General features: G+C 67.7%; 60 protein-coding genes (2 of these 60 cut by a window edge). 24 read left to right on the top strand and 36 right to left on the bottom strand.

Annotation, left to right across the window (positions count from 1 at the left end):
• Together ACJJV6_RS05070 and ACJJV6_RS05065 are read left to right on the top strand one after the other, a co-directional pair.
• Positions 1-666 carry the 3' portion of a hypothetical protein gene (locus ACJJV6_RS05070; RefSeq protein ID WP_407710093.1) on the top strand. It extends 75 nt beyond the left edge of the window, so only the last 666 of its 741 coding nucleotides appear in the window; its start codon lies beyond the left edge, outside the window; it ends in the stop codon at positions 664-666.
• A 53-nt stretch (positions 667-719) separates the two neighbouring features.
• Positions 720-899, top strand: coding sequence for a hypothetical protein (locus ACJJV6_RS05065; RefSeq protein WP_035753009.1), 180 nt, complete (start codon positions 720-722; stop codon positions 897-899).
• Positions 900-908: 9 nt separating this feature from the next.
• Here ACJJV6_RS05065 and ACJJV6_RS05060 read toward each other — a convergent pair whose 3' ends face one another.
• The 10 genes from ACJJV6_RS05060 to ACJJV6_RS05015 all read right to left on the bottom strand — a co-directional run bounded on the left by ACJJV6_RS05060 (position 909) and on the right by ACJJV6_RS05015 (position 10,567).
• Positions 909-1,505: a GNAT family N-acetyltransferase gene (locus tag ACJJV6_RS05060; RefSeq protein ID WP_407710092.1), complete on the bottom strand. Its 597-nt coding sequence runs from the start codon at positions 1,503-1,505 to the stop codon at positions 909-911.
• Entirely contained in the window at positions 1,502-3,592 is a 2,091-nt protein-coding gene (locus tag ACJJV6_RS05055; protein ID WP_407710091.1) for a penicillin acylase family protein, read from the bottom strand. The genes ACJJV6_RS05060 and ACJJV6_RS05055 overlap by 4 nt, the downstream gene beginning before the upstream one ends.
• Before the next feature lie 123 nt (positions 3,593-3,715).
• Positions 3,716-4,744, bottom strand: a complete 1,029-nt coding sequence (locus ACJJV6_RS05050) for a nitronate monooxygenase (protein WP_407710090.1) — start codon at positions 4,742-4,744, stop codon at positions 3,716-3,718.
• A gap of 57 nt (positions 4,745-4,801) precedes the next feature.
• Positions 4,802-5,647, bottom strand: coding sequence for a CPBP family intramembrane glutamic endopeptidase (locus ACJJV6_RS05045; RefSeq protein WP_407710089.1), 846 nt, complete (start codon positions 5,645-5,647; stop codon positions 4,802-4,804).
• 80 nt (positions 5,648-5,727) lie between these two features.
• The gene (locus ACJJV6_RS05040; protein WP_407710088.1) at positions 5,728-6,672 is read right to left on the bottom strand and encodes a tetratricopeptide repeat protein; all 945 of its coding nucleotides are present in this window, start codon (positions 6,670-6,672) and stop codon (positions 5,728-5,730) included.
• 128 nt (positions 6,673-6,800) lie between these two features.
• Positions 6,801-6,998 (bottom strand): hypothetical protein, encoded by a 198-nt coding sequence (locus tag ACJJV6_RS05035; RefSeq protein WP_133348080.1) that lies wholly within the window; start codon positions 6,996-6,998, stop codon positions 6,801-6,803.
• A gap of 176 nt (positions 6,999-7,174) precedes the next feature.
• Positions 7,175-7,354 (bottom strand): hypothetical protein, encoded by a 180-nt coding sequence (locus ACJJV6_RS05030; RefSeq protein ID WP_407710087.1) that lies wholly within the window; start codon positions 7,352-7,354, stop codon positions 7,175-7,177.
• Between the two features lie 218 nt (positions 7,355-7,572).
• A complete protein-coding gene (locus ACJJV6_RS05025; protein ID WP_407710086.1) occupies positions 7,573-8,388 on the bottom strand; it encodes an ABC transporter ATP-binding protein in 816 nt (271 codons plus the stop codon).
• A gap of 2 nt (positions 8,389-8,390) precedes the next feature.
• Positions 8,391-9,494, bottom strand: coding sequence for a FecCD family ABC transporter permease (locus ACJJV6_RS05020; RefSeq protein WP_407710085.1), 1,104 nt, complete (start codon positions 9,492-9,494; stop codon positions 8,391-8,393).
• Positions 9,491-10,567 (bottom strand): FecCD family ABC transporter permease, encoded by a 1,077-nt coding sequence (locus ACJJV6_RS05015; protein ID WP_407710084.1) that lies wholly within the window; start codon positions 10,565-10,567, stop codon positions 9,491-9,493. Before ACJJV6_RS05015 ends, ACJJV6_RS05020 begins: the two co-directional genes overlap by 4 nt.
• Positions 10,568-10,692: 125 nt before the next feature.
• Between ACJJV6_RS05015 and ACJJV6_RS05010 the strand changes: the two genes are divergently transcribed.
• Both ACJJV6_RS05010 and ACJJV6_RS05005 read left to right on the top strand, forming a co-directional pair.
• Positions 10,693-11,703, top strand: coding sequence for an ABC transporter substrate-binding protein (locus ACJJV6_RS05010; RefSeq protein ID WP_407710083.1), 1,011 nt, complete (start codon positions 10,693-10,695; stop codon positions 11,701-11,703).
• Between the two features lie 8 nt (positions 11,704-11,711).
• Positions 11,712-12,620 (top strand): siderophore-interacting protein, encoded by a 909-nt coding sequence (locus tag ACJJV6_RS05005; RefSeq protein WP_407710082.1) that lies wholly within the window; start codon positions 11,712-11,714, stop codon positions 12,618-12,620.
• Between the two features lie 10 nt (positions 12,621-12,630).
• On the opposite strand, the gene ACJJV6_RS05000 is transcribed toward ACJJV6_RS05005, so the two are convergent.
• From ACJJV6_RS05000 to ACJJV6_RS04985, 4 genes are all read right to left on the bottom strand, one after another.
• Positions 12,631-13,368 (bottom strand): ANTAR domain-containing response regulator, encoded by a 738-nt coding sequence (locus tag ACJJV6_RS05000; RefSeq protein WP_407710081.1) that lies wholly within the window; start codon positions 13,366-13,368, stop codon positions 12,631-12,633.
• Between the two features lie 2 nt (positions 13,369-13,370).
• Complete coding sequence (locus ACJJV6_RS04995) at positions 13,371-14,099, bottom strand: GAF and ANTAR domain-containing protein (RefSeq protein ID WP_407710080.1); 729 nt, start codon at positions 14,097-14,099, stop codon at positions 13,371-13,373.
• Positions 14,100-14,271: 172 nt separating this feature from the next.
• Complete coding sequence (locus ACJJV6_RS04990; RefSeq protein ID WP_009358354.1) at positions 14,272-14,604, bottom strand: hypothetical protein; 333 nt, start codon at positions 14,602-14,604, stop codon at positions 14,272-14,274.
• A 9-nt stretch (positions 14,605-14,613) separates the two neighbouring features.
• Positions 14,614-15,333 carry a GAF and ANTAR domain-containing protein gene (locus tag ACJJV6_RS04985; protein WP_407710079.1) on the bottom strand — a complete coding sequence of 240 codons (720 nt, stop codon included), beginning with the start codon at positions 15,331-15,333 and terminating at the stop codon, positions 14,614-14,616.
• 100 nt (positions 15,334-15,433) lie between these two features.
• On the opposite strand from ACJJV6_RS04985, the gene ACJJV6_RS04980 reads away from it, so the two are divergent.
• Positions 15,434-16,168, top strand: coding sequence for a GAF and ANTAR domain-containing protein (locus ACJJV6_RS04980; protein ID WP_407710078.1), 735 nt, complete (start codon positions 15,434-15,436; stop codon positions 16,166-16,168).
• A gap of 13 nt (positions 16,169-16,181) precedes the next feature.
• On the opposite strand, the gene ACJJV6_RS04975 is transcribed toward ACJJV6_RS04980, so the two are convergent.
• Positions 16,182-16,934 carry a hypothetical protein gene (locus ACJJV6_RS04975; protein ID WP_407710077.1) on the bottom strand — a complete coding sequence of 251 codons (753 nt, stop codon included), beginning with the start codon at positions 16,932-16,934 and terminating at the stop codon, positions 16,182-16,184.
• A gap of 101 nt (positions 16,935-17,035) precedes the next feature.
• Between ACJJV6_RS04975 and ACJJV6_RS04970 the strand changes: the two genes are divergently transcribed.
• Together ACJJV6_RS04970 and ACJJV6_RS04965 are read left to right on the top strand one after the other, a co-directional pair.
• On the top strand, positions 17,036-17,368 hold the full coding sequence (locus tag ACJJV6_RS04970) for a metalloregulator ArsR/SmtB family transcription factor (protein WP_009358351.1): 333 nt from the start codon (positions 17,036-17,038) through the stop codon (positions 17,366-17,368).
• A 12-nt stretch (positions 17,369-17,380) separates the two neighbouring features.
• The gene (locus ACJJV6_RS04965; protein WP_407710076.1) at positions 17,381-17,878 is read left to right on the top strand and encodes an SRPBCC domain-containing protein; all 498 of its coding nucleotides are present in this window, start codon (positions 17,381-17,383) and stop codon (positions 17,876-17,878) included.
• A gap of 43 nt (positions 17,879-17,921) precedes the next feature.
• On the opposite strand, the gene ACJJV6_RS04960 is transcribed toward ACJJV6_RS04965, so the two are convergent.
• Both ACJJV6_RS04960 and ACJJV6_RS04955 read right to left on the bottom strand, forming a co-directional pair.
• On the bottom strand, positions 17,922-18,455 hold the full coding sequence (locus ACJJV6_RS04960; protein ID WP_407710075.1) for a PaaI family thioesterase: 534 nt from the start codon (positions 18,453-18,455) through the stop codon (positions 17,922-17,924).
• A gap of 65 nt (positions 18,456-18,520) precedes the next feature.
• The gene (locus ACJJV6_RS04955) at positions 18,521-20,881 is read right to left on the bottom strand and encodes a beta-galactosidase (RefSeq protein WP_407710074.1); all 2,361 of its coding nucleotides are present in this window, start codon (positions 20,879-20,881) and stop codon (positions 18,521-18,523) included.
• A gap of 124 nt (positions 20,882-21,005) precedes the next feature.
• Between ACJJV6_RS04955 and ACJJV6_RS04950 the strand changes: the two genes are divergently transcribed.
• Complete coding sequence (locus tag ACJJV6_RS04950) at positions 21,006-21,599, top strand: DUF1992 domain-containing protein (RefSeq protein ID WP_009358347.1); 594 nt, start codon at positions 21,006-21,008, stop codon at positions 21,597-21,599.
• On the opposite strand, the gene ACJJV6_RS04945 is transcribed toward ACJJV6_RS04950, so the two are convergent.
• Positions 21,596-22,135, bottom strand: coding sequence for a GNAT family N-acetyltransferase (locus tag ACJJV6_RS04945; protein WP_354177010.1), 540 nt, complete (start codon positions 22,133-22,135; stop codon positions 21,596-21,598). The two genes, ACJJV6_RS04950 and ACJJV6_RS04945, sit on opposite strands and share 4 nt — an antisense overlap.
• A gap of 248 nt (positions 22,136-22,383) precedes the next feature.
• On the bottom strand, positions 22,384-24,555 hold the full coding sequence (locus tag ACJJV6_RS04940; protein WP_009358346.1) for a transglycosylase domain-containing protein: 2,172 nt from the start codon (positions 24,553-24,555) through the stop codon (positions 22,384-22,386).
• Between the two features lie 180 nt (positions 24,556-24,735).
• Here ACJJV6_RS04940 and ACJJV6_RS04935 point away from each other — a divergent pair, with 180 nt between their 5' ends.
• Entirely contained in the window at positions 24,736-25,350 is a 615-nt protein-coding gene (locus tag ACJJV6_RS04935) for a PadR family transcriptional regulator (protein ID WP_009358345.1), read from the top strand.
• Positions 25,351-25,377: 27 nt separating this feature from the next.
• Here ACJJV6_RS04935 and ACJJV6_RS04930 read toward each other — a convergent pair whose 3' ends face one another.
• The 3 genes from ACJJV6_RS04930 to ACJJV6_RS04920 all read right to left on the bottom strand — a co-directional run bounded on the left by ACJJV6_RS04930 (position 25,378) and on the right by ACJJV6_RS04920 (position 28,125).
• The gene (locus ACJJV6_RS04930; protein ID WP_354177007.1) at positions 25,378-26,700 is read right to left on the bottom strand and encodes an ammonium transporter; all 1,323 of its coding nucleotides are present in this window, start codon (positions 26,698-26,700) and stop codon (positions 25,378-25,380) included.
• 324 nt (positions 26,701-27,024) lie between these two features.
• Positions 27,025-27,819, bottom strand: coding sequence for a carbon-nitrogen hydrolase family protein (locus ACJJV6_RS04925; RefSeq protein ID WP_407710073.1), 795 nt, complete (start codon positions 27,817-27,819; stop codon positions 27,025-27,027).
• 69 nt (positions 27,820-27,888) lie between these two features.
• Positions 27,889-28,125, bottom strand: coding sequence for a DUF2630 family protein (locus ACJJV6_RS04920; RefSeq protein ID WP_009358343.1), 237 nt, complete (start codon positions 28,123-28,125; stop codon positions 27,889-27,891).
• A gap of 94 nt (positions 28,126-28,219) precedes the next feature.
• Here ACJJV6_RS04920 and ACJJV6_RS04915 point away from each other — a divergent pair, with 94 nt between their 5' ends.
• The gene (locus ACJJV6_RS04915; protein ID WP_035752999.1) at positions 28,220-28,618 is read left to right on the top strand and encodes a hypothetical protein; all 399 of its coding nucleotides are present in this window, start codon (positions 28,220-28,222) and stop codon (positions 28,616-28,618) included.
• Between the two features lie 15 nt (positions 28,619-28,633).
• On the opposite strand, the gene ACJJV6_RS04910 is transcribed toward ACJJV6_RS04915, so the two are convergent.
• Genes ACJJV6_RS04910 through ACJJV6_RS04900 form a run of 3 tightly spaced genes read right to left on the bottom strand, consistent with a single transcriptional unit; the run spans position 28,634 to position 29,767 of the window.
• Positions 28,634-28,966 (bottom strand): DUF202 domain-containing protein, encoded by a 333-nt coding sequence (locus tag ACJJV6_RS04910; protein WP_009358341.1) that lies wholly within the window; start codon positions 28,964-28,966, stop codon positions 28,634-28,636.
• Positions 28,967-28,969: 3 nt separating this feature from the next.
• On the bottom strand, positions 28,970-29,374 hold the full coding sequence (locus ACJJV6_RS04905) for a YidH family protein (RefSeq protein WP_009358340.1): 405 nt from the start codon (positions 29,372-29,374) through the stop codon (positions 28,970-28,972).
• Between the two features lie 33 nt (positions 29,375-29,407).
• The gene (locus ACJJV6_RS04900; RefSeq protein WP_035752985.1) at positions 29,408-29,767 is read right to left on the bottom strand and encodes a YnfA family protein; all 360 of its coding nucleotides are present in this window, start codon (positions 29,765-29,767) and stop codon (positions 29,408-29,410) included.
• A gap of 55 nt (positions 29,768-29,822) precedes the next feature.
• Between ACJJV6_RS04900 and ACJJV6_RS04895 the strand changes: the two genes are divergently transcribed.
• The 5 genes from ACJJV6_RS04895 (at position 29,823) to ACJJV6_RS04875 (ending at position 34,704) form a co-directional block, all read left to right on the top strand.
• Entirely contained in the window at positions 29,823-30,866 is a 1,044-nt protein-coding gene (locus tag ACJJV6_RS04895; RefSeq protein WP_035752983.1) for an LLM class flavin-dependent oxidoreductase, read from the top strand.
• Positions 30,867-31,081: 215 nt separating this feature from the next.
• Entirely contained in the window at positions 31,082-32,179 is a 1,098-nt protein-coding gene (locus ACJJV6_RS04890; RefSeq protein WP_009358337.1) for a ferredoxin reductase, read from the top strand.
• Positions 32,180-32,191: 12 nt separating this feature from the next.
• Entirely contained in the window at positions 32,192-33,382 is a 1,191-nt protein-coding gene (locus ACJJV6_RS04885) for an acyl-CoA desaturase (RefSeq protein ID WP_009358336.1), read from the top strand.
• A gap of 185 nt (positions 33,383-33,567) precedes the next feature.
• Positions 33,568-33,765, top strand: coding sequence for a hypothetical protein (locus ACJJV6_RS04880; protein WP_009358335.1), 198 nt, complete (start codon positions 33,568-33,570; stop codon positions 33,763-33,765).
• A gap of 102 nt (positions 33,766-33,867) precedes the next feature.
• On the top strand, positions 33,868-34,704 hold the full coding sequence (locus tag ACJJV6_RS04875) for an alpha/beta fold hydrolase (RefSeq protein WP_407710072.1): 837 nt from the start codon (positions 33,868-33,870) through the stop codon (positions 34,702-34,704).
• A 112-nt stretch (positions 34,705-34,816) separates the two neighbouring features.
• Here the strand turns inward: ACJJV6_RS04875 and ACJJV6_RS04870 are convergent, their stop codons facing one another.
• The 7 genes from ACJJV6_RS04870 to ACJJV6_RS04840 all read right to left on the bottom strand — a co-directional run bounded on the left by ACJJV6_RS04870 (position 34,817) and on the right by ACJJV6_RS04840 (position 41,415).
• The gene (locus ACJJV6_RS04870) at positions 34,817-36,403 is read right to left on the bottom strand and encodes a carbohydrate-binding domain-containing protein (protein ID WP_009358334.1); all 1,587 of its coding nucleotides are present in this window, start codon (positions 36,401-36,403) and stop codon (positions 34,817-34,819) included.
• A 64-nt stretch (positions 36,404-36,467) separates the two neighbouring features.
• The gene (locus tag ACJJV6_RS04865) at positions 36,468-37,253 is read right to left on the bottom strand and encodes a polyphosphate polymerase domain-containing protein (protein ID WP_009358333.1); all 786 of its coding nucleotides are present in this window, start codon (positions 37,251-37,253) and stop codon (positions 36,468-36,470) included.
• Positions 37,250-37,963 carry a DUF4956 domain-containing protein gene (locus ACJJV6_RS04860; protein ID WP_354176999.1) on the bottom strand — a complete coding sequence of 238 codons (714 nt, stop codon included), beginning with the start codon at positions 37,961-37,963 and terminating at the stop codon, positions 37,250-37,252. The genes ACJJV6_RS04865 and ACJJV6_RS04860 overlap by 4 nt, the downstream gene beginning before the upstream one ends.
• Positions 37,964-38,039: 76 nt before the next feature.
• Positions 38,040-39,194, bottom strand: a complete 1,155-nt coding sequence (locus ACJJV6_RS04855; RefSeq protein ID WP_009358521.1) for a bifunctional glycosyltransferase family 2/GtrA family protein — start codon at positions 39,192-39,194, stop codon at positions 38,040-38,042.
• 8 nt (positions 39,195-39,202) lie between these two features.
• Positions 39,203-40,177, bottom strand: coding sequence for a phosphodiester glycosidase family protein (locus ACJJV6_RS04850; protein ID WP_009358520.1), 975 nt, complete (start codon positions 40,175-40,177; stop codon positions 39,203-39,205).
• Positions 40,178-40,217: 40 nt separating this feature from the next.
• A complete protein-coding gene (locus ACJJV6_RS04845; RefSeq protein WP_009358519.1) occupies positions 40,218-40,607 on the bottom strand; it encodes a response regulator transcription factor in 390 nt (129 codons plus the stop codon).
• A gap of 64 nt (positions 40,608-40,671) precedes the next feature.
• Positions 40,672-41,415 carry a GAF and ANTAR domain-containing protein gene (locus tag ACJJV6_RS04840; protein WP_009358518.1) on the bottom strand — a complete coding sequence of 248 codons (744 nt, stop codon included), beginning with the start codon at positions 41,413-41,415 and terminating at the stop codon, positions 40,672-40,674.
• Positions 41,416-41,705: 290 nt separating this feature from the next.
• Between ACJJV6_RS04840 and ACJJV6_RS04835 the strand changes: the two genes are divergently transcribed.
• The 3 genes from ACJJV6_RS04835 (at position 41,706) to ACJJV6_RS04825 (ending at position 45,228) form a co-directional block, all read left to right on the top strand.
• Positions 41,706-42,293: an adenylate kinase gene (locus ACJJV6_RS04835; RefSeq protein WP_009358517.1), complete on the top strand. Its 588-nt coding sequence runs from the start codon at positions 41,706-41,708 to the stop codon at positions 42,291-42,293.
• 34 nt (positions 42,294-42,327) lie between these two features.
• On the top strand, positions 42,328-43,176 hold the full coding sequence (locus ACJJV6_RS04830) for an NAD(P)-dependent oxidoreductase (protein ID WP_009358516.1): 849 nt from the start codon (positions 42,328-42,330) through the stop codon (positions 43,174-43,176).
• A gap of 240 nt (positions 43,177-43,416) precedes the next feature.
• Positions 43,417-45,228 (top strand): S8 family serine peptidase, encoded by a 1,812-nt coding sequence (locus ACJJV6_RS04825; protein ID WP_009358515.1) that lies wholly within the window; start codon positions 43,417-43,419, stop codon positions 45,226-45,228.
• A 22-nt stretch (positions 45,229-45,250) separates the two neighbouring features.
• Here the strand turns inward: ACJJV6_RS04825 and ACJJV6_RS04820 are convergent, their stop codons facing one another.
• A complete protein-coding gene (locus ACJJV6_RS04820; protein WP_354176994.1) occupies positions 45,251-46,363 on the bottom strand; it encodes a DNA alkylation repair protein in 1,113 nt (370 codons plus the stop codon).
• Positions 46,364-46,501: 138 nt separating this feature from the next.
• Here ACJJV6_RS04820 and ACJJV6_RS04815 point away from each other — a divergent pair, with 138 nt between their 5' ends.
• Positions 46,502-47,305, top strand: a complete 804-nt coding sequence (locus ACJJV6_RS04815; protein WP_009358513.1) for a phosphatase PAP2 family protein — start codon at positions 46,502-46,504, stop codon at positions 47,303-47,305.
• A gap of 10 nt (positions 47,306-47,315) precedes the next feature.
• Here ACJJV6_RS04815 and ACJJV6_RS04810 read toward each other — a convergent pair whose 3' ends face one another.
• On the bottom strand, positions 47,316-47,633 hold the full coding sequence (locus ACJJV6_RS04810) for a MerR family transcriptional regulator (RefSeq protein ID WP_009358512.1): 318 nt from the start codon (positions 47,631-47,633) through the stop codon (positions 47,316-47,318).
• A 140-nt stretch (positions 47,634-47,773) separates the two neighbouring features.
• On the opposite strand from ACJJV6_RS04810, the gene ACJJV6_RS04805 reads away from it, so the two are divergent.
• From ACJJV6_RS04805 to ACJJV6_RS04790, 4 genes are all read left to right on the top strand, one after another.
• On the top strand, positions 47,774-48,199 hold the full coding sequence (locus ACJJV6_RS04805) for an Hsp20/alpha crystallin family protein (RefSeq protein WP_009358511.1): 426 nt from the start codon (positions 47,774-47,776) through the stop codon (positions 48,197-48,199).
• Between the two features lie 8 nt (positions 48,200-48,207).
• On the top strand, positions 48,208-48,630 hold the full coding sequence (locus ACJJV6_RS04800; RefSeq protein ID WP_009358510.1) for a J domain-containing protein: 423 nt from the start codon (positions 48,208-48,210) through the stop codon (positions 48,628-48,630).
• Positions 48,631-48,706: 76 nt separating this feature from the next.
• Positions 48,707-49,084, top strand: a complete 378-nt coding sequence (locus ACJJV6_RS04795) for a hypothetical protein (protein WP_009358509.1) — start codon at positions 48,707-48,709, stop codon at positions 49,082-49,084.
• An 81-nt stretch (positions 49,085-49,165) separates the two neighbouring features.
• Complete coding sequence (locus ACJJV6_RS04790) at positions 49,166-50,713, top strand: glycoside hydrolase family 1 protein (RefSeq protein WP_009358508.1); 1,548 nt, start codon at positions 49,166-49,168, stop codon at positions 50,711-50,713.
• 13 nt (positions 50,714-50,726) lie between these two features.
• Here ACJJV6_RS04790 and ACJJV6_RS04785 read toward each other — a convergent pair whose 3' ends face one another.
• Complete coding sequence (locus tag ACJJV6_RS04785; RefSeq protein ID WP_407710071.1) at positions 50,727-51,833, bottom strand: App1 family protein; 1,107 nt, start codon at positions 51,831-51,833, stop codon at positions 50,727-50,729.
• A gap of 80 nt (positions 51,834-51,913) precedes the next feature.
• The gene (locus tag ACJJV6_RS04780) at positions 51,914-52,645 is read right to left on the bottom strand and encodes a DUF72 domain-containing protein (RefSeq protein WP_407710070.1); all 732 of its coding nucleotides are present in this window, start codon (positions 52,643-52,645) and stop codon (positions 51,914-51,916) included.
• A gap of 72 nt (positions 52,646-52,717) precedes the next feature.
• Here ACJJV6_RS04780 and ACJJV6_RS04775 point away from each other — a divergent pair, with 72 nt between their 5' ends.
• Positions 52,718-53,509: the 5' portion of a glycoside hydrolase family 15 protein gene (locus ACJJV6_RS04775; RefSeq protein ID WP_133348150.1), read on the top strand. The gene runs 1,062 nt beyond the window's last position; the window shows 792 of its 1,854 coding nt (coding positions 1-792); the start codon lies at positions 52,718-52,720; its stop codon lies off the right edge, out of view.

The raw sequence follows: 53,509 nt of genomic DNA, 5'->3' as shown, positions 1-53,509 counted from the left end.
GGACCGCCGGCGGCGTCGCCCACCACCACGGCCGCGTCCGCCTCCCCGACCCCCTCGGAGACGTCGTCACCGACCGAAACAGCAAGTCCCGCGCCGGCCACCACCGCGCCGAGGGGTTCCCTGAAGACCTTTACGACGGCGGACGGCCAGCTGGCGTTCGACCTCCCCGCCACGTGGAGCGTGCGCGATCCGGCCGGGGAACTGCCCGAAGGCGGCGGGGCTTTCGCCGAGGTGACGAACGAGGCGGGCCGGCCGATGGCAACGTTGCGGACCAACATGGCCACGGGCTCCACCTGCCTGGAGAAGTACCCCTATGCGGTCCTGGAGTCGCAGGAGCTGCCTGCCCTGGCACAGGATGGCGAGACTCCACGGTTCATCTACGAAACCCGGGGCAACACCGCAACGCCCGGTCCCGCTGACACGCCCGCGGCAGCATACGGCATCGTTTCCGTTCCAGCCCCCACCGGGGACCTGGCCTGCCCGATGTTCCACTTCTTCACCTGGCCTCCCACCGCCGCAATGTTCGGTGCGTTCTACAACCCGGAGAACAACAGGACCCCGGGCGTCGAGTCCCTGCCCTACCTGGAACAGGCCCGCAGGTACATGGACACCACCGAGTACCAGAACATCCGCCGGATGATCACCTCGCTCCGCCCGGCGGGCTAGAAACCCCGCAGGAACCCCGCCATCCCTTCCCGCAACCACAACGAATTACTGGCATGAACTACTACACCCCGGCGGCGCAGGAAAGAGTCCGGGACGCCGCATATGACGCAGTGGAAAAAGTACTCGACGGCATGTTCTCGCCGTTGAACAGGCACGCGCTGAACGCACGCTGGAACCAGGCCTGCGAAGCGATGGCAAAGTATCTGGAAGCCCAGGACACCGGCGAGGAGTAGGCCCTTCCCCTACCCGGCGGGCCGGGATTCGAAGGCTTCCCGGCCCAGGAACACCAGCTGCGCTTCCTTCTCCGGCAGCTGGACCTTGGGCCCGGCCTGGAAGCCGAAACCGGTGAGCCGGCCAATGGCCTTGGCGTTCCGGGCATCAGGTTCCGCCACCACGCGGTCCTTCGCCGGATCGGAGAGCACGAACCGCACCAGCCCGGCCAGCAGGGTCGCCGTGAAGTTGGGGACCGGGCGCGCAGCCGGGGCCAGCAGCAGGTGGATGCCGGCATCCCCGGCACGGGCCGGATACACCTCGCCCACAGGATCGTGCAGCGGCTCGTACGTCTGGAAGACGCCGGCAGGCTCGCCCTCAACGGTCATCAGGAACCCGTGGTGGGTGTCCAGGCTGTCCAGGAACGCATAGACGTCCCGGACCTCGTCCCGGCTCCAGCCGTTCATGCCCCAGAATTTGGCGCGCTCCTCCCGCACCCAGCTGTGCACCAGGTCCGCGTCTTCCTCGGGCGCCAGGCGGAGCAGCCGGAGGCGGCCCAGGCCCGGGAGGTCCTCCTCGTACACCGCGTCCCGGGTTGCGTGCGGAAGTCCGGTCTCGATGCTTGTCATGGAGTCTCCTTGGTGAGCTGGTCCCAGTCGGTCATGACGGGGAGAAGTTCGCCGGCGGCCCAGAGCGGCAGCTGGCTGAGGAAGTTGGGGTCACCGGGTTGTCCGGACGCGCCGAACGGCACGATCCACCGGCTCTTCGCACGGTCCGAGAGGTCCCAGACGTAGCGGGCCACGGGGCCGCGGAAGGACGCATCCGTGACGCCCGGCAGGCTTTCCGTGCACAGCACGCAGCTGGTGTCCCCGGACAGGGCGGTGGCCGGCACGGCGGGTGCGGCGGTGCCCGCGCCCGGGAAATCCGAGAGTGCGTGCAGCGGCAGGACCGTGTGGCTTTCGCCCCAGGCAGCGGACGACGGCGATGCTGCCGCCGCCTCCAGCGCCCGTCCCGCCGCGGTTGCCACGTCGAGGCCGTGCCCGTCGCCTTTGGCAATGATGGTTTCCAGGGCGAAGCCAACCCGGGAGACCGGGTTCAGCCACGGTGCGAACAGGGCCGGGTGCCCGGCGGGCGCCGCGAGCGGTGCCAGCACGGGATCGCCGGCCAGCGCGACCACCAGCGCCGAGCGCCAGGCAGCGAACGCTCCGGCGTCCGTGCTGGCGGCATGCATGGATCCGTCCCAGGCCAGCAGCCGGTCCCGCAGCTCCAGGGCAGGGGCGGACAGGGAGATCCCATGTTCCCCGCCCAGTTCCGCCAGCAGGGCACGCAGCGCGGGCCAGGACCCCAGCCGGCAGTCCATGTGGATCCGCTGCATGTCCTCCGCGTCCAGGTTGTCCCCGGCTTCTTCCAGCAACTGCCGGATCCGGCGAGCCCGGTGGGCCGGAGCGAACTCCAGCCCGGTCAGGCTGCCGCCGCCGGACTCGCGGTCATTCGCGTTCACTGCCAGCGCGTCCACGCGGGACGCCGGCAGATCCACCCACGTGCCCGTCCACCGGTGCTGCGCGGACTCGGCGGGAACGGGACCGATTCGGTTCTCCGGGTCCCGCACCGGAACCTTGCCCGCCACCAGCTGCCGGACGTCTCCGCCGGCATCGGCGGCCAGCACGCAGTTGACCGGCTCCACCCAGGCTTGCAGCGCAGCCTCAATATCGGCGGCGCTTCGGCTCCGCAGCAGCGGCAGGAGGGCCTCGAAACCCAGCCGCCCCCCGGCCCGCGACGGTGCCCGCAGGCTCAGCGCGCCGCCGTCGGGCCCGCCCGAGATGACAGGGCCGCGGGCTGTCTCAACCACGTGCACCGTTTCCGTGGCGGCGCCGCGGACCAGGATCTCCTCCTGGTGGTCGGCAACCACCGGCTCCCACCCGTCCGGACCGAGTGCCTGGAGGGCGGCGCCGTCCCGCCTGAGCTGTTCACGGTAGAGGTCCTGGTAGTCGGCCATGGCATTGGTGACCGCCCACGCCGCCGTTCCCGTGTGGCCAAAGTGCGGCAGGCCGGGGACGCCGGGAAAAGCCAGCCCGACGGCGTCGAACTCCGGGCAGGCGAGCCGCACCTGCTGGTAGACGCCGGGAAGTTCCAGGAGCCGGTGCGGGTCGCCGGCGACGAGCGGCGCACCGGAGCCCGTCAGGCCTCCCGTGGCAGCCCAGGCGTTGCTGCCCGCCCAGACCGGCGCCTCGATGCTGAACAGCTCCACCGCTTCCGCGCCAAGGGTCCGGGCCACGTGGTCCCGCCAGAGCTTGTTGGGAAAGGTGCTGAACAGGATGTGGTGGACCAGGAAGACGCCGAGCGGAGTCCACGGCTCCCAGCGGGCCGGTGCCGTGGCCGTGTCCCGGAACTCCCGGGCATCCCGCCGGCCGGCTTCCAGGGCGTCGTTCACGCCATCCACGTAGGCACCGCACCACTGCTGCGTGGCCGGATCCAGGTTGTGGAAGCAGCGGCGGGCTGTGTCATCGATCCGCGCCTGCCGGGCAAACCGGTCCCACACCACGCCGTCCGGTCCCAGGTGTTCAGCCGTCCTGCCCTCGGAGCGCCAGCGCTCCACTTCGATCTGCCAGGAGCGGTCCGTGGCGGCGTTCTCACCCTGCAGGAAGGCGAGCTCGGTGGCCGACCCGGCGCGCAGGTGGGGGACGCCCCACGGGTCGCGGAAGGTCTCAGCGGCCATGGTGCGGAGTTGCGGGGGTGGGCACGTGTCAAGTCCTTTTCTTAGGTAAGCCAAGCCTAAGTAAGGGTACGGGGAGGGGCGGGCCATTCCCAAAACCCGTAGCGCAATAAACCGATCTGCAGCCTAGGGCGTGAGCGCCGCCAGGATCGCGGCGGCGGGTCCGTCCACCGCATGCCGGAACCCGGTGCCCGCCCAGAGGTTGAGCCAGTTCGGATCCCCGGCTGCCGCGGCCGCTGCGCGCAGGGGAGCGGTCAGGTGGTGGATCTCCGGGTAGCCGTAGGGCGCTTCGGCGTCGTGCAGGCGCATGAATTCGTTGGTGAGGCCGCGGGCGTTCCTGCCGGAAAAGGACCGGGTGACGGCGGTGGCGGGAAAGCTCCCGGACGCCAGTGCTGCCCGGTGCGCCGCCTTGGTCCCGGCCTCGTCCGCGCGCAGGAACGCCGTACCCGCCTGGACTGCGGTTGCGCCCAGGGCCAGGGCCGCCCGGGCGCCCGCTGCGGTGGCGATTCCTCCGGCGGCGAGCAGCGGGACAGGAAGGTCCGCAAGTCCGGCCAGCAGGGTGTGCAGGGGCTCCGTTTCGTCCGCGGCGGGATCGAAGGTGCCGCGGTGGCCGCCGGCTTCCGGACCCTGCACGCAGAGCGCGTCCACGCCGGCGTCGAGCGCCCGCAGGGCCTCGGCGCGCGAAGTGACGGTGGCGACCACGGCGGTTCCCCGCTCCTGCAGCGCGCCGATGACTGTTCTGTCCGGCAGGTCGAAGGTGAAGGAGACGACGGCGGGCGCCAGCTCCAGCAGGACGTCCACCTTGTTGTCCCAGTCGTCATCGTCGTGCCGGGGATCGCCCAGGCGGACACCGAAGCGCTCAGCGTCCGGCGCCAGGGCATCGGCGTAAGCGTGCAGCGCGTCGGGGTTGCTGAAGGGGGCCTGCGGAACGAAAAGGTTGACGCCGAACGGCCTGCCCGTGAGGCTGCGGGTGGTTTCAATTTCTAGCCGCGTCGCATCCGCTGTCTTGTAGCCGGCGGCCAGGAAGCCCAGTCCGCCCGCCTCGCTCACAGCAGCAGCCAGCCGCGGCGTGGACGGTCCGCCAGCCATGGGTGCCTGGATGACGGGCACCGGCAGGGAAGCAAGATCGAAGCGGGAGTTGTGCTGGTTGCTCATGGAGTCCTTCCGTGTCAGGCTGGCTGGCCGCCGGGTCAGCTGCGGAACTGGCCGGAATCAGTAGAGGAAGATGTCGATCCATTCCCGGTTGTGGGCATGGATCAGCACCAGGAACAGCACGAAGTCGAACAGCAGGTGCACGCTGACGATGTATGAGAGGGACTTGGTCACCGTGAAGAGCCGGGCCTGTAGCAGGGCGAACGGGAAGATGAAGAACGGTGCCCAGGCGTGGAACCCGAGTTCCCAGAGGAAGGACGTGAAGAGGACGGCCTGGAGCAGGTTGGCCTGCCAGTCGGGGAGGTGCCGGCGCAGCAGGGTGAAGGCGGTGCAGATGAAGAACAGTTCATCCCAGATCCCCAGCACATTGGTGCCCAGGAACAGCCGGGCGATGCCGTCCACGTCGCTGACCGCCGGCCAGTTGTTGTAGACCCCGGTGCGGATCATGTACACCGGCATCAGGGCGTACCCGATCAGCAGGACGGCGGGCAGGTACCACTTCTCCGCGCGGGTCCATGGCTGTCCGGTCCGGACGGGGAAACGGATGGCATGGTCCTTGGTGACGAACCGGGACACGGCGTAGGGGATGCCCACCGCCAGGATCATCGCGGTTCCCATCACCGCCATATGCTCGGTGCTGATGTCCGTGGTGATGGGGACCAGGCTCATGGCGGTCAGCCCCACCGCGATCAGCGCAAGATCGATCAGGAGCCGCCGGCTGATGATGCCGGCGAGGACCAGTGCGGCGGCCAGGAGGAGAAAGCCAAAGAGCCGGTCCTCCCGCGCGAACAGCAGGAAGCCCGACGCCGAGACGAGGGCTGCGGGCACCACCGCCAGTGTGGTCCGGGCGGGCTTCCCTGCTTCCGCACTCTGGATATCGGCTTGCGCCTGTGATTGCTGCCTCATCACGTCCCTATGCTTCAGTGGCGCTTCCGGTGGATGCTCAAAAGTCTACTTGCCGGCCGGACGCCGGACGAGGTGCCGGCTCACCACAGCAGCGTCAGCACCAGGTCCACGGCGGGCCGGGCCTCCAGCCACGTGTCAAGCACCGGGCGTAGCTGGGACTCGGCGCCGGCCAGCCCCAGCTGCGTTGCATCGGACGATGCCGGCACGTGGTGGTGCCCGTCGTCGGGGGTTGCGTGCGAGCATTCCGAACACAGCAGGCGCATCCCGGACCAGTCGTCCGCGCCCACGCCATGCCGCTCCAGAAGGTCGGACAGTTCCTGCAGGTCGTCCGGCGTTGCCCCGGTCACCTGGGCCTGCCACGTGGGCAGGCCCGAGTCCTCCAGCCGCAGGAGCTGGTCGAATACTGCCACGTCCTGCCCGTCCAGCCGGCGGAACCCCTTCGGTTCGCCGTCGTGCAGGACGACGTCCCGGTACCGGTGCCCGGATTCGGGCAGCGGCACACTGGCGATGACCGCGTGGGCGGGGCTCCTGCGCCAGCACCAGACCACTTCAGTGGCGCCGGCTGAGGGCAGCACCTGGTGGGGAAGGCTTGGCTGGTCCGGATTCAGCCGGACCGGCGCCAGGCCAAAATCGGAGTCGATGGGTTCGTAGCCGGTTCCCAGGCCGCCAATGCCGTAGGCAGCCCACGCCCGGCGGGCCGTTGCCCAGTCGCCCAGGGCCGTGGAGGCGATTCCCAGGTTCCAGGCGGCGGGGTTGACGCCGTCGAAGTCCGCCGCCTCCACAGGCGTGAAGAGCTCAACCGCCCGGGCGTTGCGTTCCAGGCTTTCAGCCCACTTGCCGAGCGCCTTCGACAGCAGCCCGGCATGGAACCAGGCGTAGAAGGAATCCGGGGCGAGGCGCAGCATCTCGCCAGCCAGCGCCCTTGCCCTGTCCGTTTCGCCGGCGTCGTCCGCGGCCGTCCAGTCGGACCAGACATCCCGCGGTCCACGCTGCTCCCCATGGCCCTGCCATTTGCGAACCGTCACCCGTCCAGTATGCAGGGGCCTCCGGGTGCGCACCATGGCCTCCCGGCCATCTGCCCGGGATTAAGGCAAAGCGTACGACGGCGGGCGGTGCCGGCGTCGTACGCTTTGCCTTAAGAGAGGGTTGCCGCTTAGGCGCCCACCAGGGCCTTGTCCTCGCCGCGAACGCTCAGCGTGAAGGTGTTGGGTCCGCTGCAGGTCACCGCAACGCGGCACGTGGTGGTGTTGTGCCGTGCCGAAAGATCGCTGATCGCGGAGTCCAGGGTGTGGTGGAGGGTGGCTTTGTCCCAGATCTTCAGGGTGACGGAATCAGTGGCATCGAACGTCATTATTCAACTTCCATTTCTTGCGGTCTGGCGGCCTGGTCGTGTACGGCCGTGTCCTCGTCGGTGAGGACAAGCAGATGGGAAAGCGCATTCCCAGGTTTTAGTCTGCATGGCTCCAGGATGAATGGCAACCGGAACCGGGATTAAGTGAGCAAGCACACCGGGGGGAAGCCCCGGCCCTAGAAGGCGGGGTTAAGGCTGAGGGTGAAGGTGTTGGGGCCGCTGCAGGTCACGGCGATCCGGCTCTTGTCGGTGTTGTGGCGCACGGAGAGGTCTTCCACCAGCGTGTCCAGGGTGGTGTGCACGGCGGAGCGGTCCCAGATTTTGAGGGTCACGGATTCGGCAGTTTCAAACGTCATTGTTCAGTACTTCCTTGCATTGGTCCGGCCGGTAAAGCCGGAAAATCGGCCTGCTCGCGCCATGGGGCGGTCGGCCGCCCGGAGGGCATGCCGGCGCGCCTCATTGCGTCACCAGGATGGGTTAAGGGCCGGAAAACGAATCCTGCCCTGCCCTTCCATGGTGCCGAAACCGAAAGGGTGCTCTCAACCAAATCGCCGTTTATTGCAAGTGAATCTCATCACGTATGGACGGGTGCCGCCCCCACGGTTCCCAGCGGGATGACGTGCGGACGGCCCTCGGTGGGTTCCGCCACCACGTGGGCGTCCAGGCCGAACACCTCCAGCAGGCACTCGGGGGTGATGACCTCGGACGGGCTGCCCTGCGCCACGATGGCCCCGTCCTTCATGGCGATGATGTGGTCCGAGTAGCGCGCGGCCAGCGAGATGTCATGGAGCACCATCACGACGGTCCGGTGGTGCTCGCGGTTCAGCCGGCGGACCAGCTCCAGCACATCCACCTGATGGGCGAGGTCCAGGTAGGTGGTGGGCTCGTCCAGCAGCAGGATCCCCGTTTCCTGCGCCAGCGTCATCGAAATCCAGGCCCGCTGCCGCTGCCCGCCCGAGAGGTCCTCCAGTGGCGAATCCGCCAGTTCCAGGATGTCGGTTGCCTCCAGGGCAGCCTCCACTACCCGTTCGTCGGAGGCGGAAAACTGCTGGTACCACTTCTGCCGCGGGTGCCTGCCCCGCGAAACGAGGTCCGCCACCGTCAGGCCGGACGGCGCAGTGGGGGCCTGCGGCAGCACGCTGATCCGTGTGGCGATGTGCCGGGTGGAGTGTTCCCGGAGCGGGATGCCGTCCAGCAGCACGTCGCCGGACCGGGGATTCAGCAGCCTGCCGAGCCCCCTCAGCAGCGTGGACTTGCCGCAGCCGTTGGGGCCGATGATGGAGGTGACCCGGGCGTCCGGGACGTCCAGGGTCAGGCCGCTGATGATGTCGGCGCCCTCGTAGCCAAGGCTGAGGTCCCGGGCGCGGAGGCCCTGTTGCGGGGTGGACATGTTCAACTCAGCCTCCGCTGGTACTTGAGGATCAGGTGGATCAGGAACGGTGCGCCCAGCACGGCGGTGGCCACGCCCACCGGCAGCGGGGCGGCGAGGGCGTTGGCGGACAGGGTGTCCGCCAGCAGCACGAAGATGGCGCCCACCAGGGCGGACACGCCCACCGAGGGAATCACCGTGGACGTCAGCGCCCGGGCAATCCGGGGACTGGCCAGGGCGACAAACGCCACGGGTCCCGCAGTCACGGTCGCCACCGACGCGAGCAGGACGGCGAGGGCCAGGACAACCAGGCGGACCACGCCGATCCGGGCACCGAGGCCGACGGCGGTGTCCTCACCCAGGCTGGTGAGCAGCAGCCACCTGCCGCTGGACATCGCAGCCAGGAGCAGCACCGCAGCACTGACCGCCATGGGCTGGACGGTTTCCCAGTCCTTTCCGTTGAGCGAGCCCATCATCCACGTCAGCGCCTGGGCGGCACTTGTCACATCGCCCAGGGTGAGGATCCACGTGGTGAGGCTGGCTGCCAGGCCGGAGATGCCCAGGCCTGCCAGCACCAGGCGGTAGCTGTCCAGCCCCCGCCGGTAGGAGAGCAGATAGACGCCCACTCCGCTGGCGATGCCGGCGGTAAACGCGGCGGCGGGCATTCCCACTGTCGCGGCCAGCCCGCTCAGGCCCGCATGGCCCCCGCCCGCAATGACCAGCACCGTCACGGCACCCAGCGAGGCGCCCGCCGTCACTCCCAGCAGGTCCGGACTTGCCAGTGGGTTCCGCGCCACTGTCTGGGTGATGGCGCCGGCGGCTGCCAGGCACGCTCCCACCACGACGGCGGCCACCATCCGCGGTGCGCGGAATTCCGTTACTGCCAGGTGGATGCGGGTGTTGGAGTCGTCCCCCAGCAGGGCGCGGAGGACGTCCGGGTACGCCATCGGTGTGCCGCCGAAGGCAACGTGCAGCGCCATGGCGGCCACCGTTGCCAGGACCAGCAGGACCGACACCACCAGTACGCGGACGTTGAAACGGATGGAAACAGGGCCTGCGCGCAGGGCCCTGATACGCGTGATGCCCTGGGAAGTTTCCCCTGGCTGCGCCTTCTGGAGGACGGTCATAGCGTCTGCAGCCTTTTTCGCCGGGCCAGGTAGATAAAGAAGGGTGCGCCCACCACGGCAAGGACCACGGCAACGGAGAGTTCGCCGGGCCTGGCGATCAGGCGTCCCGCCGTGTCCGCGAGGAGCACCACCGTGGCGCCGGTGAAGAGTGAAACGGGCACCAGCCAGCGGTAGTCCGGGCCGGTGATGGCGCGGGTGATGTGGGGAACCAAGAGGCCGGCGAAGGCGATGGGACCTGCCAGGGTCACGGCAGTGCCGGCAAGGAGGGTGACGGCCCCAATGCCCACGGCGCGTGCCCGGAGGACCGAGATGCCGAGCGAAACGGCGGTGTCCGCGCCCAGCGCCAGGGCGTTCAGGGCGCGGATGTTGAGCAGGGCAAGCACCACCCCGGCCGCGATGAACGGCCACACCAGTTGAAGGACGCCGGTCCTGCCGGCCAGGGAACCCACCTGCCAGAAACGCAGGGTGTCCAGGGCCTGGTCGTTGAGCAGGACGATGCCGGCCACCAGCCCGGAGCACAGTGCGGTGACGGCGGCACCGGCAAGCACCAGCGTCACGGGGGTGGCACCGTAGCGGGCCGCCGAGCCGATCATGAACACCAGGACGCTGGCCACGAGGGCGCCGGCGAAGGCCAGCAGTGCCTGGGCCAGGGCGGGAAGGTCGCCGGCAATGGCGGTGGCAGCCACGATGGCCAGCGCGGCACCCTGGTTGATCCCCAGAAGGCCGGGGTCCGCCACGGGATTCCGGGTGTGGCCCTGGACCAGGGTTCCCGCCAGGCCGAGGCAGATACCGGCGCAGATCCCCAGCACGGTGCGGGGCCAGCGCAGCTCGCGGATGGTCACGTCCATGACGTTGCCGGTGGGGGTAAACAGGGCATGCCAGGCTTCCTGCAGCGAGGAGGGCTGCCCGCCGATGCAGATGCTGAGCACGCTGGCCAGGAACAGGGCCAGCACCGAGGCCAGGAACCAGGCCGTCCGGTTCCGGGGAGCCTTCCGGCGCGGGGGAGCGGGCGCAGCGGGTCCTGCCGGCGCCCGCTCCGCCGTGGGGCCCGGCTCAAGGTTCAGCGTTTTCACATCGGACTTTCTATTACGTCACGGGTTTGTGAGCTATTCCTCCAAATCCTGCTACAGTCTACGGCAGACGCAGGTAAGGCTTACCTAATGCGTCGCAGACCCGTTCCGTTTATGAAGGCATCCCCGTGAAAACTCGCATATCCAGGCAGCTCACTGCTGCCGCCGCCGGCCTGGTCCTCCTGGCTACCGCGGCCTGCGGCTCCCCGGCCGCCACCACCAGCAGCACCGCCACCACCGCCGCTGCCGAAGCCGCCGGATTCCCGCTGACCATGGAACACACCATGGGCTCCACCACCATCGAAGAGGTCCCCAAGCGCGTGGTTGCGCTGGATCCCAGCTACATCGACGCGGCGCTCCTGCTCGAGGCTGACCTGGTGGGCTACGTGCAGTACCGGCAGGACCCCAAGGCCCCCTTCGCCCCGTACCTCGGCGACGTTGCCGATGCCACCAAGGATGCGGTGAACGTTGGAACCCTGGCCGAGCCCAACCTGGAAAAGATCCTGGAACTGCAGCCGGACCTGATCGTGTCCGCAAAGGTCCGCCACGAGGCGTTGTACTCGCAGCTGTCCAAGATCGCGCCCACCATCTTCTCCGTGAGCACCGGTCCCACCTGGAAGGAGAATGTTGTTTTCCTCGGCGAGGCGTTGGGCAAGAAAGCCAAGGCCGAGGAACTGGTCAAGGCATACGAGGACCGTGCGGCAAAGGTCGGCGCCGAGATCCTGGCAAAGAAGCCGGACGCCACCTACTCGCTGATCCGCTTCACCGGCGGTGACACCGCCCGCCTGTACTCCTCGAACTCCTTCATCGGCGAGATCATGGCGGACATGAACATCCCGCGGCCCAAGGACCAGCCGGACAGCGACAAGGAGATCTTCGTCCCGCTCTCTGCCGAGCAGATCCTGCAGGGCGACGCCGGCCTGGTGATGGTCAGCGCCTTCACCCCCGCCGGCGCCGAGGGTGACAAGGCCCGCGCCCAGCAGGAGGCCTTCCAGTCCAACCCGCTGTGGCAGCGGCTCGAGGGCGAGGTCAAGAACGTTGATGACGCCACGTTCCTGGCATCGGTCAGCATCCAGGGTGCCCACGCCGTGATCACCGAGCTGGCCAACCACTACGGCGTGGATCCGCAGCTGCCGTAATGCCCCTGATGGCTGCTTCAGAACCGGTTTCCGGGCACCCCGTGCGGGTGTTCGAAGCAGTGGTGGCGGAAGTGCGGGACCTGTCCCCGCACTTCCGCCGCGTCACGTTAACCGGTCCTTCCCTGCTGGACTTCGGTGTGCCGGGACCAACCCTGGACCTCCGCATCAAGCTGCTGCTGCCCAACCCGGGCCATCCACTGCGACTTCCGGGCGTGAACGGCGTCCTGGAGGCCGGGTGGTACCAGGATTGGCTCAAGCAGGACCAGCCCGGCCGCGGCTTCATCCGCAGTTACACGGTCCGGGCGCTGCGCCGGCCCCCCTCGGGCCCGGAAGTCGACGTCGACTTTGTCCTCCACCGGGGACCCGGGAGCCGGCCGGGGCCGGGATCCGGCTGGGCGCTGGAGGCAGCCCCAGGCTGCCAGGCATGGTTCGTGGGCCCGGACATCACCGCGGTGACAGCCGCAACGCCGTTGCCCGAGGCCGGGATCAACTGGAAACCCGGCCGCTCGGACCGGGTCCTGCTGGCAGGGGATGAAACGGCGGTTCCCGCCATCAGTTCCATCCTCGAAGCGCTTCCGCCGCAGATCAGCGGCCACGCGTTCCTCGAAGTCCCCGAAGCCGCGGACGTCCTTCCGCTGGCTACGAAAAGCGGTGTCCAGGTGTCGTGGCTCCATCGCGGCACCGGCGACGTGCAGCGCGGTGCCCGCCTCCTGGCAGCGGTGCAGCAGGCACTTGCCTCCGACGCCGGGACCTGGCATCCGTACGCGTGGATCGGTGCCGAAGCGGCAACGGTCAGATCCCTCCGCCGGTGCCTCACAGAGTCGGGTGTGGATCCCAGGGCATCGGAACTCCGGGGCTACTGGAGCCTCGGGAAGGCCGGCTCGGGCGTCAACGGAATCCCCGTGCCGCAGCGGTGAAGCGCCCGCGTCATTCGTCGAAGTAGGTTGGGACCTGCTGCTGCCCGGCAATCGACGTCACAACCGCCGCCGCCACCTCCCGGAGCTTGACGTTCCGCGCGTTGGAAGCCCTGGTGAGGATGCCGAAAGCTTCATCGCTGCTGCAGCGGTTCTCAGCCATGATCGCCCCCACGGCCATGTCGATCACCGTCCTGGACTGCATCGCGGCGGCCAGGTCGTTCCGGGTTTCCCTCAGCTGGGTGATGCGCAGAACCAGCCGCAGCGAACTGGCGGCCTGTCCGGCAAAAGCCTCCACTGTCGCAATATCCTCACCCGAGAATCCGTCGACACGGTCGGAATAGAGGTTCAGGACCGCTTCGGCCTCCCCGGCCAGGTCCAGCGGCACCGCAAGGATGGAGGACACTCCCTGGCCAGCCGCGGCCTGGACATAGGGCGTCCAGCGCTGCTCGGTGGAAAGGTCCGCCGCCAGGATGGTTGTCCCCGTACGCAGCGCAGTGAGGCAGGGGCCGTCGCCAAAGCTGTTCTGCAGCTCATCCAGGGCCGCTGCAACGTCATCGCTGCAGGCAACGACCTCCGGCCGTTTGCGGCGCAGGACCGTGACCCCGCTGTGGATGGTGTTGCCCGGCCCGGACAGGCGGGCGGCCGCCAGCACAGCGAGCTCCGCCAGGAAGTCCCGGACGTCCCGGCTGTCCAGCACCAGCTCCTGCAGGCTGGTATCAGTGTCCGGTACGTGGCCCTCGATGCCCATTCCTAGCCTCCATCCAGCCGGGCGGCGGAAAAGCTTCCTCCGTCCACAATGTCCCTGGCGATGTCCTGGATCCGGCGGTCGCTGGACTTGGCGGCCACCTGGAGCAGTTCGAGGGCATCCTCGCGACCGCCGCGGTGTTGCAGCATGATCAGTGCAATGGCGGCGTCCACCGCTGCCCGGGATTTCAGGGCATTCCGAAGGTGCCCCGTGTAGGCTTCGGGCGCGTGCAGCCGCAGGGCCAGCCGGAGGATACGGGACAGGGACTGGGCGTGCCCCTGCACCCGGCGTACGGTCCGCTGGTCAAATGCATGTGCCCGCTGCGCGTAGCAGTTAAGTGCAGCCCTGGCCGGGGAATCCGTGGGTATCGGCACCGCCATCATCGAATGCACCCCTTGCTGGAGGGCCGCCCTGGCGTACAAACCCCAGCGCGTATCGGCATCGATGTCGTCGATCAGCACCACCGTCTGCTGCCGGACCGCCGTCAGGCAGGGGCCGGCGTCGGCCACGTACTGCGTCTCGTCCAGCCGCCGCCCCTCCTCGGTGCTGCTGGCAACGGTGGAGGGGGCGCCGTCGCGCTCCACTGTGATGGTGCACAGCACCGGCGCCGTCCCGTCGGCGATCTGCGAGGCGGAGATTGCGGCCAGCCCCAGGAGGAATTCAGCAAACCCTGCGCTTTCCAGCAGCAGGTCCTGGTATTCCTCAGCTGTGGTCAGCGCATCATTCCCGGCCATAAGGCCCCGATTCCTGGTTGCGCCAGCTTCTGCCCTGGCTGTCGGCTGCCGCGCTTACTGCGGACTGGCCCCTGTATTCAACCTCCGGATCCTCTTGCCATCCCGAAATCTCCTACCTTCGACACTACGCTTGTGCAAGGCTTTCCGATACGGCGCCCCCGTCCGGCGACTGCTATTCGTCCGCCTCTGCAGCGCGCCCGCCAGCGGCCCCGCCGGACTCATCCCGGTTGTCCAGCTCTTCCGCTTCGCGGTCGAAGTCGTCCGAATATGGAGCACGCGGCCGGGGGAGTTCGTCGATCATTTCGTTGGCTGCCAACGCGAGCAGGTCCCGCTGGACGGCGGGCAGGGACAGGAGTCCCTGCAAGTAGGCTTCCACTTCATATTCCCCGGCATCGCCGGAGAGGCTGAAGTATTTAAGCCAGAGTTCGGAGACGCTGATGTCCGCTGCCCGCAGTGCTGCGCGGAGACGGCGCCGTTGTTCCGGTTCATTTGGATCGAAGCCCATGGGCGGTGCCTAGATTCCGGATGCTGGCGTCCCGGCCAGGACAGACTCGCAGACCTGTTGCAGGGTATTGGCCCGCTCCCTGGCCTGCCGGAGCAGCTGTTGCAGCGCGGCATCGCGGGAAACGCCCAGCCGTTCCATGAGGACGCCGCATGCCTGGTTGACCGTATCCCGGGTGTTCAGCGTGAGCTGCAGGCCTTCGGTCATCCTTTTTGGAGCCTCGCTGGCCTGCACATGCGAGAGCAGGGTGGCGGCCGGGCCGGCGAAGAGCTGCAGCAGCCTGGCGCTGGAGTCGTCGTAGGTGGCTGGGGTGGCTGCGTACAGCTTCAGGGCGCCCAGTGCTTCCTTGCCGGCGATCAGCGGGGCGCTCACAACGGCCCGGACGGGCAGGTCCCGGACGGCGTTGCGCCAGCCGGTCCAGCGCGGATCGGTATGTACGTCCTGGACCAGGACCGGCTTCTCCGAGGCCCAGGCCGTCAGGCATGGGCCCTCGCCGTATTCGTACTGGGCGGCGTCGGCTTTTTCCACAATGCCGTCCGTGTAGCCGCTGCTGGTCCGGCGGCCGCGGGCATCCAGGAGGGAAACGCCGGCGCCGATGGTTCCGGGCACCGATTCCTTCGCCGCCCTGGCCAGGAGCTGGACCGCCGTGGTCACTTTTTCCTCCGTCAGCAGCAGGCCCTGGATGCGAGCAATAATCGTGCTGAGCTCGTCCAAGGGTAGTTGCTGCGCCATACGCCCAGCATATGCCAAGCCGTTCCCCGCCCTGCGGGAGGGGGCTACGTTTCCCCGGACGTCACGGCTCCTTTTTCCGGGCGGCCAGTAAGATGTCCCCATGTCGAGTTCTGCAGATAACGAGTCAATACAGCAGCTGCAGGAAATCCTGGTGGGCGCGGAGAACGCGGTGGAATTCCTCTCCGGACTTTCCGGCCTGGCGGCAGCGGCCGTGTCCGAAGCTGCCGACGACCAGATCGAATGCGCGGTGACGCTCCAGCTCCGCCGGCGGCCGGCCACAGCGGCCGGGAGCAGCCAGCGCGCCCTGGACCTCGACCACGTGGAGCAAAGCCTGGGGGACGGTCCCTGCATCCGGGCCCTGCGCGAGATGTCGTCGGTCATGATCGACGACGTCTCCAAGGACCCGCGCTGGCCCGCCTACAACGAGGCGCTTGCCGCCGCCAACGTGCACAGCACCCTGGGCGTGCCGCTGGAGATCAGCGGCGACGCCCGCGCAGCCCTGAACTTCTTTGCCACCAAGCCGGGAGCCTTCACCGCTGACGTCTATGAAAAGGCCGTGGGGTTTGCTGCGGCAGCCCACAACACGCTGCACCTGTCCGTCCGGATCAACACCGCCCAGAACCGGGCGGAGGACCTTGAGGCGGCGCTGGAGAGCAGGACCGCCATCAACCTGGCCTGCGGCGTGATCATGGCGCAAAACCGCTGCTCCCAGGCCGAGGCGATGGACATCCTCACCAAGGTTTCCAGCAACCGCAACCGCAAGCTGCGTGATGTTGCCACCGAACTGATCGAACAGCTCTCCGGCGACAGCATCCAGACCCACTTCGACGGGTAGCAGCAGCGGGCCGTCAGCCCGCCCGCAGGACGGAAACGACGGCGGATGCGCCGGCCGCCTGCGCGTCACCTGGCGCGTGTGCCCGGACGTCCCAGCAGTTGCCGCTGCCGATGACCTCGAAGTCCTGCGATCCCGTCCGGGGCAGGACAAGGGCGGTGTTTTCGTCGATGGCAACAGCCCGCTCCACCAGCCCTGCTGCCACGGCACCTACCGCCCGCCCCAGTGTTCCGGCCTGTGCGGCATGCACGTCCACGGCGAAGGGGGCAAGGCCGAGACCGCTCCGGATGTCCAGGGCGTCCAGCCCCTCGGAGCACTCTTCACCGCATACCTCGGTGCCATCCACCCGGTAGCCGCCGATCAGCGCGCGTTCCGGCGCCACCATGGCACCCGCGGAAAAGCCAAGGTAGGAGGCGCCGCGTGCAATTGTCCGGGTGAGTGCCGCCATCGCGGGCTGGAGGCCTTCCAGGTAGGCCGGCGTCAGCCCGCCGCCCACCACCACTGCATCCACGCCGTCGAACAGCCCGGGGTCCACGGCGCCGGCACCGCCGAGGAGCACCGGAACCGGCTCAAACGGCAGCAGTGCACGCAGCGGCTCAACATACTCGGCCAACCGGCCTGCGGGGTTCCCGCCCCGGTCGTGGACCACCACGGCAATCGTCGCGGAGCGGGTAGCACCCGGTTTCCGCGCCACCTCCCCGGCAAAACGGTCGAACACTTCGGGAAAGGCCAACGGGTCCGGCCCGGCGCCGGCGAGGAAAATGCTCATGCGCTTCAACCTACCCGTCGTGCCCTGGCCGTGGACCGAGGCCACAAAAGAGGGGGAAAACCCCTTGACCCCGGTGCCGGACAGGAATAACCTACAACCAAATGGTTGTAGATCAGCTTCGCGAAACCGAACTTGACCGCCTCTTCCAGGCGTTCGCCGACTCGACGCGCCGCGACATCGTCCGGCGGGTGACGGGCGGCGAGTACTCGGTCTCGGGTCTCGCAGCCCTCTACGCCATGAGTTTCGCCGCAGTCCAGAAGCATGTGGCGGTGTTGGAGCGTGCATCCCTGATTACCAAGGAAAAGCGCGGAAGGGAGCAGATTGTGCGGGGTGATCATGAAGGCCTGCAGAAAGCCCGGCGGCTGCTCGACGAATATGAACAAATCTGGCGGCAGCGTGCCGCCCGGATGGCCGACATTCTCGCTGAAGGTTAGGAAGGCATTGCCATGACAGTCATCAGTATGGACACGAATCCCGAGGCCCTGAGCATGACGCTCGTTGCCGAGTTTGAGGCGGGGGTGGAGCGGGTGTGGCAGCTTTTCGAAGACCCGCGCCAGCTGGAGCGCTGGTGGGGTCCGCCCACCTACCCGGCCACGTTCTACAAGCATGAGTTCGTCCCGGGCGGTAAGGCCAGCTACTACATGACGAGTCCCGAAGGGGAGAAGTCCCACGGCTGGTGGGAGTTCACCAGCATTGAGGCGCCGCGCCGGCTCGAGTTCAACGACGGTTTCGCTGACAGTGACGGCAACCCGACCGGAGACATGGGCAGTGCCCATGCTGCCGTCACCCTGGAATCTGTAGGGGAGCGGACCCGGATGACCATGCTGTCCACCTTCGAGTCCGAAGAACAGCTGCAACAGATGGTGGCGATGGGCATGGAAGAGGGCCTGAAGGAGGCCGTCGGCCAGATGGACGGCATCCTCGCCGAGCACGCCAACGCCTGACCGAGCGATAGCGTACGACGGCGGGACGTCCCGCCGTCGTACGCTATGCCTTGGGTGCCGCCTGTGTTGGTGCGGCGGCGGCGAAAACCAGCAGCGAACTGGTGGCGGTGGCCAGCAGGCCGCCGTCCGGGGCGAGGACGCGGCCCTCCGCAAAGATCACCCGGGACCCCGATTTCACCACCGTTCCTTCCGCCCGCAGCACGGCATGCTGCAGCGTGATGGGGCGGAGGTAGCTGACCGACAGGTCGATCGAGGTGTAGCCGAAGCCGGCGGCCAGCGTGCTGTGCGCCGCGCACCCCACTACCGTGTCCAGCAGCGTGCAGGCCAGTCCGCCGTGCACCACGCCCAGCGGGTTGTAGTGCGCCTCGCCGGGCCGGCACTCGAACTCCACCCGCCCGCTTTCCACCGCCAGCAGGCGCAGGTTCATGAGCGATGCCATGGGCGGACGCGGGATGCTGCCGTCCCGCATGCCGGAGAGGAAGTCCAGCCCGGACATGGTCGGGAGGTGCTTCAGTCCCACCTTCGGGTCCGTCCAGCTGAAGGTCTCCGAGCGCTCCGGCTGCCCGCTGGTGTCCATGGGCTTCTCCTCTGCAGTGGCCGCGTTTTGTGCCAGCTTAGGCGCTGCGGTGTCTGGCCGGCAGTTCAGTCCGCAGCTTCGTGCCACCCCATCCAGCACACCAGGTGGACGGCATCCAGCGCCGCAAGGTCCCCGGCCGTGGCCTCCCTCCGCTGCCGCGCTTCTGCCGGCATGCCGACCTTGGCCAGCGGGGACAGAGGCAGGATCTGCAGCGTGACGTGGGCGGGCCCGCCTGGGTCCGGCCGGATGCCGCCGTCGGCCACGTTCAGAATCCAAGGGGAGCCGTCCCAGAAACGGTCGGCCACCGGCACGCCGTCCACCAGGATGCGGGCCACGTCACCGGCCCAACGGATCTCGAGCTCCTCGTGGCCGGTGGGGAAGGCTCCGGCGGGGAGTTCCAGGGTGTACTCCCGGGCCAGGCTGTCGATGACGGGCGGCCCGGGTGCGGCCGCGCGGTTGGCGGCTTCCCCATAGGATGCCGGAACGGGGCCGGCTTCGCGGACGAGGACCGCTTCAACCGACATCCTGCCCTGCCTTGGGCTGGTGTGGTTCGTGGTGACGGCGTCGAACGTGCGGGTGTTCAGGTTGTAGCGCAGAACGTCCGGCCGCTCCGCCGACCGTCCCGCAAGGCGTCCGCCGGCGTCCAGCCACAGCTGCCCGGCAGAGAGGACCAGCTCGCGGCCGCGTGCGCTCTCCAGGACCCACGCCGTGTCCGCGGCTTCGGCCGGAAGGACCAGGATGTCTGCGACGGCGTTCCCCGCCTTCGCGGTCAGCACCTCCGGCTCGTCGCCTTGAAGCCGGGCGGTGCGGCCGCTGCCGGCAGCCGAACCGCTGGCGTCCGTGCCGGCGGCGAACCGGATCTCCACCGGAATGCCGGCTTCGGCGGCGAGGACCAGGGTGGGCCGGCCGCCCGTTACTCCCGGGGCCGGTTCGAGCAGGGTCAGCGGGGAGGCCGTGGCCCACTCAAGGGTCACGCCGGCCACGTCCAGGTTGACGGGCCAGTGGGCGAGAGTTCCGGCCGGGATGTTCACGGGCACGGCGGGGAAGGTGACCGCTCCGCCGTCGAGCGTTACCTCGAACTGCGCGCCGCGGTAGGTGTGCAGCGGGACATGCGGCTGGTGCCAGCTGATGAAGACGAAGCCCGTGCTGCCGTCGCTGCGCAGCGCCCAGCGAAGGGTGGTGGCGTCCTCCACTCCTGCGGGCATGACATCCGGCAAAGAGGACGGCATCCGGGCAAGGCGCCCGCCGAACGCTGCCAGGAAGGCGTGCTGCTTCCGGAGCGCGGCGAAACTGGACGCCGGCCGCCCGGAGGCGCCGATCGGCGCATGGAAGTCATAGTCGAACCGGGGGAGGTCGTTGGGGTAGCCCGTGTCCTGTGATTCCTGCAGTCCGTCGGCCGGATTCATGCCGCCGGCAAACATGTAGTAACCCTGCCAGGCCGAGCCGTTGCCGATCTTGTTGTGCGCCACCGCACCCACATCCAGGCCCTGAGGCCAGGGCCGGCGCTGGTAGGCGGTGGCCATGCCCCCCGCGAGCTCGCAGGTGGCGGGCGGGAAAAGGGCCGACGGCGTCCGCGGGGCTGCGGCTGCGCGGGTTCCCAGCTGCCCGCGGACGTCCGCGCCGATGCCCGGATCGTCCCAGGTGTGGCTGAAGAAGTAGTGCTCGCGGAAGGTGGGGTCCCACGGTGCATCGGCGTCCACCCAGAAGCCGTCGCCGTAGCCGCCGAACAGGGGCAGGACCTCGCCGTCGGGAAGCTCGGCGCCGCCCCACGCCGTCGCCGTCCACACAGGCGCGGACAGTCCGGCGTTCCTTGCCAGCCTCTTGAGTTCGGTGAGGTGGTCCGGCTGGTCGTACAGCTCGTTTTCCAGCTGGATTCCGATGACGTTGCTGTCCGGCCCGAGGAGCCCGGCCAGCTCCTCGCCCAGGTAGCCGAACCAGCGCCCTACCAGGTCCAGGTAGGCGGGATCATTGGTGCGGTGCTGCGCCGGCGCCGCCTTGACCCAGTCCGGAAATCCGCCGTTCCGGACCTCCCCGTGGCACCAGGGCCCGACGCGCAGCACCACGTCCAGACCGACCTCCCTGCACAGCCGGACGAACGCTGCCACGTCCAGGCCGTCGTCGAAACTTACCTTGCCCTCGGTGCGCTCATGGTGGATCCAGAACGTGTAGGAGGCCACCACTGTGATTCCGCCGGCCTTCATCAGCCGCAGCCGCTCTTCCCACCGCGCGCGGGGAACCCTGCTGTAGTGCAGCTCGCCGGACACCGGGATCGCCGGCTTCCCGCCCAGCTCCACGTATCGGCTGGTGACCCGGAACCTTTCGTGGCGTTCCTCCGTGTTGCTCATTGCGGGCCGGACCAGCGGCCCGTCCCAGGGTGCGTGGGTGGCGCGCAGGACGGAAGTGGAACGTTTCAGAGGATCGGGCATGCTGGAAGTATCGCATATCGGGGAAGCGTTTTCTTGCCCTGTGCTGGCGAAGGCGTTGAACCGTCCGGAGGGCTTCGAAATACTTGTAGCAGTGGCGGGGTTGGCTGCGGAAGGCGGTGGCAGGATGGGAAGCGGGTCCGGGGAATTCCGGAAGCGGCTGGAGCGCGCCGCCGAGGTGCGGTCCTACCGGGGAGCCGGCATCAGCGCCGAGGAGGAAGCCGCCCTTGATGCCCTGGAAGCGAAGGAACGGGAAAAGCGCCGCAAGGTAAGCGATGCCGCCAGGGCGGATTACCTGGTCCGGGACGCCATGGCCCAGGGCAAGTTCGACAACCTCAAGTACGCCGGCAAGCCCATCCCGGGGCTGGGTGAGTCGTACGATCCCGACTGGTGGGTCAAGGGCCTGCTCCAGCGCGAGAACATCAGCGGCCTCGGCCCGCCGGCCATCCTCCTGCGCACCGAGGATGCGGAGCTGGATGCCAAACTTGATGCCCAATACACCGAGCAGCAGGTCCGCGACATCCTGCAGGACTTCAACCGCCGGGTGGTCGATGCACGGCGGCAGCTGCAGGGCGGCCCACCGGTCATCACCAGGCTGCGGGATGTCGAAGAGGAAGTGGTCCGCTGGCGGCAGCGGCGCGCCTCCCGGACCGTCGAGCCGGCGCCGGAGCCTGAAGCTCCGCGCTCGTGGTGGCAGAAGCTGTGGAAGGGCGCCGGCTAGGCAGTGCGCTCGAAGAGCTCGCAGAGGGCGTTGTAGTAGCGCCCAGTCTGCCCCTTGTGAACCAGTCCGATCCGGATGCAAACCTTCTGTGACGCGGTGTTGGCGGGCGCCGTCACTGCCACTACCTTCCGCAAGCCGCTGTCAAAGGCATACGCGAGGACCGCGGCCGCCGCCTCGCTCGCATAGCCGTGGCCCCAGTAGTCGGGGTGGAAATGCCAGCCGATTTCAGTGTCCCCGGAGGGCTGCAGGGGAAGTGAACCGCCCGACGCCGGAATGGACTTCAGGAGCAGCGCTCCGGCCAACTCCCCGGTGGCCTTGATCTGAACGGACCAGGCTCCATGGCCAGGGTGGTCCGTCGCCCGCCACACGCGGATCCGTTCTTCCGCCTGCTGCAGGTCCGTCATGACCTGGGGCGGATTGCCGATGAACTGCTGGACCTCCCACCGGGAGTAGAGATCCAGCACAAAACCGGCATCCTCCGGTTCCCACTGGCGGAGGATCAGCCGCTCCGTTTCGAGGCTCTTCACGCCGTTCATTGTGGCAGAGCGACGCGGCTTGGGCGGCTGGTCGGCAAAACCACTCCCGCTGCCCGGCCTCCGGCACACCGTCCAGACCCGCACCCCAACAGGCCACACCTACCACTCCACCGCACCCCCACTGCCGGGAACTGCGCTTCTGGGTAGATCCGCCTCGGGACAAGCCCGGAAGCGGGCAGCAGTGTAGAACTCCGTCCAGGTACCAGGTAAGGCCGGTCCCCTGGATGACTGACGTAGAGTTCTGGGACTCAGGGCTTGGGTGTGGGGTTGGGCCCGATCATCGATGGCGGAGGGCCGGGGAAGGGTGCTGCCGGGTACAGCGGCGCCACCTTCAGCATGTAGTTCGCCCACTGCGGTCCTGCGATCATGTAGCCGTCAAGCCGCGGGTAGAACGTCCCGTTGATGGTGACGTTCTGGCCCGGGCGTTTCTGGCTTTCAAGGGGGTCCCCGAAGAAGGAGGCGGTGGACAGCCCGCTCGTGTAACCGACGATCCAGGTTGCCCCGTTGTTGTTGGACGTGCCGGTCTTGGCGGCCGTCGGCCACTTGTCGTGGACCTTGGGGTTGATCCAGAAACCCGAACCCCTCACCAGCACGTCCTGCAGCACCGAATTGACGCCCCGCGCCACGTCCGGCTTGACGGCATCCCGGCACTCGACTCCTTGCGCCGGCAGCTTGCCGCCCGCTGCGTCGGTGATCTCTACCAGTGCGATCGGGGCGCAGTAGCGGCCGTCATTGGCGAAGGTCGCGAAAGCGTTCGCCATATGCAGCGGAGCCACGTTGGTGGCACCGAGCAGGTTGCCCAGTTGGTGCATGTTGATCGGCGACCCGTCCAGCCCGTTGTGCAGGCCCACGCTGTCCACCATCTTCTGGATGCCGCAGAAATCCAGCTGCGCGGCTGATGCGAAGGTGGCCGTGTTGATGGAGTTGTACAGGCCATAGTTGATGGGCATCTTCCGGTAGAAGCCCTCTTCGGAATTCTGCAGGTCATCCGCGGCGCCCAGCTCGGGGTTATTCTGCGCCGTGCTGTAGGCGCCCAGCACCCTGCCGCAGCTCGACCGCCACGGGAAGCCCAGCGGATAGACGCGCCGTGAGGCGTCCACCTCCGCTGTCAGCGGCTTGCCCTCGTTCAACCACTGGGCAAACGTGAACGGCTTCATGGTGGAACCGGTCTGGAACCCGCCCGCACCATTCAGGTTGTTGCCCTGGGGATCCTTGGCATCCACATTGAAGTTCAGGTGGGTGTCGAACTTGCCCGGCTCCGCCAGGAACACCGTGTTCTGGGCCATGGCCAGGATCTTGCCGGTTCCCGGCTGGACCGTGACCAGCGCGGCGCCCCACCGGTCGGGGTTGGCCCCGGCCGTGCCGTCCACCTGCGCCTGGGCAGCGGCCTGCAACCGGCTGTCCAGCGTGGTGATGATGGTCAGGCCGCCGCGATACAGTTTTCGCTGGCGTTCGGCCTCATTCTGGCCGAAGGCTGGATTGTTCAGGATCAGGTGTGAGACGTAGTCGCAGAAGTATGGGGCCATGCTGGCGTTCGCGCAGCCCTGCCGCTCCGGACTGATCTTGAGTTCAATCGGGGTGGCAACCGCCTGGTCGTGCTCGGCCTGGGTGATCTTGCCCAGTGTGAGCATTTCGCCCAGTACCTGATTGCGGCGGGCCATGGACTTGTCCGGGTTGATGGCCGGGTTGTAGAACGTGGGGCTGTTCACCAGTCCGGCCAGCAAAGCCGCCTGGGGGAGGGTGAGGTCCTTGGCGGTGGTGCTGAAGAAATAGTGTGCGGCGGCCTCAATGCCGTAGGCGTCGCTGTTGAAGAACACGATGTTCAGGTAGCCCTCAAGGATCTGCTCCTTGCTGAACTTCTTCTCCAGGGCGATGGCGAGCTTCATCTCCCGCAGCTTGTCGCCCATGTCCTTCTGGCCGCTGAGGACCACCTCGTCAGGCCGGTCCTGCGACACCCGCGACTCATTGATGACATTGGTGACGTACTGCTGCGTGATGGTGGAAGCGCCCTGCTGCTCGCCCCTGGTCAGGTTGGCCACTACTGCACGGAGGATGCCTTGCGGGTCCACGCCGGCATGGTCGTAGAACCTGCTGTCCTCGATGGCGATGACGGCGTCCTTGATGTACGGCGACATCTGGTCCAGCGGAATCCGGACGCGGTTCTCCGCATAGAACGTGGCAATCGTCTGGCCGTCGGAGGTCAGCACCTTGGTGGACTGCGACGGCGGCTCGACGGTCAGCTCCTCGGGCAGGCTTTCAAAGAACCCGATGGAGTTGCTGACGCCGAATCCTGCGGCGGCTATTGCCGGGACCACCAGGCTGGCCACCAGGACGCCGCACATGGCGCTCGCGGCCAGGAACCCCAGGATTCGTCCCACGGCGCTGCCTTCGCCGCGCCTGCGCTTCCGTTTTTTCGCCATTCTTCAGCCCTCGGAGCTTGGAGGTGTGAAAAGACTACGCCCGGGTAGGTGGGTCTTCCAGAGCCAGGCAGATCAGGATTTGGTCACAGTTGTTCCTTGACGGGCGATAGTTACCGACATATCGTTAACTATCGCTGAAGAGGTCAGTGAAAACGACTTCCTTGGAAAGGACGATCCATCATGAAGGGTGTTTCTGACGAAAAATTCCCCCACCGCGAAGCCGGCAGGGGCAGGTTTGAACGGGGAAGGGGCCACCGCGGGCCGCACGGCCACCGCGGCGGCGGATCCGGCCCGGGCTTTGGACCCGGTTTCGGCCCGGGCTTCGTGCCCGGTTTTGGTCCGGGCTTCGGCCGCGGTCCGAGGCGGGCTAACCGCGGCGATGTCCGCGCGGCCATCCTCTCGCTCCTGGCCGAGTCTCCGTCGAATGGTTACGGGTTGATCAAGACCATCGCCGAAAAGACGGACGGCGCCTGGCGCCCGAGCCCCGGGTCCATCTATCCGACGCTGCAGCAGCTCGTGGACGAGGGCCTCATCGAGGCGCTGAGCGAAGGGCGCGGCACCGAGTTTGCCCTGACCGACGCGGGCAGGGCCTACGTTGCAGAGCACGCCGAGGAAATGGAGAATGCGTGGAACGCCGGCCCGGACAGCTCGGACCGGGAATTCCACCAGAGCATCGGCAAGCTGATGGGCGTCATCCACCAGTTCCGCAGCGGCGTCTCCGAGGAGCAGCGTGCGGCAGCCATCGAAAAGCTGGATGAAACCCGCCGGGCCCTGTACAAGATCCTGGCGGACTAGGACAGGGAAGCCCGGCGGCTCGGCACCCTAGGCGAAGGAATCTTCCTTGGCCCGCTGTCCAACAGCGTTCCCGGCTGTACCGTGGGGGTCGGCGGAACCAGACCGGAGCGGGTTGAACCCGGCGCCCAGCTCACCGAAGGCGTAGGCGCTCTCTGCGTGCTCGGACAGGTCCACGCCGGCAGTCTCGGCTTCGTGGCTGACCCGGAACCCGATGGTCTTGTTGATCGCCCGGCCGATGACCAGGGTGCCGAGTCCGGAGAGCAGCATGGTGACGACGACGGCCGCCGTCTGGGCGATGAGTTGCTGGACGCCGCCGCCGTAGAAGAGTCCGCCGCCCTGGCCGTCAACGGGCAGGGCGATGAAGCCAAGTGCCAGGGTGCCGATGAGCCCGGCACCGAGGTGGACGCCCACCACATCCAGGGAGTCGTCCAGGCCGAACCGGTATTTGAGGTCGACGAAGACGGCGCAGGCCGCACCGGCCACCAGGCCCAGGCCGATTGCGGCCACCGGGCTGATGTTGGCGCAGGACGGGGTGATGGCCACAAGCCCGGCCACCACGCCTGATGCCGCACCCAGGGACGTGGGGTGGCCGTGCCGGATCTTCTCCGTGACCAGCCAGCTCAGCATGGCCGCGGCCGGGGTAACCAGCGTGTTCACCCAGATCAGGCCTGCCTGCTCCGCGGTGGTGGCGGCGCCGCCGTTGAAGCCGAACCAGCCGAACCAGAGGATGGCGGCACCCAGCATGATGAAAGGCACGTTGTGCGGGCGGTGGTTCGGGTCCTTGGCGAAGCCGTGCCGCTGCCCGACGATGAGGGCGAGGACCAGGGCTGCTGTTCCGGAGCTGATCTCCACCACGGCGCCGCCGGCGAAATCGATGACCTGGCCGAAGATGGCGGTGAGGGCACCGCCCGGGCTCAGGAGGCCGCCGCCCCAGATCATGTAGGCGAGCGGGCAGTAGACCACCGTGATCCACAGCGGCACGAACAGCGCCCAGGCGCCGAACTTCGCCCGGTCCGCGATGGCGCCGCTGATCAGGGCCACCGTGATGATGGCGAACGTGGAGCTGAAACCAGCCTTGATCAGGTCCGGGGAGCCCATCAGGTTCTGCAGTCCGAAGCTGGTGAAGGGGTTGCCGAAGAGGCCCAGCACGCCGTCGCCGGTGGTCATCGAGTAGCCCCACAGGACCCACACCACCCCGACGATGCCGGCGGAAATGAAGCTCATCATGATCATGTTGAGGGCCGCTTTGGCGCGCGTCATGCCGCCGTAGAAAAGACCCAGTCCCGGAGTCATCAGCAGTACCATGGCGGCCGACATCATCAGCCAGACGTGTTGGGCAGAAATTTCCACCAGCGGTCCCTTCGCGCAAGATCCTCCCGGGACGATCCTGACGTCCCGGCAATTCCCCCGGGGACCAATCTTTCGTTGCCTGTGTTTCGGTTACCGCCCTGGAAAGTTGCGGCGAGGTTACACAAACCGCTTCGGCGTGAAGTTCGCGTGTCGAAGATGTTTCCGCCGTGTTAACGGGCACCCTTCCGGCTGCGCGGGAAAAGGCGTGCACGGCTCTCCCGGCCCGGAACGGCGGGGAAGTGCCGGGGGAGAAGGTGAGGAACGCCGTCGAACGCTTCCTGCCGCCACGTTTCCTGTCCGTGAACGGCGGCTCACTGCTGTTGGCTAGAACTGCCGGGCGTTGGTGAGGACCGGGAGCTTGGCGCGAATCTCGTCAACCGAGGAGGGATCGATGTCCACGACGGCGAGTTCGGGCTTGCCGCCGAGCGCTGCCAGGGCGGAGCCCAGCGGGGAGATGACGGCGCTGTGGCCGATGCCGGTGGGGGCGCTGCCGGCCGGTCCCGCACCGATGGTCTCGGGGTCGCCCTGGCCGCAGGCCACCACGAAGGTGGTGCTGTCCAGTGCCCGGGCGCGGATCAGGAGGTCCCACTGTTCCGCCTTCCCTTCACCGGCACCCCAGGAGGCGCACACGATGTTCACCTGGGCCCCGGCCTTCGCGTTGGCCGTGAACAGTGCCGGAAACCGGACGTCGTAGCACGTGGCCAGGCCGAAAACTGTTCCGTTCACCTCGAACGTGACGGGGCTTTCCCCGGCGTCCACGGTCTTGGACTCCGTGAAGCCGAAGGCGTCGAAAAGGTGGACCTTGTCATAGGACGTGTCCACGCCGGGGCCGGTTACCAGCAGGGTGTTGCGGACCCGGCCGTCCTTCCCGGGAGTGAACATCCCCGCCACCACCACGATCTCCAGCTCCCTGGCGATGCTTCGGACCTTATCGGCCCACGGCCCGTCCAGAGGTTCCGCAATGTCCCGCAGGGAGTGGCCGAAAGCCCGCATCGCCGCCTCGGGAAAGACCACCAGTTCCGCGCCGGCCGCCTTGGCCTGTGCGGCGTAGTCCCGGATCAGTTCCAGGTTGGCTGCCGGGTCAGCACTGCTGACGATCTGAGCGACTGCGAGACGCATGGATGAACTCCAATCTGGTGCCCGCGGGGCAGGTGCGCGCTAGGCGGGGGGCATCCCCAGCTTAGCGAGCTACTGCTTGTAGCCCTCCACCTCGCTGACGGGCCGCGCCTCGGCCTCGTTGGGGTTCTCCCCGGACTCCGATTTGGCCCTGCGCTGCCGCAGCAGGTCCCAGCACTGGTCCAGGCTTTCCTCCACCTGCTTAAGCCGGGCCTGGTCCGGCACCTGGCCGTCGCCCGCCGCCTCGCGGAGGGAATGCTCCTCCTCCACCAGGGCCTGGATGCGCGCCAAAATATCCTGATCGTTCACGGTTTCCCCTCATTCCCTTGCAGGTCCCTCTGGTCCCCTCAGGGTACGTAGTCGCTGCAGAACCCACCACCCCCTGCGCGGTACCATCAGGTTCATGCCCACTGTGCTCGATATGGCAGGTCCAATCCTGGAAATGCTGACCTGGATGTGCCTGCCCACCGGCCTGGGCCTGCTGTTCTACACCGGGTTCCTCCGCCGCTTCGTGCACCCCTGGGCAGTGGCCGACGCCGTGGTGTACTCGGACAGCACCGGCGTGGGTTTCCGCTGGCTGGACCGGAAGCAGCAGGTGCACCGGGCACCCATGTCGCCGCACGACATCAAGCACCTTTCCGAGGGCGATACGCTGCCCATTTACTACCATCCGAAGCGTCCCACCCAATGGCAGACTGCGGAGCCGGAGGAGGCCGGCCGGACGGCTGCGGTGCTGGGCCGCGTGCTGACCGGCATCGGGGCGGTGGCCCTGCTGGCCGGTTTTGTCCTGCCGATGTTCTGAAACGTACGCCGGCAGCTAGGCGGCGAGGACCACGCCGATGCCCAAGGCGCCCAGCACAACCCCAGCGAAGGCCGTCCACAGCACTGCGGTGATGTCGGCGTCGACGTTTTCCCTGGCTATGCCATGGGAGCTGGTGCTGTAGCGCCGGCGCTGGGTGAGGTAGATAGCCAGTGCGGCCGCCGAGGAAACTGCGAACAGCAGCAGGATGGGGAATCCGTGCGCCGGAAGCCATCGCAGGAAAATTGCGCTGACGGTCACCAGCGCCATCATGGTGCGGCCCCACGCAAGGCTGGTCCGTTCCGGCTGCAGGCCGGGATCACCGTGGGGACCGGGGCGGGAACGTGCCATCCGTCAGCGCCAGAGGATGAAGACAAGCACGACGGCGGCCGCCAGGGCGCCTGCCGCCGCAAGCAGCGGCACAATGAGGGGCAGCGGCAGGGGTGCCTTGTTGCGCATGCTGCGTTCCACCCGGAGCCAACGTACCGCCGCCCCGGCGCTGAGCAGCATGCCGAGCAGTAGCAGCACAATGGCCAGGCCCTTGCGGACCGGCTCCAGGAACAGGTCGGCGGTGAACGCCTCGATGGCGATGCCGCCCGCCAGCAGCGCCAGGGATGTGCGGATCCAGGCGAGGAAGGTGCGCTCGTTGGCGAGGGTGAACCGGGGGTCCGGCTCTTCCCCGCCCGGCAGCAGCCGCTCGGCGATCCTTCCGCGCGACGGCGGTGAAGGTTCGCTGGATGCTGGCTGCGAGTTGGTCACGGTGCCAGTTTAGGCGGTGCGGCCGGACCTCCTTTAACTGCCGCTCCGCGGCGCGAACATGATCACGGCCACGCCCAGCAGGCAGATGAGGGAACCTGCGACGTCCCAGCGGTCCGGCCGGAAACCGTCGAAGATCATGCCCCAGGCGAGCGAACCGGCAACGAACACGCCACCGTAGGCTGCCAGGATCCGGCCAAAGTGGGCGTCCGGCTGCAGGGTTGCCACAAAGCCGTAGGCGCCCAGGGCGATGACGCCCAGCCCTGCCCACCACCAGTCCTTGCCCTCACGCACGGATTGCCACACAAGCCAGGCGCCGCCAATCTCCGCCGCAGCTGCCGGGGTGAACAGCAGGACAGTCTTGCCGATAGTTAATGTCGCGTCAGGAGTACCCACGCAGCCATCATGCCAGCCGGGAATGCCGCCGGGGTCCCGGAGGTTGGGGACAGGTATGGAGCGCATTGGATTCTTGTCATTCGGCCACTGGGGTCCCGGCCAGGGCTCCCGCACCCGGACCGCCGGTGAGGCGCTGCTCCAGGGCATCGAGCTGGCCGTCGCCGCGGAGGAGCTTGGTGTGGACGGCGCGTACTTCCGTGTCCACCACTTCGCCCGTCAGCAGGCCTCCCCATTCCCACTGCTATCCGCCATCGCGGCGCGTACCAGCCGGATCGAAATCGGCACCGGGGTGATCGACATGCGCTACGAAAACCCCCTCTACATGGCCGAAGAGGCAGCAGCCGCCGACCTGATCAGCGGCGGCCGGCTTCAGCTCGGCATCAGCCGAGGTTCACCCGAGCCGGCCCGGCAGGGCGCGTCAGCCTTCGGCTATTTGCCGGAACCGGGTGAGACCGACGCCGATATGGCCCGGCGCCACACGGCCCTTTTCCGGAAGGCGGTCAGCGGCGCCGGCGTGGCCGAGGCTGATCCGCGGTACGCCGGGGGTGCCACCGGGTTGTTGCCGGTCCAGCCCCAGTCGCCCGGCCTCGCCGAACGCATCTGGTGGGGAGCAGGGAGCCGCAAGACCGCCGTCTGGGCTGCCGAGCAGGGCATGAACCTGATGAGTTCCACCCTGCTGACGGAGGACACCGGCGTTCCGTTCCACGAACTGCAGGCCGAGCAGATTCGGCTCTTCCGGGACGCCTGGGCCGCGGCCGGCCACCGGCGCGAACCCCGGATCTCCGTCAGCCGCAGCGTGCTGCCCATCGTGGATGCCGAGGACAGCCGCTACTTCGCGGGGAGCGCCTTGCGGGACAGCCGGGACCAGGTGGGGATCATCGATGGGCTCACCGCCAGGTTCGGCAAGAGCTATGTGGGCGAACCCGACCAGTTGGCAGAAGCGCTGGCTGCCGATTCAGCCGTCCAGGCGGCGGACACCCTGCTGCTGACGGTCCCCAACCAGCTGGGAGTGGAGTTCAACGCCAAACTTTTAGGCAACGTGGCCAGGCATATAGCCCCGGCGCTGGGATGGGCCCCTCCCGCTCCTGACCGGCCGTAAAACTCCGCACCCGCTCGGAAGAAACTTGTGCCCGGGTGGCTCTTCTGGTTATACACTAAGCATGCTTACTGAGTTGCGATGGAACCATCCATGGACGCCAGCCGTTACTCTTAAAGTGCGGCTTGGGGGCTTAGCGCCCATTTACAGCGTGACTGCGGAACGGTCATATGACGGAGAGAGAGAAATATGGCTCGCGCCGCTCTAGGCTTAATCGCATGATCCGGCTACGACAGCTGGCCCAGGCGGCCTCAGTACTCACCACGCCACTGGCGCCCGAGGACATCCTTGCGTTGTTCAACCCGGTGTACTCCGCCCGCCAGCTGCGCGGCGTGGTCACGCGCGTGGTGCAGGAAACTGCGCAGTCTGCCACCATCTTCTTCCGGCCCGGGCGCGGCTGGCACTCGCACCTCGCAGGCCAGTGGGCCCGCATCGGCGTCGAACTCGACGGCGTCCGGCACTGGCGCTCCTATTCCCTGAGCGCCCCGGCGGGCAAGGATCCGGCCATCACCGTCACGGATGTCGGTGCCGTGTCCGGCACGCTGGTGCGCACCACCCGTCCCGGCGATGTCCTCTTCCTGGCACCCCCGCAGGGCGACTTCGTTCTCCCGGAGCACCCCCGGCCCCTGCTGATGGTCACGGCGGGCAGCGGCATCACTCCGGTGATGTCCATGATCCGCACGCTTGTGCCGCGGCGCCCGGATGCCGACGTCGTGCTGGTCCACTCGGCCAAGACTCCCGGCGACAGCCTGTTCCGTGAGGAGCTCGCCGAGCTCGCAGACCAGTTCCCCAACTTCCGGCTTGCCCACTGGTTTACCGGTGAGCAGGGCCGCATGGACCTGACCAGCACAGACCAGCTGGACGAGCTCTGCCCGGACTGGAAGGAACGCGCAGCCTACGCCTGTGGTCCGGACAGCTTCCTGGACGACGCCGAGGCCCTTTGGAAGCGTGCCGCGCTCACCACGGCGGCCCCCGGCTCCGAGGTAGCGGTGGCCGGTACCACCGGCAACCTGATGATCGAACGGTTCAATACCACCTTCAACCTCGGCGTGGGGCACGACGGCGGCGTGGTCACCTTCGAAACGTCCGACCGGGAAGTGGAAGCCGACGGCGACACCCCCCTCCTGGACGTGGGCGAGGACGCCGGAATCCTGATGCCCAGCGGCTGCCGGATGGGCATCTGCCACAGCTGCCTCACCCCGCTCCGGGCCGGCCAGGTCCGCGACCTCCGCACCGGGGAAGTCCACGGCGAACCCGGCCAACTGATCCAAACGTGTGTCTCGGCAGCCGCCGGACCCGTCAACCTCGAACTCTGAGGAGCACCAGGTATGTCTGTAATCTCACCCAGCAAAACCACTCCCGCATCCACCAAAGGCAGCGCCGCCGGCGGGTCCAGGACGCGCCCCGGAAAGCTGGCTGAGTCCGGCAGCCCCACCGTCCGGCCGCCTGCAGCGGCGCACCTGAGCGACGAGCAGGTGGCGGAGCTGGGCCGTGAACTCGACGCCATCCGCGACGAGATCCTGGCCAAGCGCGGCGCCGAGGACGCGGCCTACATCCGCCGGATGATCAAGATCCAGCGCGGACTGGAGATCTCCGGCCGCGCAGCGCTGCTGGTCAGCAAGAACAAGGCCGCCTGGGTTACCGGAACCACGCTGCTGAGCCTGGCCAAGATCCTGGAGAACATGGAGATCGGGCACAACGTCCTGCACGGCCAGTGGGACTGGATGCGCGATCCGGACATCCACTCCACCACCTGGGAGTGGGACTTCGTCACGCCTTCGCGCTCCTGGCAGCACACGCACAACGACCTGCACCACCGCTGGACCAACGTGGTGGGCAAGGACAACGACGTCGGATACAACCTCCTGCGCATGGACGAACAGCAGCCGTGGAAGCCCGTCAACCTGGCCAACCCGCTGTTCAACGCCATCCTGGCGCCTCTCTTCGAGTGGGGCATCGCCATCTACGACCTCGAACTGACCGAGTACAAGGAAGGCACGAAGTCCAAGGAGGCCCTGCTCAAGGACCTCAAGGCTTTGGGCAAGAAGGTGGTCACGCAGTTCACCAAGGACTACGCCGCCACCCCCGCCGTGGCCATGCTGACCGGCTCCGGCAAGCAGGCCCTCTACGGCACCATCGCGGCCAACGCGATCCGCAACGTCTGGGCGCACGCGGTAATCTTCTGCGGCCACTTCCCCGAAGGCACGGACACCTTCACTGAGGAAATGGTGGAAGGCGAAACCCGCGGCGACTGGTACGTCCGCCAGATGATCGGCTCGGCCAACATCTCGGGCTCGAAGTTCATGCACATCATGACCGGCAACCTGTCGCACCAGATCGAGCACCACCTGTTCCCGGACCTGCCCTCCAGCCGCTACGCCGAGGTGGCCCCGCGCGTCCGCGAAATCTGCCAGCGCTACGGGCTCAAGTACACCACCGGGCCGCTGATCAAGCAGGTGGGATCCTCCTGGGCCAAGGTCTTCAAGCTGGCACTGCCGGGCAAGACGGCCACGGCCTAACCACCGCGCCGCCTGTCCAACGCGCACTGAAGGAACCTCCGGTTCCGGGACCACCCGGAACCGGAGGTTTTTTGTCCCACCACCGACGCTCTCCCACTTCCTGCATGTCTTCGGCCGACGCTCTCCAACCTCCCGGGCAGGCGCGCATAATTGATCCCACAGCCGCCGCGGCCTACGGAGGAATCATGCGGTTCTTGGGAGCACTTCTTGTCATCTGGCTGCTCATCGGCGGCGTGGCCGCATGGCAGCGCGGCTACTTCAGCGGAGCACCGGATAACTGTGCCGAGGCGGGAACCGTGCTCGTCACCATCGTGGCCGGGCCCTTGAACTACATGGGGGTCAACCCGCAAATCTCCTGTGAACTGCCCCAGCCATCGCAGTAGCAGGTTCGGCGCCGAACGCCATCCGCGGCCCTAGAGTAGGGAGTGCGCGGGCGCCGCACAACGGTGCCCGCTCCGACCAGCCTCGAAAGGAATCTGCCCGTTATGGCTTTCATCACCGTTGGGACCGAGAACAGCACCGACATCGAGCTTTACTACGAGGACCACGGCTCGGGCCAGCCAGTTGTGCTGATCCACGGCTACCCCCTGGACGGCTCGTCCTGGGAAAAGCAGACAGCGGCGCTGCTGGACGCCGGTTACCGGGTCATCACGTATGACCGCCGCGGCTTCGGCAAGTCAAGCAAGCCCACCGAAGGCTACGACTACGACACCTTCGCTGCCGACCTCAACGGGCTGCTGACCACGCTGGACCTGAACGACGTGGTGCTGGTGGGCTTCTCCATGGGCACCGGCGAGGTGGCGCGCTACCTGGGCACCTACGGTTCCGCCCGCGTGGCCCGCGCCGCCTTCCTCGGATCCCTGCAGCCGTTCCTGCTCAAGACCGACGACAACCCGGACGGCGTCCCGCAGGAAGTCTTCGACGGCCTGATGGAAGCGGTGACGGCGGACCGCTACGCCTTCTTTACCGGGTTCTTCAAGAACTTCTACAACTCCGACACCTTCCTTGGCACCCCCCGGCTCAGCCAGGAAGCCGTCAACGCGAGCTGGAACCTTGCCGCCGGCGCGGGTGCCACCGCATCCGTTGCCGCCCAGCCCACCTGGCTCACGGACTTCCGGGCGGACATCCCCAAGATCGACGTTCCCGCGCTCATCCTGCACGGCACCGCGGACAAGATCCTCCCCATTGACTCCACCGGCCGGCTGTTCGCGAAGGCTCTGCCCAGCGCGGAGTACGTGGAGATCGAGGGAGCCCCGCACGGCCTGCTCTGGACCCATGACGCCGAGGTGAACGAAGCACTGCTCAACTTCCTCGCCAAATAGGGTTCAAGCGCCACCGGCGGCACGGATGCTCTATCAGATAACGCTCCTAAACCCAGGTTTTAGGAGCCAAATCTGATAGAGCAACGTTCGTGCGGGTGTACCGGCGGGGGGTTTACCAGCGGGGGCCGCTGCCTCCGCCCGGGCCCTGCTCGGCAGTGTATTCGCCGGCCGTGACGGTGCCCTGTTCCGTGGCGCCGTCCAGGGACCCCTCGCCGATGCCCGCACTCACGGTGGCGGTGCCGCCGGTGTAGACGGTGTACCCTTCCCCGGCAGTGATCGCGGCGGAGGAAAACACCAGCGACGCCGTCGCCTTGGTGGTCACGAAGGCAGCCACCACGGTGCCGGACGGGTCTGCCACCTGGATGACCGTGCCGGCCGGAACCGAGGACCCCAGCGTCACTTGGACGCCCGACTGGGTGGATGATTCGCCCGGGGTGACCACCATGCCGGCGCTGCCGGCCGCGGCAACAGTTCCGCCGGTAACAGCGAGTTCGCCGTTCACGTCCAACGCCCCGTTGCCGTTGTTCGTGGGGCCGTTGACAACAACGGTGCCGCCGGAGATGCTGGCGTTCCCGTTGGAGTCCAGCCCGTCGCCCTGTGAGTTGATGGTCAGCAGCCCGCCGGTCACCTCCACGGTGTAGTCGCCCACCTCCATGCTGCCCCCGCCCATGCCGCCGCCCGCTCCCTGGCCCGACGCGGTGGTTGTGCTGCCGCCCGAGGCGTTCACGCCGTCGTCGTTGGCCGTGACGGAGGCGGTTCCGCCGGCCATGACGATGTGCTGCGCCTCCAGGCCCTCCTCGGACTCCTCCACGGTGGTGTTGCCCGCGGCGATGGTGAGGGTGTTGTAGGCCTTGATGCCGTCGTCACCGGCGGAAACACTGAGGGTGCCGCCGTTGACCAGCACCCAGCCGCGGCCCTCGTCCTCCTCGTTGTCGGACTTGAAGCCGTCGCCCGCCACGCTGACCTGGTACGCGCCGTCCAGCAGCACCGCGTAGTCCTTGCCCACGATGCCGTCGTCCGCGGCGTCCACGGTGACAGTTCCGTCTGCCAGGACCAGGCCGTCCTTGGACGAGATGCCGTCGTTGTAGTTGCCGTCCACGGTGAGGGTGCCCGTGCCCGCGATGGTGAGGTCGGCCATGGAATACAGGGCGGCATTCGGGGCGTCCGTTCCCTGGTCGGCGTAGGTTGCTGCGTCCGTGAGCGAGCTGCTGGTCCCGTCCGCCAGGTAGACGATGGCTTCGTCTGCGCTCTGCACCACGAAGGGTGAGCCCGTGAAGCTGGTGACGCTGGCGCCGTCGAGGATGATCCGGACCGTGTCCTCCTCGGCGGCGGCCACCACGATCTGCCCGTCCGCCAGGGAGCCGCTGAGCCGGTAGGTGCCGGCGGCGCTGATGGTGACTGTATCGCCGTCGACCGTCACCGCGTCCGGGGAGCCCGACGCGACGGAGCTGGCACCGTCGGCGAGGGTCACGGCAACCTCGGCGGCGGCGTCCCAGGTGAGGTCGTCGGCGTCGTAGTGGGTGTCCGCGGCGAGGGTGTCCAGCGATACCGCCTGTGTTGTCCCGGTGGCGGCGGAGGAGGTGCCGGTGGCGCTGACAGCGGAAACACCGGTGGAGGTGCTGCCAGCCACGGAGCAGCCGGCGAGGCCGACGGCGAGGGTGAGGGCGGCGACGGAAAGGTAGGAGCGGAGGCTTTTCATGGAAGTGTCCTTTGGAATGGTGGAGGAACAGGGGGAAGTGTGGCGGGGCTCAGGGTTTCAGGGATCAGGGTGCGGGCCGGAGCGCCATGGTGCGGCAGAGCGTCCGGTGCCAGCGGTTGGCGGGGAGGCCCGGCCGGAGGGCCGCCATCCCGGTGGCGAATTTGGAGATCCGGGAGGGCCTGACGCCGTTGGCCCAAAGGTGCCGGTCCAGGGGGCCGGCCGTGGAGCCCGACTTCGTTTCGAGGATGACGGCGTCGGCCAGGACCCAGGCCGGTTCGCCGGGGCACTGCCAGGTGACGCCGGTATCGACCGTTGCCCGGCTGCCGGATTCCGGCAGGTACAGCGTGGTGCGGTGGTAGCGGGTTTCGATGACCGGCTCCAGCGCACCTGCCGGGACTGACCCTACGGCCGCGGCCAGTGTTTCCCGGACATACTCCAGGCCTTCTGCGGTGAGCCGGGAGCGGTCTTCGAGCTGGTACGGGATCCGTTCCTTGACGGTCGCTTCCCGGGCGCCTTCGGTCTTGACTTCCAGGAAGCTCATGGCACTGTCCACGTAGGTCCGGGTGCGGATCTTGTACCTGCGGCGCCGGCCGTGGGCTGCCAGCAGGTAGCTGTCCAGGGTGGCGGTGTCGAAGTAGACGGAGTCGTAGGCGAAACTGCGGGATCCCTCCATCTCCAGGACCCTCATCCCGGTGCCGGCAGTGGCCAGCAGTTCACGGGCCAGGCGGGTGGGGACAACGTATTTGCGGTCCACCCGGGTCTGGAGGGCGGCCTCGCTGTTGAGCTCCTCCAGTCCAATGGCCGGCAGGAGGTGGAGGTTGCCGACGGCGGCCGTTGCCTTGGTGCTCATGCCGCACCTGCCTGGGCGTGTGCGGGGGCTTGGGCGTGTGCGGGGGCATGGGCCGGCGCGGGGGCAGCCGCCGGTGCGTCGAATGACGGTGCGGGCGCCGCCGGGGCGGGCGCCGCCGTCGTGATGGCTGAAATGCTGGCCGGGACAGCCGGCGCCGGGAAGACGGCGGGGGAGTAGGCGTAGCGGACGTCCACGATGGTCTTGTCATTGACCAGGTCCAGTTCGGAGATGGTGGCCGAATGGACCTTGCCGTGCAGGACTTCCTCGAGCCGGGCGTACAATTCGCCGTCTTCGGCGATGGCGCGGTCCAGGACCACCGTCTGGTGGCGGTGGGCCGGCAGGACCCTGGGGTGGTCGCCGACGAACATCACCAGCAGGATCAGGGCCATCAGCGAGCCCGTCAGCCACAGCGGCTCGATGCCCAGCCCGGCGATCAGGCCGAGGGCCAGGGCCGAGAAGTAGTAGGCCACCTCATGCTGCGCCAGTTCGGTGGAGCGGAGCCGGATGATGGACAGGACCCCGAAGAGGCCGAGCCCCAGGCCGAGTCCTGCGGCGGAGCCGGACAGCGCCGTGGCAACGGCCAGGACGCCCACGTTCATGCCCAGGTAGGAGACCACAAGGTCGCGGCGGCGGTGCCGGCGCAGGTACAGGGCGAAGGTGAGGATGCTGATGGCGGCGAGGTCGGCAAGGATAAAAACAAGTGAATTCATGGGAGGTCTCCGGGGTGTTCTTGGTGGACTGGTAGTTACGATGCCCGCCCAAACTGTGCATGTGCTGTGACGGAACCTAGCCGGATATATGAGTGCCGGCCGGGGCTTCGCCCGAGGTCACGGGCACGGCCTTTGGGACTGGATTCCGGAGTGTTTTCCGGGAAAAGAGGTACCGCTGCTGGATGGTGAAACTGGCCGCCAAGAGCGCGATTTCCGCCAGGATCTTGGCGGGAAGGGCGGGCACGGCAACAGCCTCAAGCGCCCAGATAAGGCTGAAGCTGGCGGCCAGCAGCACTGCCGCCAGGCCGAAGTAGCGCAGCCCGGCGCTGGTGGCCGGCCTGTCCCGGCCGTGCTCAAATACCATGTTCCGGTTGACCAGGAAGTTCACCGCTGAGCTGACCGCCCGGGCGCCGAGCACGGCCAGCAGCAGGGAATCGACGATCACGGTCAGCAGCATGAACACCACCGTGTCCACCAGGAACGCAGTAAAGGACGAGGCCAGGAATTTGAGCAGCGGGGCGTAAATCCGGACGGAATCCACGACCGGCCGGAAATGCGAGCCGGAGTTGCGGTCCAGGTACACCGTGGTGATGTCCACGGATGAGATCGAATAGCCGGCCTGCGGTGCCTGCAGCAGCAGGTTGAGTTCGTACTCGTAGCGGTCGCCGCGGACCGAGCGCAGCCACGGCAGCATTGCCGCCGGGTAGCCGCGGAGCCCGGTCTGGGTGTCCGGGATGCGCTCGCCGGTGGCGAGGGTGAACAGCAGCCGGGTGGCGGTGTTGCCGATCCGGCTTCGTGGCGGGACATTCCCGGTGAATGCCCGGCTGCCCAGCACCATGGTGGCCGTGCCGCGGAAGTGCCGGCTGCCGTCCCCGCTGCCGTCCTCCGTGGGGTTCGCACGGGTGGTGTTCGCTTCGACGGCGGCGGCCACCTTAAGGATGTCCGACGGCGTGTGCTGCCCGTCGCTGTCAGCGCACACCACGTCCTGCCCGGGAACGTTGTCCTCGATGAAGCCGAACCCGGCCTTGAGCGCGAAGCCCTTGCCCCTGTTGCGGGCGTAACTGATGACGTGGCACCCCAGTGCGCGGACGCCGTCGAACACGTCCTTGTACGCCGGGCCGCTGCCGTCATCAACCACCACGACGGCGGCGCGCGGCTCGGCGGCGCGGAGGGCCCGGATGAGCTCCGGCAGCTGCTGGCCTGGCTGGTAGGCCGGGATCAGGATGATCATGGCCGGGCCTACCCTGCGATGTAGAGGATGTCGGAGGTGCCGCGCTCCTTGTTCTGGCCCAGCGGGTTGTTCACCAGCCCGCCGTTGAAGTACATGGTGGACGAGCCGCCGCCGTCGATGTTGTACGCGGTGGTGGCGCCCAGGTCCTGCATGATTTCCGCGAGTCCGGTCATGGTGACGCCGGCGCTGTAGCCCGGACTGCGGCCGTCCACCACCACGAACACCAGGTGGTTTTCGTCGATGACGCCCACCGCGGTGCGCGGCTGTTCGCCCTGGATGGAGTGGTTGCCGAAGTTGGTGTCCACCTCCACGTCCTCGATACCCTCGGCCACCTCGCCGTTGTCCAGCAGGGACGGGCCGAAGGAGAGGGTGTTCCAGACGCCGTCCGCCACCAGTTGCTCGGCGGTGGTGGTGGTTTCGTCGTAGACCTTGACCGTGCCGTCGCGGTAGAAGGCCAGTCCCTGGCGGGCGCCCTCATCGCGGAACACCACGCCGTTGCGGATCACGATGCCGGTATCGCGGAAACCGTAGTAGTCGCCGTTGATGGCGAAGATGGCGTTGTTTGCCTCGGCGATGGCGGAGGTGGTTTCGGTGATGTTTTCGCCGAAGCTGTCGTTGGCGAAGGCGGACTGGAGGGTGGTGGCGTCGCCCAGGACGACGTCGGCCACGTAGTAGGTGACGGTGCTGTCGCCGCTGCCGGTGGTCACCGTGGAGATGGTGATGTCCGAGGACTCGGAGGAGTAGGTGGTGTCCGTGGTGACGGCGGCGGAGGTGGAGGTTCCTGCCTGGACGGCGGACGTGGTGGTGCCGGACTGGCTTGCCTGGTACGCGGAGACGTCGGAGATTTCCACGTGCTGGATGACGAACCTGTCCAGTGCCCAGGCGGTGGCACCGCCGGCGGAGAGGGTGAGGGCCACCGCGCCTGCGATGACGGCGCGCCGGACGCGGCCGGGTTTACGGGAAGTTTTCTGCTGCTGGGTCATGCCCCATTTCTAGGCAGCCAAGTTAGCAGCAGGGTTTGCCCTATATGTGCGGGGCCTGTGAAACGGGGGCGGGGGACAGCTGCAGTGCCAGGTCCCGGAGCTCGGTGGGCCGGAAGGGTTTGGTGAGGTACGCCGCGGCACCGGAAGCCATCCCGGCCAGCAGGTCGTCGTTCTCGGACCGGGCCGTCAGGAACAGCAAAGGGGCCTTGCTGAGCTCGCGGATGGCGCGCGCCACCACGTGCCCGTCCATGTCCGGCAGGCCAACGTCCAGGGTGACCAGCGCAATGGCGGGATCCCCGGCCGCGGCGATTGCCTCTTCCCCGGTCGAGACCACCTGCACCTCGAATCCGGCGCGCGAGAGAATCACGGTGATCAGTCCACGGATGTCCTTGTCGTCTTCGACGACAAGGCAGACCCTTTTATTTTCCATCGCAGCCCCCCGGCAAAAGTTGGCCTAATTCTACCTGCGCCGGGGCGCTTTGCGGAGGCAATGACTAGCCGTCGTAATGTGTGCGCGCCGGGCCCTGGCCCAAAGCGTTGACGACGGCGGCCGCCACGTCGTGCAGCTTCGAGTTGCGGGTGCTGGACGCCGTCTTGAGGATCTCAAAGGCGTCATGCTGGCTGCAGCGGTTCTGCGCCATGATGATGCCCACGGCCATGTCGATCACGGTGCGGGATTCCAGCGTGGCGCGCAGGTTGGCTGCCGTTTCGCTGTAATGCGCGAAACGCACGGCCAGGCGCAGCGCGAGTGACGTCTGGCTAACGAAATCCTCGGCGAATTCGAGGACCCGGCCATCAAAGCGGTTGGGCCTGCGCGAATAGAGCAGCAGGGCAGCCTTGGTTTCGCCTTCCAGGTGGAACGGCAGCGCCACGACGGAACGGACCCCCTCCGCGGCCATGGCGGCGGAGTACTCGGGCCACCGCCCGTCCGCCCCGAGATCCGGAACGTGCACGGTCTCCCGGGTGGTGGAGGCAGTCAGGTTGGGAGCTTCTGCGAACTGGTGCTCAAGGAGGCCAAGGGCCTTTGCCTCCGGGCTGCTGCTGGCCACGGTGGCGGCCTTGCGCTGCCGGAGCAGGGTGATGGCGCACAGCATTTCGTCGCCTGGCTCGGAAAGATTGCGGGCAGACACCTGCGCCAGTTCGGTGAGGAAATCCTCGACGTCCGAGCTGTTCAGGACCAGCTCATGCAGGTGCTCTGTAATGGATGTATCGGTTTTTGCTGTTGACTCGCTGGCCACGGTTTTTCTGGTGCCATTCGCTCAGGTCAAACAACCCGGCAACACACACGGGCCGCTGGAGAGGCGGGGAACCGGTGGAGGTCGCTGGATAGATGAACTGTCCAACGGCCTGCTGCTAAACCGATATGTCCGAGTATATACATCCCGGCGTCAGGCCTGACGTCACATTCATCCGCGCCGGAACGCGCCACTCTGGCGCACTGCCGGTGTTCCCGGCAGAATGAAGCAGGTGCCGGCGCCCCGGCGGCAGGCCGGAGGCCCGCGCCAGCTTCCCTGGAAGGGACACGAACATGACCAGACTGCTCATCATCGGTCCGCCCGGCTCGGGCAAGGGAACCCAGGCCGAACACCTGGCCCGGCACTTCGGCGTCCCTGCGGTCTCCACCGGGGATATCTTCCGGAGCAACGTGAGCAGGGAGACGGACCTGGGCACCCAGGCGGCCAGATACCTCGACGGCGGCGACTTCGTCCCGGACCACCTCACCAACGCCCTGGTGAAGGACCGGCTGCTGGATAGCGACGTCCAGTCCGGCTTCCTGCTGGACGGCTACCCGCGCACCGCACCCCAGGTGGTGGAACTGGACAACCTGCTCGCCTCCCGGGGACTCGCCCTGGACGCCGTCATCGAGCTAAGGGCACCGGACGCCGAACTCGAGCAGCGGATGCGCCGGCGCGCTGAGGAACAGGGGCGCACGGATGACACCGTGGACGTGTTCCGCCGCCGGCTCGACCTCTACCACACCGAGACCCACGAGGTGGTCTCGGTCTATGCGGGCCGGGGGATCCTGGTGCCGGTGGACGGCAGCGGCGACCCGGCCGACATCACCGCGCTGGCGATCGCCGCCGTCGAAAAGTTCCTTGCCACACCCCGCGCCTGATTCCGGTGCGGACAACCAACCGAAGGACATCCTGATGAGAATTGCCGTTACCGGCGGAAGCGGAAAACTCGGCCGGCACGTGGTGCGCCGGCTCACCGATGACGGACACCAGGTCCTCAACCTGGACCGGGACGGGGCACGGAGCCCCGGGCTGCTGGTGGTGGACCTGCGCAACTACGGCCAGGTGGTGGATGCGCTGCTGGGCGTGGACGACAGGCACAGCGGCTTCGACGCCGTGGTCCACCTGGGTGCCATCCCGGCGCCGGGCATCCTTCCGGACGCGGCTACGTTCGAGAACAACATGCTCTCCACCTACAACGTCTTCCAGGCGGCCCGGCGCGCGGGCATCAAGAAAGTGGTGTACGCCTCCAGCGAGACGGTGCTGGGACTGCCATTCGACGTCGACCCGCCCTACATCCCGGTGGACGAGGAATACCCTGCCCGGCCGGAAAGCACCTACTCCCTGGTCAAGCACCTCGAGGAGCAGATGGCCGTGGAGCTGACGCGGTGGGATCCGGAACTGAGCATCGTGGGCCTGCGCTTCTCCAACGTCATGGACGTGGAGGACTATGCCCGGTTCCCGTCCTTCGACGCCGATGCAATGCTGCGGAAGTGGAACCTCTGGGGCTACATCGACGGCCGGGACGGGGCCCAGGCGGTGGCACGGGCCCTGGAGAACGGCAGGCCCGGGTTCGAGGCCTTCATCATCGCCAACGCGGACACGGTCATGGACCGGTCGAGTGCCAGCCTCGCCGCCGAGGTCTTCCCGGCGGTCAAGGTGACCAAGGAACTGGCCGAGCACGAAACCATGCTGTCCATCGACAAGGCCAGGCGGCTCCTGGGGTTCGAACCTGTTCACAGCTGGCGGGACCACCGGCCGTAGCCCGGCGGGCACGGTACCGGGAGGGGTCCAAGGCAGGGTCGAGGGCAGGGGCCGGCGGCGGAAAACCCGGCGCCCGCAGGAATGCGCGCGCAGGAATGTCCAAGGGTTCCCGCAGGATCCTGCAAAGACCCTCCGGCGGGCACATTTGGGCTCCTATTCTGGTGGTAACAGCGGTGGTTCCCCCGCCTCCGCACCCCCAACGCCACCACGAAGGACCCCAAAATTCGCACCCCATCTTTTGTGCTGCCCGCAGCCGCAGCACTGGTCTCAGCCGTCGCCCTGACCGCCACGTCCGTCCCTGCCGCAGCGGCACCGAAAGAGGACGCGGGCACTGCGGGCCGCTACATCGTCCAGTTCGCTGCGAATGCCGATGTGGAAGCCGAGGCGGCAAACCTGCGCGGGCAGGGGCTCGGCGTCGGCCGCACCTTCAAGAACGCGCTCCGCGGCGCAGTGATCACGGCCAACCCCGCCCAGGCCGAGGCGCTGGGCCGCTCCGGCCGCGTCCTGTCGGTGGAGGCGGACGCCCCCGTCAGCATCTCAGGCACCCAGCAGCCCTCGCCGTGGGGCCTTGACCGCGTGGACCAGCGCAGCCTGCCGCTGTCCGGCTCCTACTCGTGGACCGCTGCCGGGGCCGGTGTGACCGCCTACGTGGTGGACACCGGGGTCCTGGCCTCGCACGCCGACTTCGGCGGCCGGGTGGCGGCGGGCTGGACCGCGGTTGCTGACGGCCTGGGCTCCGGCGACTGCAACGGCCACGGCACACATGTGGCCGGGACCGTGGCCGGATCCACCTACGGCGTGGCCAAGGCGGCCACCGTGGTGCCCGTCCGGGTACTCGACTGCAAGGGTTCCGGCTACAACTCGGACGTGGTGGCCGGACTGGACTGGATCGCGGCCCACCATCCGGCAGGCGTGCCGGCGGTGGCCAACCTCAGCCTGGGCGGCGCTGCCAGCACGGCGGTGGACACGGCCATCCAGGCTGTGATGAACGACGGTGTCTCCGCAGTGGTTGCCGCCGGCAACTCCGCCGTGGACGCGTGCGGCAGTTCTCCCGCCCGGGTCCCCGCGGCCGTCACCGTGGCTGCCAGCGATTCGGCAGACCGGCAGGCGTCCTTCTCCAACTACGGCTCCTGCGTGGACCTGTACGCCCCCGGCGTGGGCATCACCTCCACGTACTACACCTCCGCCACGGCAACGGCCTCCATGTCCGGTACGTCCATGGCCGCGCCCCACGCCGCGGGCGCTGCCGCCGTGCTGCTCTCGCAGAACCCGGCCCTCACCCCGGCGCAGGTAGCCGGGTCACTCGTGTCCAACGCGACCGCCGGCGTCATCAGCGGTGCCACCAGCGGAACCCCCAACCGGCTGCTGTACGCCGGGGCCGTAGCTGCTGCACCCGCGCCCGCCCCGGCTCCTGCGCCCACCGTCACGGCCGTGGCTCCCGGCGCGAACGCCACCTCGGTGGGGACCGGCACCAACGTGACGGCCACCTTCAGCACTGCAGTGCAGGGCGTCTCCGCGGCCACCTTCGTGCTCAAGAACGCGGCCGGCAGCAGCGTTCCGGCCACCGTCACCTATAACGCGACCACCCGGACCGCCACCCTTGACCCCTCGGCCAGCCTCGCCGCCGATACCGTGTATACGGCGTCGCTGGTGGGCGGTTCGGCCGCCATCCGGGATGCAGCCGGAACCCCGCTGGCCTCCAGCAGCTGGACCTTCCTGACCGGGCCCGCCCCGGTGGTCACCGGCACCATCCCAACCAGCAACAAGCTGCTGGTGCGGCGCGGCAACAACATCAGCGTGAGCTTCAGTGAGGCGGTCCAGGGCGTCAACGGCACCACCTTCACGGTGAAGAACTCCGCCACCGGAGACGTGGTACCGGCCACCGTTTTCCGGAACGGCACCACCAACCAGTGGATCCTGGACCCGCAGCAGGCGCTGGCTGCCAAAACCAAGTACACCGTGACGGTCACCGGCGGCGGGACCGCGGTCCGCGACCTCGCCGGGAACCAGCTGGCCACCCGCACCTGGCAGTTCACCACCGGCTCCTTCTAAGCGGTTCGAGCCAGGGCAGCAGCTAAGGCAGCTCGACGAGGAACTCCGTCCTGCCCTGGGCCACGCCATTGACCTGCAGCTCCAGCGCATGGACACCCGGATAGTGCACCCTGGTGGTCATCTGCCGGAAGGCATGGCGCTTGGTCACGCTCCGGCTCTCCCCCGGGCCAAGGGTCACGGTGGAGATCTTGAAGACCTTGGCGGACTCGCGGCCGTTGGCTTTGCGGTAATGCACCCGGTAGTCCAGGGCGAGGCGCACGTCCCCGTTTCCGGTGTTGGTGACGGCGAACGTGAACGCCAGCTCGTCCGGCAGGGTGAGAACGTTCCGGTCCAGGCTCGGGCCGCTGACGTCCACCTGCCCGGGTGTGAAGCCGAGCAGTGCCAGCGCGTCAGGATGTCCCTTCTTGACCAGCGTCCGCAGGCCGTGCCGGACCAGCCGGGCCGTGTTGGCGTCCGGCGCGGTGAGCCAGCGCCGCGCCGTGTCCACTACCGGGTCCGGGGCATGCCGGGCGAGATCGTTCAGGTGGTTGGCCACCGAGCGGCGCACATACTCCGATGGGTCCCGGTAAAGGGCGTCGAGGATGGGGATGGTGGCCTGCGGCCGCTGGATAAGGGAGGGCACGCGGACAGCCCACGGCAGGTAGGGGCGGGTGCCCTCGCTCGCCAGGCGCCGGACGTGTTCATCCGCGCTGTCTGCCCACTCCCGGGCTGCTGCCAGGGCCCGTTCAGGGTCGCGTGCGAGGAGCCGGCGGACAGCGAACTCGCTGGTGAGCCTGGGCGTGAGTGCCGCCATGAGCGCCAGGCAGTCGTCGAAATCCCCCGCAGCTCCGGAGTCCAGGGCAAGAGTGACAGCCGCCTCGGACACCGGCCAGACGAACCAGCCGGTGAACTCCGGAACCTGCAGGGCCGCACGGAAGCTTCGCGCCGCCGTCGCATAGCCGGGGGAGGGGCTGCCGGCGATGTCAGCCACGAGGGCCCCGGCCAGCAGGTCGGTACGGGCGCGCAGGACCAGACGGTCCAGTCCCGACGCGGCAGCGGCTGTCCGGTCCCACCGGATCGCCGGGGCCGTTTGCCCCAGGATCCGGGTAAGGGTTCTTACGCTGCCGGCGTTGATCAGCTCGTTCATGGCACCCATGCAGTCAGGCTAGCGCGGGGGTACGACGATCCAGGACCCGCGCAACCCGGCCGGACGGAAGATTCCTCCGGAAGCGGCACCAATGTCCGGCAGGCGGGATAATCTTCACCCTAAGCAATTTCGCACCTAGGGACGGGTATGACAGTGGGGCAGCACGAATCATCGGGGTCGGGAACCGGGAAGCATGTGGGGAAGTGGCGGTACTTCCACGACAAGTTCGTGGTGGAGGAACGCTACCTCGACCCTGCCGACCGGCGGGGCCTCTACCGGGCGTCAGTCATCCTGGTGGTGGCCGGCGTGGCGCTCTTTGCGGCCACCCTCATCAGCGTGCTGCAGGCGGACGGGCTCTCCGCGGCGGACGGCCCCGTCCGTGACTGGCTGCTCGGCCTGAGGTCCAACACCCTCACCGCCATCATGATTTTCCTTGCCGTGGTTTTCGGCCCCATAGCGCTGCCCATCATCCTCCTGGTCGTGGTGGTGGCCTGGGGCTTCGCGGCCAAGCATGCCTGGCGGCCCATCCTGCTGGCCTCCGCGATGCTGACGGGCGTCATCATCTCGCAGATCATCCTCCAGATCGTGCGGCGCTCGCGGCCTCCCGTGGACCAGATGCTCTTCGGCATCGACCACACGTTCTCGTTCCCCTCCGGGCACGTCCTGGGGGCCTGCGACTTCCTGCTGGTGGGCGCCTTCCTGATCTTCTCCCGGCGGAAAAACACCCGCGCCGCGGTGTGGGGCTTTGTGGGGGCGGGCTTCGGCATTTTCCTTGCGGCGCTGAGCCGGCTGTACCTGGGCTACCACTGGCTCAGCGACGCGCTCGCCTCGGTCTCCCTCTCGCTCATCATCCTGGGCGGCGTGATTGCCGTGGACACCTGGCGGACCGCGCGGGTTCCGGGGGAGCGGATCACCGGGGAGCTGTCCAAGGCGGAGACGCCGCGGGACTAGCCTGCGTTTTTCACGCAGGCGGCCGGGACCTCGCCCGTTTCAGGGCGCGGTGCAGCTTCACGTTGGCCGCCTCCAGTTCCAGCACCTTGGCCACGCCTGCGAGGTTCAGCCCCTGTTCCAGGAGTTCGCCAATCCTTAGCAGCACGGCGATGTCGTCGTCGCTGTACTGGCGGGTGCCACCCGCCGTCCGGGACGGGGTCAGCAAGCCCTTGGTCTCATACAACCGGATGTTCTGCTGGCCCGTCCCCGCCAGCTTGGCTGCAACCGAAATGGCGTAGAGCGCGCGCCCGCTGGCTGGGCGCGGCGCCCGTCCTGCTCCGTCTGCCATCGTGCCTCCAAAAATCGTCGTCCGGCGGTATTGCCTCAGTTTCCCACGGGTGCTATAAAAAATCTATATCCACCACCATAGATCGGCGGATGGATACGGAACCGATCCAACACCTACAAGCTGAAGGAGTGGGAAAAATGATGTTGATGCGTACGGACCCGTTCCGCGAGCTGGACCGGCTCACGCAGCAGGTCTTTGGAACCGCCGCCCGCCCGGCTGCCATGCCCATGGACGCCTGGCAGGAAGCCGGTGAATTCGTGGTGGCATTTGACCTTCCGGGCGTCAATGTTGACTCGCTGGACCTCAATGTTGAACGCAACGTCCTCACCGTCCGGGCCGAGCGCAAGGACCCCACACAGCCGAACGTCGAACTGGTCGCTGCCGAGCGTCCGCGCGGTGTGTTCAGCCGCCAGCTGATCCTGGGCGACACGCTGAACACGGACAACATCAAGGCAAGCTACGACCAGGGTGTCCTGACCCTGCGGATACCCGTCGCCGAACAGGCAAAGCCGCGCAAGATCGAGATTGAGACGCAGCAGGGCCAGAAGCAGCAGATCTCAACCTAGCTCCCCGCATGGCAGGGCACGCGCACGGCGCCGCCCTGGCAGCGATGTTCCTGTCCGAACGGCGGCGCCGGCCTTCCGGCCCAGGCGCCGCCGGTGCGGAGGCCACGATGACTGACACCCCCGATTACTACGCCACCCTGCACGTCCGGCCGGAGGCCAGCCAGCAGGACATTTCCCGGGCCTACCGGGCCCTGATGCGCAGCCACCATCCCGACATGGAGGGCGCTACTGACCCGGAAGGTGAACTGCTGCGGATCATGCAGGCCTTCAGCGTCCTGCGCGATCCGCAGCGCCGCGCCGCCTACGACAAACAGCAGGCGGCCTCCCGTCCGAGGGTAATTCCCGTGCGGAAAGTGCCCGCCCGCGGCGGAGCCTCCGGACCGGCCATCAGGGTCACCCCCGTGCGCTGGGAAAGCGGGCCCTGGTCCTAGCAAACGGCGTGCAGCGAGTGTTTGGAGTATTCCCAATGAAAACAGCAAGGAAACCCGCAAGGAGGCGGAGATCTGCATGAGCGATTGGCGGCGCTACGATTCACACCTGATTCCGGCATTCCATGAACGCTTTGAGCAGCGGTGGGGTGTTGGGACGGCACCATTCCTCGACCCGGAAGCGCACGAGGAGCCCCTGCCCCGGGCGCAATGGATCAACCCGGCAACGGGTGCGGCACTTGCTGTGGTGCCGGTGTGGACGGGCGATGAAAAGCAGCAACGGTCCTTTGGCGTGTTCTACCTGCCGCCTTCCGGGGACATCTGGGTCCTGCGCCCGGGCTATACCGCCTACCTGGAACCCGCGGACGGTGAAACGGAGCACCTGGTGACCCTCCGCAACGACGCGTTCCGCAAGGCCGTGGCGCACGCCAAGGAGTTCCTGTTCGGCTCGCAGTGACCCACCCATATCCCGGCTCGTCAGGGGACCTTGGCTGTGCCATCCTGAGACGTACTTATCCACTGTGACAAAGGCCCGCCCATGCATATCACCGCCAAGGAACTCGCAGCTCTCATCCCTCCCGGCTTCACCCTGGGTGTTGCCACCGCCGCCTTCCAGATCGAAGGGGCGCTGGACGAGGACGGCCGCGGGCCCGCCGGCTGGGATGTGTTTGCCGCGAAGCCGGGCGCCATCGTGGAGGGCCACAGCCCGGTCACGGCCTGCGACCACTACCACCGGATGCCCCAGGACGTGGCCCTGATGAAGCAGCTGGGCGTGGACTCCTACAGGTTCTCCTTCGCCTGGCCGCGGATCCAGCCCACCGGCAGCGGACCGGCCAACAAGGCGGGGCTGGCCTTCTACGACCGGCTTTTGGACGAGCTGCTGGCCAGCGGAATCTCGCCCATGGCCACCATCTACCACTGGGATACCCCGCTGGCATTGGACGAGGCGGGCGGATGGCTGAACCGGGACACCGCGTACCGGCTGGGGGAGTACGCCGGGATCCTGGCCGAGGCCTTCGGTGACCGGGTGGCCCGGTGGGTCACCATCAACGAGCCTGCCACCGTGAGCACCAACGGCTACTCCCTTGGCCTGCACTCGCCCGGCAAGGAGCTGCTCCTGGGGGCCTTCCCCACGGTCCACCACCAGCTGCTGGGGCACGGTCTGGCCGTGCAGGCACTGCGGGCCGCCAAGGTGCCGGGCGAAATCGGCATGACCAATGTCTACTCGCCCATGGTGCCGAACTCGATCAATCCGCTGGACCGCATCAGCGCCGGGCTGATGGACCTCGCCCAGAACCGGCTCTACGCGGACCCGGTGCTCACCGGCAAATACCCGGACCTGATCCGGGCGGCCAAGTTCTTCTCCTCCTTCGAGCACCCCGAGGAGGACATGGCGGTTATCTCCCAGCCGCTGGATTTCTACGGGCTCAACTACTACATGCCCACCAAGGTGGCGGTGGGCCCGGGTGGCGGCGCAGTGCCCGCGAGCATGGCCGAAGCCATGGGCAGTGACCTCAGCGCGGCCGGCAGCGGCGGTACCCCGTTCCACGTGGAGACCTGGCCGGAAGCGGACATCACGTCCTACGGCTGGCCGGTGAAGCCGGAGTACATGGCGGTGGCTCTGAAGGAGATGGCGGAGCGGTATCCCAACCTGCCGCCGGTGATCCTCACCGAGGGCGGTGCCAGCTTCGAGGACATCATTGTCCGGGACAAGTCCACCAATACCAGGTTCATCCCGGACGAGCGCCGGCTGAAGTATCTCTCGGACCACCTGGAGACGGCGCTGCGGGCAACCTCCCCGGGCGGCGAGGCGGAGTCGGTGGACCTGCGCGGATACTACGTCTGGTCGCTGCTGGACAACTTCGAGTGGTCCGCCGGGTACAACCAGCCGTTCGGGCTCCTGCACGTGGACTTCGAGACGCTGGAGCGGACGCCCAAGGCCTCGTACTTCTGGCTCCAGGAACTGATCGAGGAACGCGACTTGGCCGTGGCCGCAGGTGCCGCCATCGCGCAGGCTGTGGTGCCGGAGGAGTTTGAAACGGAAGCGCCCGACGACGGCGTGTCCCCGCTGGGTGCCAGCGCCTGAGCCTGCGCCGGGCTTAGAGCATTCCCAGCATGGTCAGCTGCTTGGCCATTCCGGCGCCGTCCGGGGAGTAAATCCATGGGACCTTGGAGGCGGTGTGGTCGCCGTCCTCCGAGTGGCCGCCGGCAAACACGGACTCGCTGACGGAGAGCTGGCGGATGGCGATGGCCGCCACCTTGTCCGGGTTTTCGCTGGCGAAGCCCGAATAGATGGCTTCGTCATGCTGGCCGTTGTCGCCGATAAGGAGCCACCGCATGTCCGGGAACTCCTTGCTCAGCCGATCCAGGTTGCGGTGTTTGTGCTCCTGCCCGCTGCGGAACCAGCGGTCGTGGGTCAGCCCCCAGTCCGTCAGCAGCAGGGCACCCTTCGGGTACATGTTGCGGGTCAGGAACCGTGCCAGCGTGGGAGCGGCGTTCCACGGGCCGGTGGACAGGTAGATCACCGGCGCGTCGGGGTGTTCGATGGTCAGCCGGTCCAGGAGGACGGCCATGCCGGGGGTGGCCATGCGGGCGCGTTCGTTGAGCACGAAGGTATTCCACAGGGCCAGGAACGGACGCGGCAGGGCAGTGACCATGACGGTGTCGTCAATATCGGAAACGATGCCGAACTTCACGTCGGGGGCGATCACCTGGATGAGGGCCTCGGCAGGCTCGGTTCCTTCAGCCCGCAGCACGGCGGTGTGCCAGCCGGGGGTCAGCTGGACGCTGACCTCGGTGTCAATGAGCCCGCCCCGGTCCGCGCGGACGTGGGTGACAACATCGCCGATGGTGATTTCGACGTCGGTGAACTGCAGCGGCACCCCGGTGAATGCCCGCCAGCCGCGGATGTTCTGGTTGCCGTTCTTCGCCGCGGTTTCGGCCTTGCTGCCGGGCCGCGGCTTTTGCGTCATCAGGACCCGGCCCAGCACGCGGACCAGGGTGGTGGAGCCGTATCCCTGGTAGGCGATGGTCTGCGGCACGAAATCCCAGCGTTTGGCCACCTTGATCCGGACGCCGTTGAAGGTGTCGGAGATCTTGTGGGCAAGGCGGAAAACCTGGTTGCCGGACAGCCCGGGCGCGCTGTCCGCGGCCTGGCTGGAAGGGGTGGCGGGGTTCCGGTGCGAATCCTGCGGCGCGGTGTCCATGGCTCCACTCTGCCACAGGGCGCCGGCCGGCGAGGAGCCCGTGGTAACGTGACGCCGCTCCCTGGTGCTGCCCTCCCGCGTCAGCCCGTCCCAAGGATGCCGCGCAGGGCCTCCGCGTTCCGTACTGCGTTGCCGCCGCCGTCGTTATTGAAATAGGCGTAGACATCCAGGCCGTCGGCCGCCCAGCCTCGGATCCTGTCCGCCCACCAGTGCAGGTCGGCGTCCGAGTAGGAGCCTGCGTACAGGTGCTGGTGGTCCGGACCGTGCAGCCTGACGTAGGCGAATGGTGCCGTAGTGCGCAGGAGGCAGGGCAGGTTGGCGCCGCTCATAATGCAGTAGGCGGCGTTGTGCCGTTCGAGCAGTGCCAACACCTCCGGGCTGTCCCAGGTGGGATGGCGGAATTCCACGGTGACCTTGATCCAGGGCGGAACTGCGGCCAGGAAGTAGTCCAGCCGGGCATCGTCGCGTTCCATCTGCGGCGGCAGCTGGACCAGCAGGACCGCACGCTTGTCTCCGAGTTCATGCCAGCAGCGTTCGATCCGCTCCAGCCACACCTCGGGGGAGTAGAGCTTCCTGGCATGGGTGAGGCCGCGGGGTGCCTTGACGGACATGCTGAACCCCGGGGGCAGGCGCCGGTTCCAGCCGGCGAAGGTGGTGTCCCTGGGCCAGCGGTAGAAACTGGCGTTGAGCTCGACGGTGTTGAAACGCGCAACGTAGTGCTGGAGCCGGGCCTTCACCGGGAGCCCGGGCGGGTAGAGGACGTTCTCCCAATGGTCGTAGCTCCACCCTGACGTGCCGATATGGACTGCCACCCCTGCAGGCTACACCGAATTGTGCCTTCCTTCGGGCCTCCCGAAGGACACCACTTATGGCAGTGTAAGGTCATGGCGCGAATAGAGGATTACGCGGTGGTGGGGGACCTGCAGACCGGTGCCCTGGTGAGCAACGAGGGCTCCATCGACTGGCTGTGCCTGCCACGTTTCGATTCCCCCGCCTGCTTCAGCGCGCTGCTGGACACGCCCGACGCCGGCCGCTGGCTTTTGGCGCCGCGGGACGGCGGGCCGTGCACGCGGCGGGGCTACCGGGACGGCACCCTGATCCTGGAGACGGAGTGGGAAACGCCCGAGGGAACGGTGCGGGTCATCGACTTCATGCCGCCCCGTGATGCGGTGGCGGACATCGTCCGCATCGTCGAAGGCGTCAGTGGCAGCGTGAAGATGCGCGGCGAACTGGTCATGCGCTTCGACTACGGGCACATCATTCCCTGGGTCCGCCGGGACAAGTACGGGCTGCACGCCATTGCGGGCCCGGACGCCGTCTACTTCGTCACCCCCGCGCCCCTCCAAAGTGAAAATATGCACACCATCAGCGAGTTCACCGTCAGTGCAGGCGAGCGGATCCCGTTCGTGCTGACGTGGGCGCCCAGCCACGTGGGCCGGCCCCATACCGTGGACGCCGAGAAGGTCCTGGCCACCACGTATGCCTTCTGGCGCGGCTGGGCGTCGCAGTGCACCGTCAAAGGCGAATACCAGGAGGCCGTGCTGCGCTCGCTGGTCACGCTGAAGGCCCTGACCTACGCGCCGACCGGGGGAATCGTGGCGGCAGTGACCACCTCCCTGCCGGAGCAGCTGGGCGGCCCGCGCAACTGGGACTACCGGTACTGCTGGCTGCGGGAC

This window comes from Arthrobacter nitrophenolicus (genome assembly GCF_045833485.1).
Lineage (GTDB): Bacteria > Actinomycetota > Actinomycetes > Actinomycetales > Micrococcaceae > Arthrobacter > Arthrobacter nitrophenolicus.
The sequence above is the reverse complement of the archived record's forward strand: the minus strand, read 5'-3'. Positions and strand labels throughout refer to the sequence as shown.

Bases quoted from the DNA above. Each gene is read 5' to 3' on its own strand.
- ACJJV6_RS05065 (WP_035753009.1), top strand. From the start codon at position 720: ATGAACTACTACACCCCGGCGGCGCAGGAAAGAGTCCGGGACGCCGCA.
- ACJJV6_RS05060 (WP_407710092.1), bottom strand. From the start codon at position 1,505: ATGACAAGCATCGAGACCGGACTTCCGCACGCAACCCGGGACGCGGTG.
- ACJJV6_RS05055 (WP_407710091.1), bottom strand. From the start codon at position 3,592: ATGGCCGCTGAGACCTTCCGCGACCCGTGGGGCGTCCCCCACCTGCGC.
- ACJJV6_RS05050 (WP_407710090.1), bottom strand. From the start codon at position 4,744: ATGAGCAACCAGCACAACTCCCGCTTCGATCTTGCTTCCCTGCCGGTG.
- ACJJV6_RS05045 (WP_407710089.1), bottom strand. From the start codon at position 5,647: ATGAGGCAGCAATCACAGGCGCAAGCCGATATCCAGAGTGCGGAAGCA.
- ACJJV6_RS05035 (WP_133348080.1), bottom strand. From the start codon at position 6,998: ATGACGTTCGATGCCACTGATTCCGTCACCCTGAAGATCTGGGACAAA.
- ACJJV6_RS05030 (WP_407710087.1), bottom strand. From the start codon at position 7,354: ATGACGTTTGAAACTGCCGAATCCGTGACCCTCAAAATCTGGGACCGC.
- ACJJV6_RS05025 (WP_407710086.1), bottom strand. From the start codon at position 8,388: ATGTCCACCCCGCAACAGGGCCTCCGCGCCCGGGACCTCAGCCTTGGC.
- ACJJV6_RS05020 (WP_407710085.1), bottom strand. From the start codon at position 9,494: ATGACCGTCCTCCAGAAGGCGCAGCCAGGGGAAACTTCCCAGGGCATC.
- ACJJV6_RS05005 (WP_407710082.1), top strand. From the start codon at position 11,712: ATGGCTGCTTCAGAACCGGTTTCCGGGCACCCCGTGCGGGTGTTCGAA.
- ACJJV6_RS05000 (WP_407710081.1), bottom strand. From the start codon at position 13,368: ATGGGCATCGAGGGCCACGTACCGGACACTGATACCAGCCTGCAGGAG.
- ACJJV6_RS04995 (WP_407710080.1), bottom strand. From the start codon at position 14,099: ATGGCCGGGAATGATGCGCTGACCACAGCTGAGGAATACCAGGACCTG.
- ACJJV6_RS04990 (WP_009358354.1), bottom strand. From the start codon at position 14,604: ATGGGCTTCGATCCAAATGAACCGGAACAACGGCGCCGTCTCCGCGCA.
- ACJJV6_RS04985 (WP_407710079.1), bottom strand. From the start codon at position 15,333: ATGGCGCAGCAACTACCCTTGGACGAGCTCAGCACGATTATTGCTCGC.
- ACJJV6_RS04980 (WP_407710078.1), top strand. From the start codon at position 15,434: ATGTCGAGTTCTGCAGATAACGAGTCAATACAGCAGCTGCAGGAAATC.
- ACJJV6_RS04975 (WP_407710077.1), bottom strand. From the start codon at position 16,934: ATGAGCATTTTCCTCGCCGGCGCCGGGCCGGACCCGTTGGCCTTTCCC.
- ACJJV6_RS04970 (WP_009358351.1), top strand. From the start codon at position 17,036: ATGGTTGTAGATCAGCTTCGCGAAACCGAACTTGACCGCCTCTTCCAG.
- ACJJV6_RS04965 (WP_407710076.1), top strand. From the start codon at position 17,381: ATGACAGTCATCAGTATGGACACGAATCCCGAGGCCCTGAGCATGACG.
- ACJJV6_RS04960 (WP_407710075.1), bottom strand. From the start codon at position 18,455: ATGGACACCAGCGGGCAGCCGGAGCGCTCGGAGACCTTCAGCTGGACG.
- ACJJV6_RS04955 (WP_407710074.1), bottom strand. From the start codon at position 20,881: ATGCCCGATCCTCTGAAACGTTCCACTTCCGTCCTGCGCGCCACCCAC.
- ACJJV6_RS04950 (WP_009358347.1), top strand. From the start codon at position 21,006: ATGGGAAGCGGGTCCGGGGAATTCCGGAAGCGGCTGGAGCGCGCCGCC.
- ACJJV6_RS04945 (WP_354177010.1), bottom strand. From the start codon at position 22,135: ATGAACGGCGTGAAGAGCCTCGAAACGGAGCGGCTGATCCTCCGCCAG.
- ACJJV6_RS04940 (WP_009358346.1), bottom strand. From the start codon at position 24,555: ATGGCGAAAAAACGGAAGCGCAGGCGCGGCGAAGGCAGCGCCGTGGGA.
- ACJJV6_RS04935 (WP_009358345.1), top strand. From the start codon at position 24,736: ATGAAGGGTGTTTCTGACGAAAAATTCCCCCACCGCGAAGCCGGCAGG.
- ACJJV6_RS04925 (WP_407710073.1), bottom strand. From the start codon at position 27,819: ATGCGTCTCGCAGTCGCTCAGATCGTCAGCAGTGCTGACCCGGCAGCC.
- ACJJV6_RS04915 (WP_035752999.1), top strand. From the start codon at position 28,220: ATGCCCACTGTGCTCGATATGGCAGGTCCAATCCTGGAAATGCTGACC.
- ACJJV6_RS04910 (WP_009358341.1), bottom strand. From the start codon at position 28,966: ATGGCACGTTCCCGCCCCGGTCCCCACGGTGATCCCGGCCTGCAGCCG.
- ACJJV6_RS04895 (WP_035752983.1), top strand. From the start codon at position 29,823: ATGGAGCGCATTGGATTCTTGTCATTCGGCCACTGGGGTCCCGGCCAG.
- ACJJV6_RS04890 (WP_009358337.1), top strand. From the start codon at position 31,082: ATGATCCGGCTACGACAGCTGGCCCAGGCGGCCTCAGTACTCACCACG.
- ACJJV6_RS04885 (WP_009358336.1), top strand. From the start codon at position 32,192: ATGTCTGTAATCTCACCCAGCAAAACCACTCCCGCATCCACCAAAGGC.
- ACJJV6_RS04880 (WP_009358335.1), top strand. From the start codon at position 33,568: ATGCGGTTCTTGGGAGCACTTCTTGTCATCTGGCTGCTCATCGGCGGC.
- ACJJV6_RS04875 (WP_407710072.1), top strand. From the start codon at position 33,868: ATGGCTTTCATCACCGTTGGGACCGAGAACAGCACCGACATCGAGCTT.
- ACJJV6_RS04870 (WP_009358334.1), bottom strand. From the start codon at position 36,403: ATGAAAAGCCTCCGCTCCTACCTTTCCGTCGCCGCCCTCACCCTCGCC.
- ACJJV6_RS04865 (WP_009358333.1), bottom strand. From the start codon at position 37,253: ATGAGCACCAAGGCAACGGCCGCCGTCGGCAACCTCCACCTCCTGCCG.
- ACJJV6_RS04860 (WP_354176999.1), bottom strand. From the start codon at position 37,963: ATGAATTCACTTGTTTTTATCCTTGCCGACCTCGCCGCCATCAGCATC.
- ACJJV6_RS04855 (WP_009358521.1), bottom strand. From the start codon at position 39,194: ATGATCATCCTGATCCCGGCCTACCAGCCAGGCCAGCAGCTGCCGGAG.
- ACJJV6_RS04850 (WP_009358520.1), bottom strand. From the start codon at position 40,177: ATGACCCAGCAGCAGAAAACTTCCCGTAAACCCGGCCGCGTCCGGCGC.
- ACJJV6_RS04845 (WP_009358519.1), bottom strand. From the start codon at position 40,607: ATGGAAAATAAAAGGGTCTGCCTTGTCGTCGAAGACGACAAGGACATC.
- ACJJV6_RS04835 (WP_009358517.1), top strand. From the start codon at position 41,706: ATGACCAGACTGCTCATCATCGGTCCGCCCGGCTCGGGCAAGGGAACC.
- ACJJV6_RS04830 (WP_009358516.1), top strand. From the start codon at position 42,328: ATGAGAATTGCCGTTACCGGCGGAAGCGGAAAACTCGGCCGGCACGTG.
- ACJJV6_RS04820 (WP_354176994.1), bottom strand. From the start codon at position 46,363: ATGGGTGCCATGAACGAGCTGATCAACGCCGGCAGCGTAAGAACCCTT.
- ACJJV6_RS04815 (WP_009358513.1), top strand. From the start codon at position 46,502: ATGACAGTGGGGCAGCACGAATCATCGGGGTCGGGAACCGGGAAGCAT.
- ACJJV6_RS04810 (WP_009358512.1), bottom strand. From the start codon at position 47,633: ATGGCAGACGGAGCAGGACGGGCGCCGCGCCCAGCCAGCGGGCGCGCG.
- ACJJV6_RS04805 (WP_009358511.1), top strand. From the start codon at position 47,774: ATGTTGATGCGTACGGACCCGTTCCGCGAGCTGGACCGGCTCACGCAG.
- ACJJV6_RS04800 (WP_009358510.1), top strand. From the start codon at position 48,208: ATGGCAGGGCACGCGCACGGCGCCGCCCTGGCAGCGATGTTCCTGTCC.
- ACJJV6_RS04795 (WP_009358509.1), top strand. From the start codon at position 48,707: ATGAGCGATTGGCGGCGCTACGATTCACACCTGATTCCGGCATTCCAT.
- ACJJV6_RS04790 (WP_009358508.1), top strand. From the start codon at position 49,166: ATGCATATCACCGCCAAGGAACTCGCAGCTCTCATCCCTCCCGGCTTC.
- ACJJV6_RS04785 (WP_407710071.1), bottom strand. From the start codon at position 51,833: ATGGACACCGCGCCGCAGGATTCGCACCGGAACCCCGCCACCCCTTCC.